General features: G+C 54.9%; 57 protein-coding genes (2 of these 57 running past the window's edge). 38 read left to right on the forward strand and 19 right to left on the reverse strand.

Translation table 11 applies throughout. From position 1 onward, the window contains the following. The 3 genes from ftsE to rpoH all read left to right on the forward strand — a co-directional run. A protein-coding gene (ftsE, locus tag AC6I8A_RS01515; protein ID WP_008109888.1) for a cell division ATP-binding protein FtsE crosses the window boundary here: on the forward strand, window positions 1-208 show its final stretch. Its footprint begins 461 nt before the window's first position; only the last 208 of its 669 coding nucleotides appear in the window; its start codon lies beyond the left edge, outside the window; the stop codon is at window positions 206-208. Beyond that, complete coding sequence (gene ftsX / locus AC6I8A_RS01520) at window positions 198-1,181, forward strand: permease-like cell division protein FtsX (RefSeq protein ID WP_008109891.1); 984 nt, start codon at window positions 198-200, stop codon at window positions 1,179-1,181. The genes ftsE and ftsX overlap by 11 nt, the downstream gene beginning before the upstream one ends. A 239-nt stretch (window positions 1,182-1,420) precedes the next feature. Further along, window positions 1,421-2,278, forward strand: coding sequence for an RNA polymerase sigma factor RpoH (gene rpoH / locus AC6I8A_RS01525; RefSeq protein WP_008109892.1), 858 nt, complete (start codon window positions 1,421-1,423; stop codon window positions 2,276-2,278). 110 nt (window positions 2,279-2,388) lie between these two features. Here rpoH and panM read toward each other — a convergent pair whose 3' ends face one another. Continuing rightward, on the reverse strand, window positions 2,389-2,775 hold the full coding sequence (panM, locus tag AC6I8A_RS01530) for an aspartate 1-decarboxylase autocleavage activator PanM (protein WP_497817910.1): 387 nt from the start codon (window positions 2,773-2,775) through the stop codon (window positions 2,389-2,391). A 402-nt stretch (window positions 2,776-3,177) separates the two neighbouring features. Between panM and AC6I8A_RS01535 the strand changes: the two genes are divergently transcribed. From AC6I8A_RS01535 to ugpQ, 10 genes are all read left to right on the forward strand, one after another. Next, window positions 3,178-4,305 (forward strand): branched-chain amino acid ABC transporter substrate-binding protein, encoded by a 1,128-nt coding sequence (locus AC6I8A_RS01535; protein ID WP_008109896.1) that lies wholly within the window; start codon window positions 3,178-3,180, stop codon window positions 4,303-4,305. A 66-nt stretch (window positions 4,306-4,371) separates the two neighbouring features. Next, window positions 4,372-5,298, forward strand: a complete 927-nt coding sequence (gene livH, locus AC6I8A_RS01540) for a high-affinity branched-chain amino acid ABC transporter permease LivH (protein WP_008109897.1) — start codon at window positions 4,372-4,374, stop codon at window positions 5,296-5,298. After that, a complete protein-coding gene (locus AC6I8A_RS01545; protein ID WP_008109899.1) occupies window positions 5,295-6,566 on the forward strand; it encodes a high-affinity branched-chain amino acid ABC transporter permease LivM in 1,272 nt (423 codons plus the stop codon). The genes livH and AC6I8A_RS01545 overlap by 4 nt, the downstream gene beginning before the upstream one ends. Continuing rightward, window positions 6,563-7,330 (forward strand): high-affinity branched-chain amino acid ABC transporter ATP-binding protein LivG, encoded by a 768-nt coding sequence (gene livG / locus AC6I8A_RS01550; RefSeq protein WP_008109900.1) that lies wholly within the window; start codon window positions 6,563-6,565, stop codon window positions 7,328-7,330. Before AC6I8A_RS01545 ends, livG begins: the two co-directional genes overlap by 4 nt. Window position 7,331: 1 nt before the next feature. Further along, on the forward strand, window positions 7,332-8,045 hold the full coding sequence (gene livF, locus AC6I8A_RS01555; protein WP_256698129.1) for a high-affinity branched-chain amino acid ABC transporter ATP-binding protein LivF: 714 nt from the start codon (window positions 7,332-7,334) through the stop codon (window positions 8,043-8,045). Window positions 8,046-8,349: 304 nt separating this feature from the next. Beyond that, a complete protein-coding gene (gene ugpB, locus AC6I8A_RS01560; protein ID WP_256698130.1) occupies window positions 8,350-9,666 on the forward strand; it encodes a sn-glycerol-3-phosphate ABC transporter substrate-binding protein UgpB in 1,317 nt (438 codons plus the stop codon). A gap of 63 nt (window positions 9,667-9,729) precedes the next feature. Beyond that, complete coding sequence (gene ugpA / locus AC6I8A_RS01565; RefSeq protein WP_008109906.1) at window positions 9,730-10,617, forward strand: sn-glycerol-3-phosphate ABC transporter permease UgpA; 888 nt, start codon at window positions 9,730-9,732, stop codon at window positions 10,615-10,617. After that, complete coding sequence (ugpE, locus tag AC6I8A_RS01570) at window positions 10,614-11,459, forward strand: sn-glycerol-3-phosphate ABC transporter permease UgpE (RefSeq protein ID WP_256698131.1); 846 nt, start codon at window positions 10,614-10,616, stop codon at window positions 11,457-11,459. Before ugpA ends, ugpE begins: the two co-directional genes overlap by 4 nt. Then, complete coding sequence (locus AC6I8A_RS01575) at window positions 11,460-12,533, forward strand: sn-glycerol-3-phosphate import ATP-binding protein UgpC (protein ID WP_008109908.1); 1,074 nt, start codon at window positions 11,460-11,462, stop codon at window positions 12,531-12,533. Then, the gene (gene ugpQ / locus AC6I8A_RS01580) at window positions 12,530-13,273 is read left to right on the forward strand and encodes a glycerophosphodiester phosphodiesterase (RefSeq protein ID WP_154154766.1); all 744 of its coding nucleotides are present in this window, start codon (window positions 12,530-12,532) and stop codon (window positions 13,271-13,273) included. Before AC6I8A_RS01575 ends, ugpQ begins: the two co-directional genes overlap by 4 nt. Here ugpQ and AC6I8A_RS01585 read toward each other — a convergent pair. Beyond that, window positions 13,270-13,548 carry a DUF2756 domain-containing protein gene (locus AC6I8A_RS01585; protein ID WP_479486485.1) on the reverse strand — a complete coding sequence of 93 codons (279 nt, stop codon included), beginning with the start codon at window positions 13,546-13,548 and terminating at the stop codon, window positions 13,270-13,272. The genes ugpQ and AC6I8A_RS01585 overlap by 4 nt on opposite strands. Before the next feature lie 328 nt (window positions 13,549-13,876). Here AC6I8A_RS01585 and ggt point away from each other — a divergent pair, with 328 nt between their 5' ends. Next, on the forward strand, window positions 13,877-15,628 hold the full coding sequence (gene ggt / locus AC6I8A_RS01590; protein ID WP_061718397.1) for a gamma-glutamyltransferase: 1,752 nt from the start codon (window positions 13,877-13,879) through the stop codon (window positions 15,626-15,628). Between the two features lie 83 nt (window positions 15,629-15,711). On the opposite strand, the gene AC6I8A_RS01595 is transcribed toward ggt, so the two are convergent. Both AC6I8A_RS01595 and AC6I8A_RS01600 read right to left on the reverse strand, forming a co-directional pair. Next, the gene (locus AC6I8A_RS01595; RefSeq protein WP_265300617.1) at window positions 15,712-16,206 is read right to left on the reverse strand and encodes a GNAT family N-acetyltransferase; all 495 of its coding nucleotides are present in this window, start codon (window positions 16,204-16,206) and stop codon (window positions 15,712-15,714) included. A gap of 227 nt (window positions 16,207-16,433) precedes the next feature. Then, window positions 16,434-18,005 carry an AbgT family transporter gene (locus tag AC6I8A_RS01600; RefSeq protein ID WP_497817911.1) on the reverse strand — a complete coding sequence of 524 codons (1,572 nt, stop codon included), beginning with the start codon at window positions 18,003-18,005 and terminating at the stop codon, window positions 16,434-16,436. Between the two features lie 176 nt (window positions 18,006-18,181). Between AC6I8A_RS01600 and gntR the strand changes: the two genes are divergently transcribed. The 3 genes from gntR to gntU all read left to right on the forward strand — a co-directional run bounded on the left by gntR (window position 18,182) and on the right by gntU (window position 21,199). Beyond that, window positions 18,182-19,177, forward strand: coding sequence for a gluconate operon transcriptional repressor GntR (gene gntR / locus AC6I8A_RS01605; protein ID WP_154194851.1), 996 nt, complete (start codon window positions 18,182-18,184; stop codon window positions 19,175-19,177). Window positions 19,178-19,319: 142 nt separating this feature from the next. After that, window positions 19,320-19,856, forward strand: coding sequence for a gluconokinase (gntK, locus tag AC6I8A_RS01610; RefSeq protein ID WP_497817912.1), 537 nt, complete (start codon window positions 19,320-19,322; stop codon window positions 19,854-19,856). Window positions 19,857-19,858: 2 nt separating this feature from the next. Beyond that, complete coding sequence (gntU, locus tag AC6I8A_RS01615) at window positions 19,859-21,199, forward strand: gluconate transporter (RefSeq protein ID WP_497817913.1); 1,341 nt, start codon at window positions 19,859-19,861, stop codon at window positions 21,197-21,199. Window positions 21,200-21,242: 43 nt separating this feature from the next. Here gntU and AC6I8A_RS01620 read toward each other — a convergent pair whose 3' ends face one another. The 6 genes from AC6I8A_RS01620 to AC6I8A_RS01645 form a co-directional block, all read right to left on the reverse strand. Next, entirely contained in the window at window positions 21,243-22,868 is a 1,626-nt protein-coding gene (locus AC6I8A_RS01620) for a Na/Pi cotransporter family protein (RefSeq protein ID WP_497817914.1), read from the reverse strand. A gap of 108 nt (window positions 22,869-22,976) precedes the next feature. Continuing rightward, window positions 22,977-23,969, reverse strand: coding sequence for an ABC transporter ATP-binding protein (locus tag AC6I8A_RS01625; protein WP_256698142.1), 993 nt, complete (start codon window positions 23,967-23,969; stop codon window positions 22,977-22,979). 2 nt (window positions 23,970-23,971) lie between these two features. Next, window positions 23,972-24,757 (reverse strand): ABC transporter permease, encoded by a 786-nt coding sequence (locus AC6I8A_RS01630; protein ID WP_312180092.1) that lies wholly within the window; start codon window positions 24,755-24,757, stop codon window positions 23,972-23,974. Between the two features lie 10 nt (window positions 24,758-24,767). After that, window positions 24,768-25,613 (reverse strand): ABC transporter permease, encoded by an 846-nt coding sequence (locus AC6I8A_RS01635; protein WP_008109927.1) that lies wholly within the window; start codon window positions 25,611-25,613, stop codon window positions 24,768-24,770. Then, window positions 25,613-26,422, reverse strand: coding sequence for an alkaline phosphatase family protein (locus tag AC6I8A_RS01640; protein ID WP_497817915.1), 810 nt, complete (start codon window positions 26,420-26,422; stop codon window positions 25,613-25,615). The genes AC6I8A_RS01635 and AC6I8A_RS01640 overlap by 1 nt, the downstream gene beginning before the upstream one ends. 10 nt (window positions 26,423-26,432) lie before the next feature. Further along, window positions 26,433-27,494, reverse strand: a complete 1,062-nt coding sequence (locus AC6I8A_RS01645) for an ABC transporter substrate-binding protein (RefSeq protein ID WP_008109931.1) — start codon at window positions 27,492-27,494, stop codon at window positions 26,433-26,435. Window positions 27,495-27,718: 224 nt separating this feature from the next. On the opposite strand from AC6I8A_RS01645, the gene AC6I8A_RS01650 reads away from it, so the two are divergent. From AC6I8A_RS01650 to ubiA, 4 genes are all read left to right on the forward strand, one after another. Beyond that, window positions 27,719-28,417 carry a UTRA domain-containing protein gene (locus AC6I8A_RS01650; RefSeq protein ID WP_497817916.1) on the forward strand — a complete coding sequence of 233 codons (699 nt, stop codon included), beginning with the start codon at window positions 27,719-27,721 and terminating at the stop codon, window positions 28,415-28,417. Window positions 28,418-28,486: 69 nt separating this feature from the next. Continuing rightward, window positions 28,487-28,897, forward strand: a complete 411-nt coding sequence (gene psiE, locus AC6I8A_RS01655; protein WP_008109934.1) for a phosphate-starvation-inducible protein PsiE — start codon at window positions 28,487-28,489, stop codon at window positions 28,895-28,897. Between the two features lie 82 nt (window positions 28,898-28,979). Further along, entirely contained in the window at window positions 28,980-29,498 is a 519-nt protein-coding gene (gene ubiC, locus AC6I8A_RS01660) for a chorismate lyase (protein WP_256698144.1), read from the forward strand. A 6-nt stretch (window positions 29,499-29,504) separates the two neighbouring features. Continuing rightward, window positions 29,505-30,389 (forward strand): 4-hydroxybenzoate octaprenyltransferase, encoded by an 885-nt coding sequence (ubiA, locus tag AC6I8A_RS01665; protein ID WP_008109936.1) that lies wholly within the window; start codon window positions 29,505-29,507, stop codon window positions 30,387-30,389. Between the two features lie 470 nt (window positions 30,390-30,859). On the opposite strand, the gene plsB is transcribed toward ubiA, so the two are convergent. Beyond that, entirely contained in the window at window positions 30,860-33,283 is a 2,424-nt protein-coding gene (plsB, locus tag AC6I8A_RS01670; protein WP_497817917.1) for a glycerol-3-phosphate 1-O-acyltransferase PlsB, read from the reverse strand. Window positions 33,284-33,410: 127 nt separating this feature from the next. On the opposite strand from plsB, the gene AC6I8A_RS01675 reads away from it, so the two are divergent. The 4 genes from AC6I8A_RS01675 (at window position 33,411) to AC6I8A_RS01690 (ending at window position 36,335) form a co-directional block, all read left to right on the forward strand. Beyond that, window positions 33,411-33,779, forward strand: a complete 369-nt coding sequence (locus tag AC6I8A_RS01675; protein ID WP_293791904.1) for a diacylglycerol kinase — start codon at window positions 33,411-33,413, stop codon at window positions 33,777-33,779. A 105-nt stretch (window positions 33,780-33,884) separates the two neighbouring features. After that, window positions 33,885-34,499 (forward strand): transcriptional repressor LexA, encoded by a 615-nt coding sequence (lexA, locus tag AC6I8A_RS01680; RefSeq protein ID WP_256698146.1) that lies wholly within the window; start codon window positions 33,885-33,887, stop codon window positions 34,497-34,499. A 136-nt stretch (window positions 34,500-34,635) separates the two neighbouring features. Beyond that, a complete protein-coding gene (dinF, locus tag AC6I8A_RS01685) occupies window positions 34,636-35,958 on the forward strand; it encodes an MATE family efflux transporter DinF (protein ID WP_497817918.1) in 1,323 nt (440 codons plus the stop codon). A gap of 164 nt (window positions 35,959-36,122) precedes the next feature. After that, window positions 36,123-36,335 carry a CsbD family protein gene (locus AC6I8A_RS01690; RefSeq protein WP_008109944.1) on the forward strand — a complete coding sequence of 71 codons (213 nt, stop codon included), beginning with the start codon at window positions 36,123-36,125 and terminating at the stop codon, window positions 36,333-36,335. Window positions 36,336-36,409: 74 nt separating this feature from the next. On the opposite strand, the gene zur is transcribed toward AC6I8A_RS01690, so the two are convergent. Further along, entirely contained in the window at window positions 36,410-36,928 is a 519-nt protein-coding gene (gene zur, locus AC6I8A_RS01695; protein WP_265300643.1) for a zinc uptake transcriptional repressor Zur, read from the reverse strand. A 451-nt stretch (window positions 36,929-37,379) separates the two neighbouring features. On the opposite strand from zur, the gene AC6I8A_RS01700 reads away from it, so the two are divergent. From AC6I8A_RS01700 to pspG, 3 genes are all read left to right on the forward strand, one after another. Beyond that, the gene (locus AC6I8A_RS01700; RefSeq protein ID WP_497817919.1) at window positions 37,380-38,630 is read left to right on the forward strand and encodes a conjugal transfer protein TraF; all 1,251 of its coding nucleotides are present in this window, start codon (window positions 37,380-37,382) and stop codon (window positions 38,628-38,630) included. A gap of 97 nt (window positions 38,631-38,727) precedes the next feature. Then, entirely contained in the window at window positions 38,728-39,726 is a 999-nt protein-coding gene (gene dusA / locus AC6I8A_RS01705; RefSeq protein WP_497817920.1) for a tRNA dihydrouridine(20/20a) synthase DusA, read from the forward strand. A gap of 234 nt (window positions 39,727-39,960) precedes the next feature. Then, window positions 39,961-40,227: an envelope stress response protein PspG gene (gene pspG / locus AC6I8A_RS01710; protein WP_061718375.1), complete on the forward strand. Its 267-nt coding sequence runs from the start codon at window positions 39,961-39,963 to the stop codon at window positions 40,225-40,227. 193 nt (window positions 40,228-40,420) lie between these two features. Here pspG and AC6I8A_RS01715 read toward each other — a convergent pair whose 3' ends face one another. Then, window positions 40,421-41,404, reverse strand: a complete 984-nt coding sequence (locus AC6I8A_RS01715; protein WP_497817921.1) for a quinone oxidoreductase — start codon at window positions 41,402-41,404, stop codon at window positions 40,421-40,423. Between the two features lie 73 nt (window positions 41,405-41,477). Here AC6I8A_RS01715 and dnaB point away from each other — a divergent pair, with 73 nt between their 5' ends. From dnaB to AC6I8A_RS01745, 6 genes are all read left to right on the forward strand, one after another. Next, the gene (dnaB, locus tag AC6I8A_RS01720) at window positions 41,478-42,884 is read left to right on the forward strand and encodes a replicative DNA helicase (RefSeq protein WP_176970070.1); all 1,407 of its coding nucleotides are present in this window, start codon (window positions 41,478-41,480) and stop codon (window positions 42,882-42,884) included. A gap of 128 nt (window positions 42,885-43,012) precedes the next feature. Then, on the forward strand, window positions 43,013-43,504 hold the full coding sequence (locus tag AC6I8A_RS01725) for an Lrp/AsnC family transcriptional regulator (protein ID WP_497817922.1): 492 nt from the start codon (window positions 43,013-43,015) through the stop codon (window positions 43,502-43,504). Window positions 43,505-43,732: 228 nt separating this feature from the next. Then, window positions 43,733-44,347 carry a YitT family protein gene (locus tag AC6I8A_RS01730; protein ID WP_008109953.1) on the forward strand — a complete coding sequence of 205 codons (615 nt, stop codon included), beginning with the start codon at window positions 43,733-43,735 and terminating at the stop codon, window positions 44,345-44,347. A gap of 48 nt (window positions 44,348-44,395) precedes the next feature. Further along, window positions 44,396-45,589 (forward strand): amino acid aminotransferase, encoded by a 1,194-nt coding sequence (locus AC6I8A_RS01735; RefSeq protein WP_256698154.1) that lies wholly within the window; start codon window positions 44,396-44,398, stop codon window positions 45,587-45,589. Window positions 45,590-45,776: 187 nt separating this feature from the next. Continuing rightward, complete coding sequence (locus AC6I8A_RS01740; protein WP_061718371.1) at window positions 45,777-46,193, forward strand: secondary thiamine-phosphate synthase enzyme YjbQ; 417 nt, start codon at window positions 45,777-45,779, stop codon at window positions 46,191-46,193. Between the two features lie 3 nt (window positions 46,194-46,196). Continuing rightward, window positions 46,197-46,547 (forward strand): MmcQ/YjbR family DNA-binding protein, encoded by a 351-nt coding sequence (locus tag AC6I8A_RS01745; protein WP_265300658.1) that lies wholly within the window; start codon window positions 46,197-46,199, stop codon window positions 46,545-46,547. A gap of 6 nt (window positions 46,548-46,553) precedes the next feature. On the opposite strand, the gene AC6I8A_RS01750 is transcribed toward AC6I8A_RS01745, so the two are convergent. Then, window positions 46,554-47,618 (reverse strand): NAD(P)-dependent alcohol dehydrogenase, encoded by a 1,065-nt coding sequence (locus AC6I8A_RS01750; RefSeq protein ID WP_497817923.1) that lies wholly within the window; start codon window positions 47,616-47,618, stop codon window positions 46,554-46,556. Window positions 47,619-47,829: 211 nt separating this feature from the next. Further along, window positions 47,830-50,658: an excinuclease ABC subunit UvrA gene (gene uvrA / locus AC6I8A_RS01755; protein WP_256698155.1), complete on the reverse strand. Its 2,829-nt coding sequence runs from the start codon at window positions 50,656-50,658 to the stop codon at window positions 47,830-47,832. 222 nt (window positions 50,659-50,880) lie between these two features. Between uvrA and ssb1 the strand changes: the two genes are divergently transcribed. After that, window positions 50,881-51,435, forward strand: a complete 555-nt coding sequence (gene ssb1, locus AC6I8A_RS01760) for a single-stranded DNA-binding protein SSB1 (protein ID WP_008109965.1) — start codon at window positions 50,881-50,883, stop codon at window positions 51,433-51,435. 72 nt (window positions 51,436-51,507) lie between these two features. On the opposite strand, the gene AC6I8A_RS01765 is transcribed toward ssb1, so the two are convergent. From AC6I8A_RS01765 to AC6I8A_RS01775, 3 genes are all read right to left on the reverse strand, one after another. Next, a complete protein-coding gene (locus AC6I8A_RS01765; RefSeq protein ID WP_256698156.1) occupies window positions 51,508-51,969 on the reverse strand; it encodes an RES family NAD+ phosphorylase in 462 nt (153 codons plus the stop codon). Continuing rightward, window positions 51,966-52,409, reverse strand: a complete 444-nt coding sequence (locus AC6I8A_RS01770; protein WP_101763056.1) for an Xre family toxin-antitoxin system antitoxin — start codon at window positions 52,407-52,409, stop codon at window positions 51,966-51,968. The genes AC6I8A_RS01765 and AC6I8A_RS01770 overlap by 4 nt, the downstream gene beginning before the upstream one ends. A 72-nt stretch (window positions 52,410-52,481) precedes the next feature. Then, on the reverse strand, window positions 52,482-53,009 hold the full coding sequence (locus tag AC6I8A_RS01775; RefSeq protein ID WP_256698159.1) for an isochorismatase family protein: 528 nt from the start codon (window positions 53,007-53,009) through the stop codon (window positions 52,482-52,484). Window positions 53,010-53,132: 123 nt separating this feature from the next. Between AC6I8A_RS01775 and AC6I8A_RS01780 the strand changes: the two genes are divergently transcribed. After that, a complete protein-coding gene (locus AC6I8A_RS01780) occupies window positions 53,133-53,963 on the forward strand; it encodes an AraC family transcriptional regulator (RefSeq protein ID WP_256698160.1) in 831 nt (276 codons plus the stop codon). 72 nt (window positions 53,964-54,035) lie between these two features. Beyond that, complete coding sequence (locus tag AC6I8A_RS01785) at window positions 54,036-54,989, forward strand: DMT family transporter (protein ID WP_497817924.1); 954 nt, start codon at window positions 54,036-54,038, stop codon at window positions 54,987-54,989. 931 nt (window positions 54,990-55,920) lie between these two features. On the opposite strand, the gene AC6I8A_RS01790 is transcribed toward AC6I8A_RS01785, so the two are convergent. Further along, a complete protein-coding gene (locus tag AC6I8A_RS01790) occupies window positions 55,921-56,316 on the reverse strand; it encodes a transposase (protein WP_497817925.1) in 396 nt (131 codons plus the stop codon). A 526-nt stretch (window positions 56,317-56,842) separates the two neighbouring features. Here AC6I8A_RS01790 and AC6I8A_RS01795 point away from each other — a divergent pair. Beyond that, on the forward strand, window positions 56,843-56,874 hold the beginning of the coding sequence (locus AC6I8A_RS01795; RefSeq protein WP_497817926.1) for an oligosaccharide flippase family protein. 1,225 nt of this gene lie beyond the right edge of the window; the window shows 32 of its 1,257 coding nt (coding positions 1-32); the start codon lies at window positions 56,843-56,845; its stop codon lies off the right edge, out of view.

Consider the following 56,874-nt stretch of genomic DNA (forward strand, 5'->3'; position numbering starts at 1 on the left):
CAAGCCTGCGGTGCTGCTGGCGGATGAACCTACCGGTAACCTCGACAACGCGCTGTCGGAAGACATCCTGCGCCTGTTTGAAGAGTTCAACCGCGTTGGCGTCACGGTATTAATGGCAACGCACGATGTCGGGCTGATTGCACGCCGGAATTATCGCGTGATGACGCTCAATCAGGGACGTCTGCACGGAGGCCACGATGGTCAATAAACGCAACAAGCGCGCACCTGCGCCGAAAGCGAAGCAGCCCTCTAAAAGCAAGGCGCTGAAAGGCGGCTGGCAGGAACAGTGGCGCTATGCGCTGCGCGGCACGCTGTCGGATATGTGGCGTCAGCCGCTGGCAACGCTGCTGACGGTGATGGTGATTGCCATTTCCCTGACGCTGCCAAGCGTGTGCTACATGGTGTGGAAGAACGTCAGCCAGGCGGCGACGCAGTGGTATCCCGCGCCACAGTTAACGGTGTATCTGGATAAAGCGTTGGATGACACTGCGGCGGAGAACGTTACTGCACAGCTCAAGCAGCTCGACGGCGTGGATAACGTCAATTACCTGACTCGCGAAGAAGCACTGAATGAGTTCCGTAACTGGTCTGGTTTTGGTGGTTCGATGGACATGCTGGAGCAGAATCCGCTGCCGGCGGTGGCCATCATCACGCCGAAACTCAATTTCCAGAATTCGGACACCATGGCGAATCTGCGCGATCGCGTCGCGAAAGTGCAGGGCGTTGATGAAGTGCGCATGGATGACAGCTGGTTCGCGCGTTTAGCGGCCTTAACCGGGCTGGTGGGGCAGATTGCCTCAATGATTGGCCTGCTGATGGTGGTCGCGGTGTTCCTGGTGATCGGCAACAGCGTGCGGCTCAGCATCTTTGCGCGGCGCGATACCATTAACGTGCAGAAGTTGATTGGTGCCACCGACGGCTTTATCCTGCGTCCCTTCCTGTACGGCGGTGCGCTGTTAGGATTTGGTGGCGCGGTTCTCTCGCTGCTGCTCTCCGAAGTGCTGGTGTTGCGCCTGCAATCGGTGGTGGCGCAAGTGGCAACAGTATTCGGTACCACCTTTGTGCTGGAAGGTTTTTCCTGGGATGAAGGGCTGCTGTTATTGTTGATCGCCGCCATCATCGGCTGGATTGCTGCCTGGCTAGCAACGGTACAACATTTACGCCGTTTTACGCCGCAGTAACCAAAAGCAACGTTTTTTGATATACTCTTCCTCTGCTGCCGACGACCTGGGAGCAGAGGAATCCTCCTATTTTCCCCGCCGTCATCTGTGTGTAAAATATTCACTGCTATAATTGAACTTGTGGATAACTTTGTCGTCCAAGTAGCACAGATTGCTTCTGGTTTTCTCGTGACGTTGACATAATGTAGCGTCTGCGCAAAATACCGTGCGGCAAGTCCATTGAATTTGTGAGGGTTTGAATGACCAAAGAAATGCAAACTTTAGCGATTGCTCCTCTGGGTAACCTGGAATCTTACGTCCGGGCTGCCAACAACTGGCCGGTGCTGACGGCAGAAGAGGAAAAAGCATTGGCTGAGCGGCTGCATTACCAGGGCGATCTGGATGCAGCTAAGACGCTGATCCTGTCTCACCTGCGCTTTGTTGTTCATATTGCTCGTAACTACTCCGGTTACGGCTTGCCGCAGGCAGACCTGATTCAGGAAGGTAACATCGGCCTGATGAAGGCGGTGCGTCGCTTCAACCCTGAAGTCGGCGTGCGTCTGGTGTCATTTGCCGTGCACTGGATTAAAGCAGAGATTCACGAATACGTGCTGCGTAACTGGCGTATTGTGAAAGTCGCGACCACCAAAGCTCAGCGTAAGCTGTTCTTTAACCTGCGTAAAAGCAAACAGCGTCTCGGTTGGTTCAACCAGGACGAAGTGGAAATGGTCGCACGCGAGCTGGGCGTGAGCAGCAAAGACGTGCTGGAAATGGAATCGCGCATGGCCGCGCAGGATATGACTTTCGACATGTCGTCTGATGACGAAGCAGGCGAAGGCAAATCAATGGCGCCCGTGCTGTATCTGCAGGATAAAACCTCTGACTTTGCCGATGGCATCGAAGAGGACAACTGGGATGCACATGCGGCGGACAAGCTGAGCGATGCGATGCTGAGCCTCGACGAGCGTAGTCAGGATATTATCCGCGCCCGTTGGCTGGACGATGACAACAAAACCACGCTGCAGGAGTTGGCCGACAAATACGGCGTTTCTGCAGAGCGCGTGCGTCAGTTGGAAAAGAACGCCATGAAGAAACTGCGTGTGGCGATTGAAGCCTGATAGTGATCGGGTGGCAAAACGGGGCGACTTTTAAGTCGCCCTTTTTATTGCGTGGTCGCCATGAATGGCGACCCTACGACAAACGGTGCGGTCGATCGTACCAACGTATGTCATTTCACCCAACCCTCAGCCTGCGCACGAAAACCACAAGCTTGCATAAACGCCGCACGCACGCCCTGATCGGCATCGCCGTCATCGGCAATCCACCAATCGGCTAACGCGCTGTTCTGCGCCATCGTCTCTTCCAGCAAGTATTGTCCCACACCGCGTCGACGCGTGACTTCACGCACGTTGAAATGAGTGATTTTCCCCTGCGTGCCGCTGAGGGTCAGCTGCAGCGCCGCCAGCAATCTGTCATTAAAACGCGCCGCATACAGACGCTGCGTGTCGCTGAGTTGCGCTTCCAGTTGCACAATATCGATTTCCGGCCAGACTTTAGCTAAATCGATACGATCCTGAGCGGTTAACGATGCTAAGCGCTGGATTGTCAGCTTCATACCTAATACCTGTACTAGTGCAAAGGCGATAGTGTAGCGAATTTAGACAGTCAGAGCGCTGTCACTTTTTTCTGATGAAAATAGGTCAAATGCCAGCCAGTTTGCCAGGATTGTGGAGTAAGCCATCAACGATAGCCGAAAAAGCCAGCATAACGCGCTGGTATCCTGCTGAAAAATCGGCCATAACAACCAGACGATTCTGCTGATCCACTCAGCCAATTCTGAATATGTCAGTTGATTTACAGAAGAAAGTTCCTGTTTAATAACCTGAAAAATAAAGCCTTATTACCTATAAATGCCAGAAAAGCGTGCTAACCCATTATTGCAAAATGAGTTTTCCTCTTTGACTGGCAGAAAATAAACAATCACAACAAACACGACACAACAGATGGGGAAGTTCGCATGAAAATGAGTAAAGGACGCGCATTACTGGCGGGCTGCGTTGCCCTGGCGATGAGCCATGCGGCGCTGGCAAAAGACATTAAAATTGCCATCGTCGGCGCATCAACCGGTCCGGTCGCGCAGTACGGTGACATGCAGTTTACCGGTGCCGCGCAAGCGATTAAGGACATCAATGCCAAAGGCGGCGTTAACGGTGACAAACTGGTTGGCGTGGAATATGACGATGCCTGTGACCCGAAACAAGCGGTTGCGGTTGCCAACAAAGTGGTTAACGACGGCATTAAATACGTTATCGGCCACCTGTGCTCCTCCTCTACTCAGCCTGCTTCAGACATCTATAACGACGAAGGCGTGCTGATGATCACCCCAGCCGCGACCGCGCCAGAACTGACTGCGCGTGGCTATGCTGACGTGCTGCGTACTACCGGTCTGGATTCCGATCAGGGCCCAACGGCGGCGACCTACATCCTCGACCACATCAAACCAAAACGCATCGCCGTGGTGCATGACAAGCAGCAATATGGTCAGGGTCTGGCGGAATCCGTGCAGAAAACCCTGAAAGCCAAAGGCGGCAACGTGGTGCTGTTTGAAGGTATCACCGCCGGTGATAAAGACTTCTCCACGCTGATTGCGCGCCTGAAGAAAGAGAACGTCGATTTCGTTTACTACGGCGGTTACTACCCGGAGCTGGGCCAGATTCTGCGTCAGGCAAAATCCGCAGGCCTGAATGCCGGCTTCATGGGCCCGGAAGGCGTGGGCAACGCTTCTCTGTCTAACATCGCCGGTGATGCGTCTGAAGGCCTGTTCGTAACGCTGCCGAAGCGCTACGACCAGCTGCCAGAGAACAAAGCGATTGTTGATGCGATTAAAGCCAACACCGCGTCGAACCGCAAAGATCCTACCGGTCCGTTCGTCTGGACCACCTACGCGGCGATTCAGTCGCTGGTTGCCGGTATCGAGCGCAGCAAGAGCGATGAGCCCGATGCGATTGCTAAGAACCTGAAAGCAGGTGCTGCCGTTCCAACCGTGATGGGCAACCTGAACTGGGATGAGAAAGGCGATCTGAAGGGCTTCGAATTTGGTGTCTTCAAATGGCACAAAGACGGCTCTTCTACCGCAGTTAAGTAATCCCCCCAAATTCCCTCTCCCGCGCGCGGGAGGGGGAATTATTTAGCTCCAGAGCAGGTCCTCACTATGTCCGAGCAGTTTCTCTATTTCATTCAGCAGATGTTCAACGGGGTTACCCTCGGGAGCACCTACGCGCTGATCGCCATCGGTTACACCATGGTTTACGGCATTATCGGCATGATCAACTTCGCCCACGGCGAGGTGTACATGATCGGTAGCTATGTCTCCTTTATCGTGATTGCCGCCCTGATGATGATGGGCATCGACACCTCGTGGCTGATGATCGCCGCCGGTTTCGTGATGGCGGTGATCATCTCCAGCGCCTATGGCTGGAGCATCGAACGCGTGGCGTACAAGCCGGTGCGATCGTCCAAACGCCTGATCGCGCTGATCTCCGCGATCGGTATGTCGATCTTCCTGCAGAACTACGTCAGCCTGACGCAAGGCTCGCGCGATCTCGCGCTGCCAAGCCTGATCACCGGCCAGTGGACGCTGGGCGAGAGCAACGGCTTTGCTGCCACGCTCTCCACCATGCAGCTGGTGATTTGGGTGGTGACCTTCCTGTCGATGCTGGCGCTGACGCTGTTTATCCGTTATTCGCGCATGGGCCGCGCCTGCCGCGCCTGCGCAGAAGACCTGAAAATGGCCAGCCTGCTGGGCATCAATACCGACCGCGTTATCTCTCTCACCTTTATCATTGGTGCGGCGATGGCGGCGGTGGCTGGCGTATTGCTCGGTCAATTCTACGGCTCGATTAACCCGTTCATCGGCTTTATGGCCGGGATGAAAGCCTTCACTGCCGCAGTATTGGGCGGCATCGGCAGTATTCCTGGCGCGATGATTGGCGGCCTGGTGCTGGGTATTGCGGAAGCGCTGACCTCAGCGTATCTCTCGACCGAATATAAAGATGTGGTCTCCTTCGCGCTGCTGATCGTGGTGCTGCTGGTGATGCCAACCGGGATTCTTGGCCGTCCGGAGGTGGAGAAAGTATGAAACGCCTCGGTTTGGTCAACGCCGTGATCTCCACGGTGATGTTGCTGATTCTCGCCACCTTCTTTATGGGCGTGCGCCTCGATCTGGACGGCACCAAACTGGTGGTCGCCAACGCGGGCGCGGTGCGCTGGAACTGGATTTTCATTGGTTGTGCGGTGGTATTTGTCTTCCAGCTGCTGCGTCCGCTGGTGCAGGGTAAATTCAAGCGCAGCGGCAAAGGTTTTGTCCTGCCGGGCTTTGATGGATCGACGCCAAAACAGAAGCTGTTGATGGCGCTGGTGATTGCCGCCGCGGTCATTTGGCCGTTTCTGGTCTCGCGTGGCAGCGTCGATATTGCCACGCTGACATTGATATATGTGATGCTCGGTCTTGGGCTGAACGTGGTGGTGGGTTTATCTGGTCTGCTGGTGCTGGGCTACGGCGGTTTCTATGCCATCGGCGCGTACACCTTCGCCTTGCTGAATCACTATTACGGCTTTGGTTTCTGGGAAAGCCTGCCGCTGGCCGGTTTAGTCGCCGGTGCGTTTGGCCTGATGCTCGGCTTCCCGGTGCTGCGCCTGCGCGGTGACTATCTGGCGATCGTCACGCTCGGTTTCGGTGAAATCGTGCGTATTCTGCTGCTGAACAACACCGCGATCACCGGCGGTCCGAACGGCATTGCGCAGATTCCCAAGCCAAGCCTGTTTGGTCTGGAGTTTGGCCGCCGCGTCAGCGAAGGCGGCTGGAGCACTTTCCATGACTTCTTTGGCCTGAAATACGATCCCAGCGACCGCGTGATTTTCCTTTATCTGGTGGCGCTGCTGCTGGTGGTGCTGACGCTGTTTGTTATCAACCGCTTGCTGCGTATGCCGTTGGGCCGTGCATGGGAAGCGCTGCGCGAAGATGAGATCGCCTGCCGTTCGCTCGGCCTGAGCCCGACGCGCATCAAGCTGACGGCATTTACCATCAGCGCGGTGTTCGCCGGTTTTGCAGGCACGCTGTTTGCGGCGCGTCAGGGCTTCGTCAGCCCGGAATCCTTCACTTTCGTCGAGTCGGCCTTTGTGCTGGCGATTGTGGTGTTGGGCGGCATGGGCTCGCAGCTGGCGGTGATCCTTGCGGCGATTCTGTTGGTGGTATCGCGCGAGCTGATGCGTGATTTGAACGAATACAGCATGCTGGTGCTCGGCGGTTTGATGGTGCTGATGATGATCTGGCGCCCACAAGGCCTGCTGCCGATGAAGCGTCCGCATCTGAAGTTGAAAAGCAGTAAACAAGGAGAGCAGGCATGAGTCAGCCTTTATTAGCCGTTGAAGGCCTGATGATGCGCTTCGGCGGCCTGTTAGCCGTCAACAATGTGGCGCTTGAGCTGCATCCACAGGAAATTGTTTCACTGATCGGCCCGAACGGTGCCGGTAAAACCACGGTGTTCAACTGCCTGACCGGTTTTTACAAACCGACCGGCGGCACCATCAAACTGCGCGATCAGCAGCTGCAAGGTTTGCCAGGCCAGAAGATTGCGCGCATGGGCATCGTGCGGACTTTCCAGCACGTACGTCTGTTCCGTGAAATGACGGTGATTGAAAACCTGCTGGTGGCACAACATCAGCACCTGAAAAGCGGCGTGTTCTCTGGGCTGTTCAAAACCCCGGCTTTCCGTCGCGGTGAGAGCGAAGCACTGGATCGCGCAGCCACCTGGCTGGACCGCATCGGTCTGCTGGATTTGGCGAACCGGCAGGCGGGTAACCTTGCTTATGGTCAGCAGCGTCGTCTGGAGATTGCGCGCTGCATGGTGACGCGCCCGGAAATCCTGATGCTGGATGAACCGGCGGCCGGTCTTAACCCGCGTGAAACGCACGAGCTCGATGAGCTGATCGCCGAACTGCGCGGTGAGCACAAAGTTTCCGTGCTGCTGATTGAACACGATATGAAGCTGGTGATGGGCATTTCTGACCGCATTTACGTGGTGAATCAGGGAACGCCGCTGGCTAACGGCACGCCGGAACAGGTGCGTAACAATCCGGATGTGATCCGTGCTTATTTAGGTGAGGCGTAACATGGCAAACCCGATTTTAACTTTGCAGAGTGTCAGCGCCCATTACGGTCCGATTCAGGCGCTGCACAACATTAATCTGCACATCAATCAGGGTGAGATCGTCACGCTGATCGGTGCCAACGGCGCGGGTAAAACCACGCTGCTCGGCACTTTGTGCGGCGAACCGCGCGCCACCAGCGGCACCATCACTTTTGATGGTAAAGAGATCACTGACTGGCAAACCGCGAAAATCATGCGTGAAGCGATTGCGATTGTGCCGGAAGGCCGTCGCGTGTTTTCGCGCATGACGGTGGAAGAGAACCTGGCGATGGGCGGCTTCTTTGCCACGCGTCAGCAGTATCTGGAGCGTATCGACCGCGTTTATCAGCTGTTCTCTCGCCTGGCAGAACGTAAAGCGCAGCGTGCGGGGACCATGTCCGGCGGTGAGCAGCAGATGCTGGCGATTGGTCGCGCGTTGATGAGCCAGCCGCGCTTGCTGCTGCTGGATGAGCCGTCGCTGGGTTTGGCGCCGATTATCATCCAGCAGATCTTCGACACCATTGAGCAGTTGCGTAAAGAGGGCATGACCATCTTCCTCGTCGAGCAGAACGCCAACCAGGCGCTGAAGCTGGCGGATCGGGGTTATGTGCTCGAAAACGGTCATGTAGTGCTGGAGGATAGCGGCGAAGCGTTGCTGTCCAACGAAGCGGTGCGGAGTGCTTATTTAGGCGCGTAAGTTAGTGCTCGCTGTCCCCCATCCCGGCCTTCCCCCGCAAGCGGGGGAAGGAGACGCTGCCACACGCAGCTTCAACACTGACATGTGGCAGCATCTTCCTCCCCCATTAATGGGGGAGGACCGAGGAGGGGGACAGCCTGCACGTACGAAAGAACAGCCAGCACGTACCAGCCAGCACTCCCAACCCATCTGTCACACCGCCGTCATAAACCTGTTATTAATCCGTCATTTCCCCGTGTCATGTTACGTCGCGAACTAAAAAATGCGCGCATTCGCGCGTACTTAACAGCACAGGAAAAACCTTATGTCCGCTTTTACGCTTCGTCCCCGCCTGATGAGTGTCGTACTCGGTCTGGCGCTCAGCGGTAATGCGCTGGCTGCAACTGAGATCCCTTTCTGGCACTCAATGGAAGGCGAGTTAGGCAAAGAAGTTGATTCTCTGGCACAACGTTTTAACCAGGCTCATCCCGATTACAAAATCGTTCCGACTTACAAAGGCAACTACGAGCAGAGCTTAGCGGCGGGTATCGCGGCGGTGCGCGCCGGTAAAGCGCCTGCGCTGCTGCAGGTGTATGAAGTCGGTACGGCGACCATGATGGCGTCCAAAGCTATCGTCCCGGTCAACCAGGTGTTTAAAGACGCTGGCGTGCAGATGGATCCGAAGCAGTTCGTGCCAGCCGTTGCCGGTTACTACAGCGACAGCAAAGGCCAGCTGATCTCTCAGCCGTTCAACAGTTCCACGCCGGTGCTGTACTACAACAAAGACGCGTTCAAGAAAGCCGGTTTGAACCCGGATCAGCCACCAAAAACCTGGCAGGAGCTGGCGAAAGACGCCGAAGCGCTGCGTAAAGCGGGCCTGACCTGTGGTTACGCCAGCGGCTGGCAGGGCTGGATTCAGATTGAAAACTTCAGCGCCTGGCATGCGCTGCCGGTCGCCACCAAAAACAACGGCTTTGACGGTACCGATGCGGTGCTGGAATTCAACAAGCCGGTGCAGGTGCGCCACATCGAAATGCTGGAAGCGATGAACAAGAAGGGTGATTTCACCTACTTCGGTCGCAAAGATGAATCTACCGCCAAGTTCTATAACGGCGATTGCGGCATCACCACCGCGTCTTCCGGTTCGCTGGCCGACATCAAACACTACGCCAAATTCAACTTCGGCGTGGGCATGATGCCGTACGATGAAACCGTACCGAACGCACCGCAGAACGCCATCATTGGCGGCGCGAGCCTGTGGGTGATGAAAGGCAAAGATGCCAACACCTACAAAGGCGCGGCGGAATTCATGAAGTTCCTCGCCCAGCCAGAAATCGCTGCCGAATGGCACCAGAAAACCGGTTATCTGCCGATCACCACCGCCGCGTACGAGCTGACTAAGCAACAGGGCTTCTATGACAAGAACCCAGGCGCGGACATCGCCACGCGTCAGATGCTGAACAAAGATCCGCTGCCGTTCACCAAAGGCATGCGTCTGGGCAACATGCCGCAGATTCGTACCATCGTGGACGAAGAGCTGGAAGGCGTGTGGACCGGCAAACAGGCGCCGCAAGCTGCGCTGGATAACGCTGTGAAACGCGGTAACGAACTGCTGCGCCGTTTTGAGCAGCAAGTGAAGTAACACCGTTATCTCGGGGCAGATGCCTGGCGTTCGCCCCGATTTTCTTCTTTGATTGAGCCTGCTATGTCCTCATCGCGCCCGGTATTTCGCTCCCGTTTTCTGCCCTATTTGCTGCTGTTGCCGCAACTGGTGATTACGGCCATCTTCTTCCTGTGGCCAGCCGGTGAAGCCTTGTGGTATTCGCTGCAAAGCATCGATCCTTTTGGCATCTCCAGCACCTTCGTTGGGCTGGCGAACTTTAAGCGCCTGTTCAGCGACGAATACTATCTGGCCTCCTTTTGGACCACCATCGAGTTCAGTGCGCTGGTGACGATTTGCGGCATGACCTTTTCCCTGCTGCTGGCGGCGCTGGTCGATTACGTAATTCGCCTGCGCAAGCTCTACCAAACCTTGCTGCTGCTGCCGTACGCGGTGGCGCCGGTGGTTGCGGCAGTGCTGTGGATGTTCCTGTTTAATCCGGGCCTCGGTTTGTTCAGCCATCTGCTGAACCAAATGGGCTACAACTGGAACTACGCGCAAAACAGCGGTCAGGCGATGTTCCTGATTGTTCTGGCGTCGATCTGGCAGCAAATGAGCTACAACTTCCTGTTTTTCTTCGCCGCGCTGCAGTCGATTCCCAAATCGCTGGTAGAAGCGGCGGCGATCGATGGCGCCGGTCCGGTGCGTCGCTTCTTCAATTTGTCCCTGCCGCTGATCACGCCGGTGAGCTTTTTCCTGCTGGTGGTCAATCTGGTGTACGCCTTCTTCGATACCTTCCCGGTGATCGATGCCGCCACCGGCGGGGGTCCGGTGCAGGCCACCACCACGCTGATCTACAAAATCTATCGCGAAGGCTTCACCGGGCTGGATCTCTCTTCCTCCGCTGCGCAATCGGTGGTGCTGATGCTGCTGGTGATTGGCCTGACTATCCTGCAATTCCGCTTTGTCGAGCGTAAGGTGCAATACCAATGATTGAGAATCGACGCGGGCTGGACATCTTCAGCCATACCTTGCTGGTGTTGGGCGTGCTGACCATTCTGTTCCCGCTCTACATCGCTTTTGTCGCGGCAACGCTGGATAACGAGGCGGTGTATCAGGTGCCGATGACGCTGCTGCCGGGCACGCATTTGTGGGAGAACATCTCGCGTATCTGGACGCACGGCGTGAATGGCAGCGGTCCGGCGTTTGGCATGATGATGCTCAACAGCCTGCTGATGGCGCTCGGCATCACCATCGGCAAAATCAGCGTCTCGATGCTCTCCGCCTTCGCGCTGGTGTGGTTCCGCTTCCCGCTGCGCTCGCTGTTTTTCTGGCTGATTTTCATCACCCTAATGCTGCCGGTGGAAGTGCGTATTTTCCCGACGGTGGAAGTGATCTCGACGCTGAATATGCTCGACAGCTACAGCGGTTTAACGCTGCCGCTGATGGCGTCGGCTACCGCCACTTTCCTGTTCCGTCAGTTCTTTATGTCGCTGCCGGACGAGCTGATTGAAGCGGCGCGTATCGACGGTGCCAGCCCGATGCGCTTCTTCTGGGACATCGTGTTACCGCTGTCCAAAACCAATCTCGCCGCGCTGTTCGTGATCACCTTCATCTACGGCTGGAACCAGTATCTGTGGCCGCTGCTGATCATCAACGATACCAGTCTCAGCACCGCCGTCGCCGGAGTGAAAAGCATGATCAACAGCAGCGGCGGGCCGACGCAGTGGAATGAAGTGATGGCGGCAATGTTATTAACCCTGATTCCACCGGTGGTGGTGGTACTCGTGATGCAACGTGCGTTTGTGCGTGGCCTGGTAGAGAGTGATAAATAAATGGCAGGCGTAACCCTTCAGACCGTGACCAAATCGTATGACGGCAAAAATCAGATCATTCAGCCACTGAATATCACCATTAACGATGGCGAATTTATGGTGATGGTCGGCCCTTCCGGCTGCGGTAAATCGACGCTGCTGCGCATGGTGGCGGGCCTTGAGCGCGTATCGTCGGGCGATATCTATATCGACGACAAACGCGTCACCAACATGGAACCGAAAGATCGCGGCATCGCCATGGTGTTCCAGAACTACGCGCTCTATCCGCATATGACGGTGGGCGAAAACATGGCGTATGGCCTGAAAATTCGCGGCATGGGCAAAGTGCAGATCGATCAACGCGTAATGGAAGCGGCACGCAGCCTCGAGCTGGATCATCTGCTGCATCGCCGTCCACGCGAGCTGTCGGGCGGACAGCGTCAGCGTGTGGCAATGGGGCGCGCCATCGTGCGTGAACCGGCGGTCTTCCTGTTTGATGAGCCGCTGTCGAATCTGGATGCGCGCTTGCGCGTGCAGATGCGCCTTGAGCTGCAACAGCTGCATCGTCGCCTGAAAACCACCAGCATTTACGTGACGCACGATCAGGTGGAAGCGATGACGCTGGCGCAGCGCGTGATGGTCATGAACAAAGGCGTGGTGGAGCAGGTGGGCACGCCGGTGGAAGTGTACGAGCGTCCGGCCAGCCAGTTTGTTGCCTCGTTTATCGGCGCACCCGCCATGAATTTGCTGCCAGGACAAATCAGCAGCGACGGCACGCGTTTCACGCTGGATGCGCTCAACAGCTTGCTATTGGGCGAAAGCAAAGCCAAATGGGCCAATCGCCCGCTGACGCTCGGCATTCGTCCCGAGCACATCAAGCTTAGCAGCCGCGACGCGGGCGGTATTCCGCTGGTGGTGGAGACGCTGGAGATGCTGGGCGCGGATAATCTGGCGCACGGCCGCATCGGTAATGCACGCATGGTGGTACGTTTGCCGCACAGCGAGCGCCCGCAGGCGGGCAGCACCTTGTGGCTGCATCTGCCATCAGATGCGTTACACTTCTTCGATTCAACCTATGGAAAGCGTCTGGAATGAGTCAACATAACTGGCCTTATCCGCACATTGTCGCGCATCGCGGCGGCGGCAAACTGGCCCCGGAAAATACCCTCGCGGCGATTGATGTCGGTGCGCAGCACGGTCACACCATGATCGAGTTTGATGCCAAGCTATCGGAAGATAAGCAGATTTTCCTGCTGCACGACGACACGCTGGATCGCACCAGCAACGGTTGGGGCGTGGCGGGCGCGCTGTCGTGGCATAAGCTGTCGCAGCTGGATGCCGGCGGCTGGTTTAGCCGCGATTATGAAGGCGAACCGCTGGCGCTGCTGAGCGAAGTGGCCGAGCGTTGCCGCCAGCATCAGATGATGGCGAATATCGAGATCAAACCCACCACTGGGCAGGATGTGGAAACCGGACGCAATGTGGCGCTGGCCGCACGCGAACTGTGGCAAGGACAAACCGCGCCGCTGCTCTCTTCATTCTCTTACGCTGCGCTGGAGGCGGCAATGGAAGCGGCACCTGAACTGCCGCGTGGTTTGCTGCTGGATGAATGGCACGACGATTGGCAGGCGCTGACTTCGCGTCTGGATTGTGTCTCGATCCATCTCAACCACAAATTGCTCGACGCGGAACGCACCGCGCAGCTAAAAGCGGCCGGTCTGCATATTCTGGTGTATACCGTGAATCAGCCCGCGCGGGCGCGCGAGCTGTTAGGCTGGGGCGTCGATGCCATCTGCACCGATCGCATCGATATTATCGGGCCCGACTTCCGTTAGTTCTGCTGCTGTTGCTGGCCCGGCTGCGACTGAATCACGCGCTGCTGGGCGCTATTCCGCTGTTCCTGCACCTTGCGCTGTACATCCTGACTTTGCTGCTGCTGACTCTGCTGCAACTTGAGCTTCTGCTGTTGCTGCTGACTCTGCATCTGCGACTGCATCCGCTGCTGGCTCGGGTTATAGCCGGGTTTGTTCGGGTCGTTGGTGCTGTTCAACGTATTTGCCATGCTGCTTAACGGCAGCAATGCTGCGATCACAATTAGCCATTTGTTCATGGTCTTCCTCCATTCATGCAGCCTGCTGTGTGCTGATGCTGCCAATGCGGCAACACGCGCTGCAGCCATAAGTTTATGCGATATCACAAACCTATGATCCAGGAGTGCGCCGAATTTAGCTTACTGCTACGCTTTTTACCGTGTTTGCAAACACTTGCATCAATAAATAACAAATGGATACCCAAAATAATTCAAGGCGCAGGAAGGCGGCAAACGAGAGAGTCCCGATGAGCTTACATAAGTAAGTGATTCGGGTGAACGAGAGCAGCCAACGCATCTGCACCTTGAAGTATGAAGGGTATAAATAACTTTAAAAGGATGGTGGCAGATGAGGATACAGGGCAACGTGCGGCAGTTCGGCTGGGCATTATTGATGAGTTTTACCGTGGTGCAGGGTGCACAAGCTGCGCCCGCCAACGCGCCGCCGGTTTCGTATGGCGTTGATAGCGATACCTTTCACCCGGTAAAAGCCAAACATGGCATGGTGGCATCGGTGGACGCGATGGCGACAGAAGTTGGCGTCGATATTCTTAAGCAGGGCGGTAACGCAGTGGATGCGGCCGTTGCGGTGGGTTTCGCGCTGGCGGTGACGCATCCGCAGGCCGGTAACCTCGGCGGCGGGGGCTTTATGCTGCTGCGTACCGCATCCGGACGTACCACCGCTATCGACTTCCGCGAAATGGCACCGGCGCGCGCATCACGCGATATGTTCCTCGACAAGCAGGGCAACGCTGATAGTAAGTTGTCACTCACTTCTCACTTAGCCTCAGGCACGCCGGGCACCGTTGCCGGTTTTGCGCTGGCGGCACAGAAGTACGGTACCTTGCCGCTGAGCAAATTACTGGCGCCCGCCATTAAACTGGCGCGCGATGGCATCGTGGTGAACGATGCGCTGGCCGACGATCTCGCCACCTACGGCAAAGAGACGCTGATCAATCACGACAACAGCCGTGCGATTTTCTACAAAGCCGACGGTAAGCCGTACCAAAAGGGCGAACGTCTGGTGCAGAAAAACCTCGCACACAGCCTGCAGCTGATTGCCCAGCAAGGTCCGGATGCGTTCTATAAAGGCAAAATCGCTGATGAAATTGCCGGTGAAATGGCACAGCACGGCGGCCTGATCGGCAAGCCAGATCTGGCGGCTTATCGCGCGGTAGAACGCAAACCGGTGAGCGGCACCTATCGCGGCTACGAAGTGTTCTCCATGCCGCCGCCATCGTCCGGCGGGATTCACATCGTGCAGATCCTCAATATCCTGGAAAACTTCGACCTCGCGAAGTTTGGCTTTGGCAGCGCCGATGCCATGCAGGTGATGGCGGAAGCGGAAAAGTACGCTTATGCCGACCGCTCGGAATATCTTGGCGATCCTGACTTCGTCAAAGTGCCGCAGCAGGCGCTGACCAGCAAAGCCTACGCCAAAACCCTGGCGCAGCAGATTGACGTCAATAAAGCGCGTCCATCCAGCGAGATCAAACCGGGCAAACTGGCGCCGTATGAAAGCAATCAAACCACGCACTTCTCGGTGGTGGATAAAGATGGCAACGCGGTGGCAGTGACCTACACGCTGAATACCTATTTCGGTAGCGGCATTGTCGCCGGGCAAAGCGGCATTTTGATGAACAATGAAATGGATGATTTCTCGGCCAAACCGGGCACGCCCAATGTCTACGGCTTAGTGGGCGGTGAGGCGAATGCGGTGCAACCGGCCAAACGCCCGCTGTCATCGATGTCGCCCACCATCGTGGCTAAAGACGGTAAAACCTGGCTGGTGACCGGCAGCCCAGGCGGCAGTCGCATTATCACCACCGTGCTACAAATGGTGGTGAACAGCATCGATTTTGGTATGAACGTTGCGGAAGCGACCAACGCACCGCGCTTCCATCATCAATGGTTGCCGGATCAGCTGCGCGTGGAGAAAGGTTTCAGCCCGGATACGCTGCGCCTGCTGGAAGCCAAAGGCCAGCATGTGAAAGTGATGCCGGCGATGGGCAGCACGCAAAGCATTATGATTGGGCCGGATGGCACGCGCTATGGCGCATCGGATCCGCGCTCGGTGGATGATTTGAGCGCAGGTTATTAATCACTTGTAGGGTCGCCATTCACGGCGACCTGGTTTCCAGGTGCGCATTAATGCGCACCCTACAAGGCAGCTGTGCATTCACATCAACCTTTCAAGCGCGCCATGTAATGCGTATCCACCATTTCGCCGTCGCGCATTGCGTGTCGACGCGCGGTGCCTTCAATCTCAAAGCCAAACTGCTGATACAAGCCAAGCGCTTTATGATTATCGGCGAACACCGTCAGCTCAATGCGCGTCACCTGCAGCCAGTTGTCGCACAAATCGATCATCGCTGACATCAGCGCTTTACCGACGCCGCGCCGATGAAAGGCAGAATCGACGCCCATGCCAAACGTCGCCGCATGGCGACGGCGCGCCACTGACAGCACTTCAAGGGTGAGTTGCCCGGCAATCTGATTGTCAATACACGCCACTAGCATCTGCACACCCGGCCGCGGATTGCTGAGGCGTTCCTGCCACAGCGCTGGCGATTGAAACGGCAGATGCAGCGTGCTGGCCTGCGGTTCAGGCTGGCTGTACATGCGCGTTAAAGCGGCGGCATCTTCGGGAATGGCGTGACGAATGACGATCTGACTCATAGAGCGCTCCTTGTGCAAAATGGAATAAATCCCCTTTAACATCAAGGAATTCACATCGTTCGTCAACGCAAAATAATCCGCAAAAATACTTTACAGACGCGAATGATAATGATTATTATTGTCATGCGAGCTCGGAAACGTCTCCTGACAACCGGGTAAGCACGACATTGCTCACATTGCTTCCAGGTATTATTTAGCCAGCTCGGGTGCTGGCTTTTTTTTGCCTTTTACAGGGTGTACCAGGTTGCTGCACCGGGCCCGACCGGCAGGTTGAAGACAAACACCCACAGAACAAACAGCAGCGTCCAGCCAATCATAAACACCACCGAATACGGCAACATCATTGCCACCAGCGTACCGATGCCCATATCGCGACGATAACGTGCCGCCACCGCCATAATCAGGCCGAAGTAACTCATCATTGGCGTAATTACGTTGGTCACCGAATCACCAATGCGATAAGCCGCCTGAGTCACTTCCGGCGCAAAGCCGACCAGCATCAGCATCGGTACGAAAATCGGTGCGGTCACCGCCCATTGCGCCGAGGCGGAGCCAATCATTAGGTTGATAAAGCCGCAGATCATGATGAAACAGACAAACAGCAGCGGCGCGCCCATATCCAGTGATGCCAGCAAATTGGCGCCTTTCACCGCCACCACGGTGCCGAAGTTGCTCCAGTTAAAGAACGCCACGAACTGCGCGGCAAAGAACACCAGTACGATGTACATGCCCATGCTGCTCATGCTGGCAGACATGGCGTTGATCACGTCGCGATCGTTGCGCATATTGCCAATCATGCGGCCATAAACCATGCCGGGGATGGCGAAGAAAACAAAGATAAACACCACAATGCCTTTCAGGAACGGCGAGCCCGCCAGCGTGCCGGTTTTCGGGTTGAGCAACACCCCATAGCCTGGAATTACGGTCAGAATCAGCAGCAGCGTAACGCCGAGAACCGCCCAGCCTGCGCCTTTCAGCGCGCGACGTTCTTCTGCCGATAGCGCGCCCATATCGCCACGCACCGCCTCGCCTTCGCCGTCGTGATATTTGCCAAGCTTAGGTTCGACGATGCTGTTGGTAATCCAGGTGCCAAGAATGGAGATCACGAAGGTACTGACAAACATGAAGTACCAGTTCACTTCCGGGCCAACATGGTAGTCAGGATCGATAATCTGTGCGGCGCTTTGGGTGATGCCAGACAGCAGCGGATCAATGGTGCCGAGCAGCAAGTTGGCGCTGTAGCCGCCGGAAACGCCAGCAAAGGCCGCTGCCAGACCCGCCAGAGGATGACGTCCCAATGAGTGGAAAATCATCGCAGCTAGCGGAATCAGCACCACATAGCCCAGTTCAGACGCAGTGTTTGAGATGATGCCGGCGAAGACGATGGTGAAGGTGATGAGCTTTTTCGGTGCGTTGAACACCAGCGCGCGCATCGCGGCAGAGAGCAGCCCTGAATGCTCGGCAATCCCCACGCCGAGCAGCGCAACCAGCACGGTGCCGAGCGGCGCAAAACCGGTGAAGTTGGTGACCAGATGGCTGACGATGCGCTGCAAGCCTTCGGCACTCATCAGGCTAACCACGTGAATCACGCCATCTGGTGCGCGGCCCGCCGCACCTACCGGGCGCGGATCGATCACGCTGACGCCGAAGGCGGCGGCAATCGCGGAGGCGACGATGATGAACAATGCAAACAACGCGAAGAGCGTAATCGGATGCGGTAATAAGTTTCCTAGCCACTCAACGGTATTGAGAAAACGCTCAATTGGGCGTTTGGCTGGTGTAGAGGAATGGTCCGTCATAATGGTCCTTTTTTTCGTCATTTAGTCTACTGTGCAGGACTGCCGATGCTCTTTGTTCCTTCTCTGCTTGGCTACAAGACCATTCTCGTTAGTTCTGCCTGAGGAGGGGGCCCGCAAAACCTGCACCTGACAAAAAAATGATAAACTCGGTTTATCTCTGATCTCAGGCGCATAAGATGAAGAAGAAAAGACCGGTATTACAGGACGTTGCCGATCGCGTCGGCATCACAAAAATGACCGTCAGCCGCTACCTGCGTAACCCAGATCAGGTCTCGGTAGCGCTGCGCGATAAGATTGCCGTGGCGCTGGATGAGCTCGGTTACATCCCCAATCGCGCACCCGACATGCTCTCCAACGCCACCAGCCGCGCCATCGGCGTGCTGCTGCCTTCGCTGACTAACCAGGTTTTCGCCGACGTCTTGCGCGGGATCGAAGCCGTCACCGACGAAGCGGGTTATCAAACGCTGGTGGCGCACTTTGGTTATAACGCGCAGAAAGAGGAGCTACAGCTGCGCTCGCTGCTCGGCTGGAACATTGATGGCGTAATCCTCACCGAGCGTACCCATACGCCAGGCACGCTGCGCATGCTGGAAGTGGCGGGCATTCCAGTGATTGAGATGATGGATTCGGTAACGCCGTGCCTCGATATGGCGGTGGGCTTCGATAACGTCGAAGCCGCGCGCCAGATGACGCATGCTATTCTGAAAAAAGGCCATCGCCACACCGTCTATCTCGGCGCGCGCCTTGATGAACGTACCTTGCAGAAGCAGCAGGGCTACGAAAAAGCGATGCGCGAAGCGGGGCTCACGCCACACAGCGTGATGATGGAGGATGCCTCTTCGTTCAGCGCCGGCGCGCAACTGCTGTGTGAAGCGCAAAAGCGTTATCCCGAAACCGACAGCCTATTTTGTACCAACGATGACCTGGCGGTGGGCGCGATGTTTGAGTGTCAGCGTCAGGGATTGCGTGTGCCGGAGCAGATGGCAATTGCTGGTTTTCACGGGCACGACATCACGCAAGTGGTCAATCCGCGCCTGGCCACGGTGTTAACGCCGCGCGAGCGTATGGGACGCGAATCGGCAGCGATGCTGCTGGCGCGGATTGGTGGCGATCGCACGATGACGCAACCGCTGGATGTTGGCTTTGAAATCTCCGAAGGTGACAGCATCTGATTTTGGCGATTTTTTGAGTCAGTTCACACTTTCGTGCTTTTCCGCCTGAGAAGGGTTGCCAGCCTTTCAGTGGGCTCTGACAATGGCAACTCGATTTGTTATCGGTAACATTGGGCAGAATTCACTGCCGGAGCGCAAAACAATGACTACGCCATCTCCATCGCATCACGTCTTTATCCTGATGGGCGTTTCCGGCAGCGGAAAATCTGCCGTCGCCAATCAGGTCTCTTACCAGTTAAACACCGCGTTCCTCGATGGGGATTTCCTCCATCCGCGCAGCAACATCATGAAAATGGCGGATGGCCATCCGCTGGACGACAACGATCGCCAGCCGTGGCTGCAGGCGCTGAATGATGCGGCATTTGCCATGCAGCGCACGCAGGAGATCTCCATCATCGTCTGTTCGGCGCTGAAAAAGTCCTATCGCGATATCCTGCGTCAGGGCAACGAGAACCTGAAATTTATCTATCTGCAGGGCGATTTCGAAACCATTGAATCCCGCCTGAAAGCGCGTAAAGGTCACTTCTTCAAACCGCAGATGCTGGTGACGCAGTTCGCCACGCTGCAGGAACCCGGCGCGGATGAGCCCGATGTACTGGTGGTTGATATCAATCATTCACTGGATGAGGTAGTTGCGGCCACGGTTGCGACCATTGAGGGTGCAATCAACAAGGGTTAGTCATGAGTACCGCAACGTTAGTGTTAACCGCAGCAGGCTCTGTCCTGCTGCTGCTGTTTTTGGTGATGAAAGCGCGTATGCACGCCTTTGTTGCCCTGATGTTAGTCTCCATTGGTGCCGGTCTGTTCTCCGGCATGCCGCTCGATAAAATCGCTGAAACCATGGAAAAAGGCATGGGCGGAACGCTCGGCTTTCTCGCCATTGTGGTGGCGTTGGGCGCGATGTTCGGCAAGATCCTGCATGAAACCGGCGCCGTCGATCAGATTGCCATCCGCATGTTGAAAACCTTTGGTGAAAGCCGCGCACACTATGCGATGGGCGTCGCCGGATTGATCTGTGCATTGCCGCTGTTCTTTGAAGTGGCGGTAGTGTTGCTGATCAGCATTGCGTTCGCCGTAGCGCGTCGTACCCAAGGTAATTTGGTTAAGCTGGTGATCCCGCTGTTTGCCGGCGTTGCGGCTTCCGCTGCGTTCCTGCTGCCGGGACCGGCACCAATGCTGCTGGCTGCGCAGATGCACGCCGATTTTGGCTGGATGATTCTGCTGGGCCTGTGCGCCGCGATTCCGGGCATGCTGATTGCAGGTCCGCTGTTTGGCAGCTTTATCGCGCGTCACGTTAGTTTTAGCGCGCCACCGGAAGATCATCAGCCGGAAGTGGAAGAGGGCAAACTGCCGTCGTTTGGCTTCAGCCTGGCGTTAATTCTGTTCCCGCTGCTGCTGGTGGGCCTGAAAACCATCGGTGCACGTTTCACCACGCCAGGCTCTCATCTGTATGAGTGGCTGGAGTTTATCGGCCATCCGTTCACCGCGATTCTGCTGGCCTGTCTGATGGCGATTTATGGCCTGGCGTATCGTCAGGGCATGGATAAAGAGAAGGTGATGCAGGTGTGCGGCAGCGCGCTACAACCGGCGGGCATTATTCTGCTGGTGATTGGTGCCGGCGGCGTGTTTAAGCAGGTGCTGGTGGATTCGGGCGTTGGCCCGGTTTTAGGGCATGCGTTGACCGGCGCAGGTATGCCGATTGCGCTGGCGTGCTTCATCCTTTCTGGCGCGATTCGCGTGATTCAGGGTTCGGCCACCGTGGCGTGTTTAACCACCGTCGGTTTAGTGATGCCGGTGATAGAACCGCTGCACTACAGCGGCGCGCAGCTGGCCGCGCTGTCGATCTGTATCGGCGGTGGCTCGATCATTATCAGTCACGTGAATGATGCGGGTTTCTGGCTGTTTGGCCGCTTCACCGGCGCCACCGAAGCCGAAACGCTGAAGACATGGACGCTGATGGAAACCATTTTGGGCACCACCGGCGCGATTGTTGGCATGATTGCGTTTAGTTTGTTGTCGTAAATTTGGTGTGGTCGCCATCAATGGCGACCCTACGAAACGACATTTAATCCTCTTCCCGCTCATCATCTGGCTGATCTAAAACCGTGTACGCCACGGCGCAGAACAGCGAATTTAAACGCTTCATATCGCCCAGTAAACCCAGATGCAGCGAGCTGGTTTCGATACTTTGCACATTCTGCAGATGCAAACGCTCAACGTGCGCGTGCGAAAAACGGCGAATCAGGATGCGGAAGCGATGCTTAGAGCGGCGCAGGCGCTTGGCGCTAGTGACATCGTGCGACAGAAACACCGACAAACTCAGGCGCAGGTTATATAGCACCTGCTCCTGCAAGGTTTGCAGCTCCTCTAATCCCTCCGCAGAGAAGGCGCGGCGCGCGGTCAGCGACTTATCCGCTACGTCGGCACACATGCGTTCGATGATGTCGCCCGCCTGTTCAAGGTTGAGCGCCATCTCAATGATCTCCGCCCAGCGGCGTGAATCATCCTCCGGCAAGTCTTCTTTCGGCATACGCGCCAGATAGAGTTTGATGGCGGTGTAGAGCACATCAACATCATCATCCAGCCGCCGCACCGCGCGCTCTTCGCGCAGGTCGCCGTGCACCACTTTATTGAATGACTCAATCATCTGCTCGACCACATCGCCGATGCGCAGTGTTTCGCGTGAGGCATTAGCCAGCGCTAATGCGGGTGTATCGAGTGCGCTGCTGTCGAGGTGTTTGGGTTTCAGATGCGTTTCGTTTTCAGGATCATCGGCGATCATACGGCGGCACAGGCGCGCCATCGGATCGGCAAACGGCACCATGACCAAGCAGCGAATCAGGTTGTAGAACACGTGGAAGAAGATGACCAGCTCTTCATCTTTGACCGGCATTTTATCCAGCACGTCAGCGACCACATTGACGAACGGCAAAATGGCGATGCTGCCAATCAGCTTAAACAGCAGGCTACCGAGCGCGACGCGTTTGCCCGCTGCATTGGAGCCGCTGGCGTTAATCATCGCCAGCAGGCCGCTGCCGAGGTTGGCACCAATCACCAGACAGAGCGCCACTTTGAAGGAGATGACACCGGTAGCGGTCAGCGTGGCGGTAATCAGTACCGCCGCGAGGCTGGAGTAGCTGATGATGGCGAACACCGCGCCAATCAGTGCATCGAGCATCACATCGCCGGTCAGTGTTGAGAACAGTACCTGAACGCCCGACGCCTGAGTGATCGGTTTGGCGGCCGCGACAATCAGCTGCAGCGCCAGCAGAATCAGTCCGAGCCCAATACTGGCGCGGCCCAGCTGCCCAACGCGCGTTTGCTTACGGCTGAGGAAGAACACCACGCCAAAGAAGATAAACAGCGGCGACAGCCACGACAGATCGAAGGTCAGGATACGCGCCATGATCGCGGTCCCGACATCCGCGCCCAATACCACTACCAGCGCGGGCGTCAGGCTCACCAGATTCTGCGCAACAAAGGAGGTAACCAACAGCGTGGTGGCGTTACTGCTTTGTACCAGCGCTGTCACGCCGATGCCGGCAAGAAACGCCATCGGTTTTTTTTCGACGCTGCGGCTGAGTACGCGACGCAGATCGGCACCGTAAACGCGCATGATGCCGGTTCGCACAATGTGTGTGCCCCAAACCAGCAGCGCAACGGCGGAGAGTAGATTAAGCAGAGTTAACACGTATAGAGGCTCCTCATCCGTCAGGCTCAAATCACACCGATTGCCAGCCTGACGGTGAGCACAACCGGTAAAACCTTCGCCGCGTTGTGTCGCCTTTTTTCGTTTAAATTAAGCAACCTGGCGCAACGTCGACATCTCTAACTGTAGCCCAATCTGCATGCCAGCGGGATGCAAATCTGCCACGCTGCGATTGAGCACATCAACTGAGAGCTCTACATTTTGCGCGCGCACCCGATAGCGAATCACGTTGCCGAGCAAGCTATGGCTGAGGATGGTGGCGGGAATGCCAGCCTGCGGCGCGCACAGTTGGATTGACTCGGGGCGAATCGCGACCTGGCCGCTGAAAGCCTGTCCGGTCAGCTGCGTTGCCTGCTCGGCGCTCAGCAGGTTGTAGTTGCCAATAAAACCGGCGGCAAACACATCGGCCGGTTGGGTATAGAGCATTTCGGCGTTGCCGTTCTGCACGATCTTGCCCCGGTTCATCAACACGATGCGATCGGACATGGTCAGCGCCTCTTCCTGATCGTGGGTAACGAACAAGGTGGTGAGCTTCAGCTCGCGCTGAATATGGCGGATTTGCTCGCGCAGATGGCGACGAATGCGCGCATCCAGCGCCGACAGCGGCTCATCCAGCAGCAGCAAGCGTGGACGCGTCACCAGCGAACGCGCCAGCGCCACGCGCTGACACTGTCCGCCAGAAAGCTGATGCGGATAACGCCGCGCGAACTCGGTGAGTTCCACCAGCGCCAGCACCTCCATCACGCGCTTTTGAATCTCGCCGCTCGCCAGTTTCTGCATCTTCAGGCCAAACGCCACATTCTTCTCAACCGTCATGTTCGGGAACAGCGCGTAGCTCTGGAACACCATGCCGATGGTGCGCTTCTGCGGCGGCAGCGGCACGATATCCTGACCTTGCAGCAATACTTTGCCGCTATCGACGTCGGTCAATCCGGCGATGCAGCGCAGCAGCGTGGATTTGCCGCAGCCGCTGGGGCCGAGCAGCGTGACAAATTCGCCTTCTTCGGCGCTGAAATCGATGTTTTCAAAAATGGCGGTTGGGCCGTAGCTTTTATTCAGCTGGGTGACGCTCAAATAACTCATGGTCAGCCTCGTTCAGGATTGAGGGCATTCGCCAGCCAGGTGACCAGCAGGACGACGGCAAAGTAGGAGATCACCAGCGCGCTGGTGAAGTGGCCGCTGCCGTTGCGCATGTTAAACAGATACACCTGCAAGGTTTCATAGCGGGTGCCGACCAGCATATTGGCGAAAACAAACTCGCCAATCAGGAAGGAGAAGGAGAGCAGCACCGCGATAAACACGCCTTTACGCAGGTTCGGCAGCACCACAAACAGCGCCGCTTGCCAGGTGCTGGCACCGAGCAGCTGGGCGGCATCAATCAGCTCTTTCAAATTGATAGCCTGCATATTGTTGGAGATGGCGCGATAGATAAACGGCAAGGCGATGGTGAAGTAGCAGCCGATCAAAATCCACGGCGTGCCGGTGAGCATCAGCGGCGACGACGAATAGAGCTGCAGCAGACCGACCGACGAAACCACCGGCGGCACGGCGAATGGCATCAGGATCAGCACGTTCATCACCGCATCCAGCTTCGGATAATAGTAAGCGATCACAAACATGGCAGGCAGCACCAGCACCAGCGAGAACAGCAGCGCACCGAAGCAAACCAGTAACGAATGACCGAGCGCGGTGAGGAAACGCGGATCGCTCCATAGCGCGCTGAGCCACTTCAGCGTAAAGCCCTGCGGCAGGATGGTATCGCTCCAGCTGGTGGAAATGCCGTACAGCAGCGTTGCCAGCAGCGGCGCGGCTAAAATGCCTAGCAGCAGCCAGACAATCAGGCGATGGTAAAATTTTTCCGCGCGCGACAAGGTTGGCTCCTCAGGAAGGTTTGGCGTTGAGATAGCTGCGGCGCACCAGATACTGCTGCACCACGGTAATCAGCGCCATAATCAGTACCAGCAGCATCGCCAGCGCGCCGCCGGTGTTGGGATCAAGCGAGATATCGCCGGATACCAGCGCAGCAATGCGCACCGGCACCACGTTAAAGTTGCCGGTGGTGAGTGCGTAAATGGTGGCGTACGCGCCAAGCGCATTCGCCAGCAAAATCACGAAAGTCCCGAGCAGCGCCGGGAACAGAATCGGCAAACCGATGTGCCACCAATAGCGCCAGCGGCCTGCACCCAGCAGCGCGGCGGACTCTTGCCAATCCTGGCGCAGACCATCAAATGCTGGATAGAGCAGTAAAATGCCAAGCGGGATTTGGAACCAGGTGTAAACCAGCACCATGCCATCACGCGAGAACAGCTTGAAGCCCTCCAGCACGCCGTAATGGCGTAGCAGCAGCGTCAGACAACCGTTCAGACCGAGCAGAATCACAAAGGCAAACGCCAGCGGCACGCCGGCGAAGTTGCTGGTCATGTTGGTAAATGACATCAAAAAGCGCTGAAAACGGCCGCTGCCGAGACGATGCAGCGAATATCCGGCAACCAGCGAGATCAGCAGGCCATAAATGCTCGACCAGATTGAAATGTCGAGCGACAGGCGAAACGCCTGTAAATAGAACGGCGAGGTGAGGATGTCGCTGTAGTTGTCGAAGCCCCAACGCTCATTGATGTCGCTCCAGAAGCTGTTGATGGCAATCCACAACAATGGCGCGAGCTGGAATGCCACCCAAAACAGCGCAAACGGCAGCAGCAACAGCGCAGCGAGCGTTTTGCCCTTCATTACTGCGGCTCCGCCAGTAACGCATGACAAACCGGTTTGTCATGTTCGACGCCGAGCAGGCTGCAGACGATGCCGCACAGTTCGATTTGCTGCGGCTGGAGATCCGGCTGCAGCGAGAAGCCTTTGCCAAACACGAACAGCGGCACTTGCGTCTCTTCCGGCAAAATGCCGCCGTGCGAGCGGTCATCGTTCATGCCGTGATCGGCGGTGACAATCACCTGATATCCGGCCGCCAGCCAGCCCGGCATCCACTGCGACAGATAACCATCGGCCATGCGCGCGCGGTTGCGATATTGCGGCGATGACAAGCTGTGCTTGTGCCCGGCATCGTCAATGTTCATCGGGTGGATCAGCAGGAAGTCAGGATCGTGCCGCAAACGCAGGCTTTCTGCGTCTTCGAACAGGTGGGAATCCGGATAACCGTCATCCCAGTAAAAGTGGCCGTACTGAATGGGCCGATCGGGCGCGACCGTATGGCGGTCGCGCGCCGCGTTGAACGGGGATTGGTTGTAGAGCTCACTCACCCAGTGATAAGCGGCCGCAGCGGTGGTGAGACCGGCAGCACGCGCGTAATGGAAGATGCTGCGCTGATTACTTAAGCGGCTGACGCCGTTATGAATAATGCCGCTGCGCACCGGTGGAATGCCGGTGAGAATGCATTCGTACAGCGGGCGCGACAGCGAAGGCAGTTCGCAGGTCAGCGTGTAATATTGGCCGTTGCCCTGCGCGCATTCGGCAAACAGATAGCCCATTGCGTGTTGCGCCACCTGATTACTCAGCCCATCCAACACCACCAGGATCGTTTTCATCCCTCGCTCCTTACTGCTTCATATTGATGATGACGTTCTCTTGCCACAGACGCGGCAGCATTTTCGAGGTTTTATCCCATGCGGCCTGGTCCTTGATTGGACGAGCATTTTTATACTCAGACTGCGGTAGCAGCTTAGCCTGCACGTCGGCTGGCAGTTTCAGGTGTTCGGCACGAATCGGACGTGCATAACCTTTCGCCAGGTTGATCTGACCTTCATCAGACAAGATGTATTCACGCGCCAGCTTGGCGGCATTCGGATGTTTGGCGTATTTGTTGATGATGGTGCTGTAGCCAGACGTCACGGAACCATCGGATGGAATCACCACTTCGTAGCGGTTTTTATCGATCTGATCGCGGTAGTTCAGGCCGTTAAAGTCCCACACCACCGCCACCTGAATTTCGCCTTTCTCGATGTTGGCAATCACCGGATCGGTCACGCCAAGGCGGCCTTCTTTCGCCAGATCGCCGAAGAAGCTCAACGCCGGTTTCACATTCTTCTCGTCACCGCCCAACGCGTAGCTGGCTGCTAACACGCCGTTGGCCGCCTGAGCCGCAGTGCCGACGTCACCGATAGTGACCACATACTTACCTTTCTTCAGATCGGCCCAGCTGTGCGGCACATCTTTCACCTGCTGCTTATCCACCAGGAACGCGATGGTGCCGGTATAGGCCAGCATCCAGTTGCCATCCTGATCTTTCGCCCAGCTTGGGATTTGATCCCAATGCGTTGGTTTATAGGGTTGCGCCACGCCTTTCGCCACGGCAATCGGACCGAAAGCCGCGCCCACATCACCGATATCGGCGCTGGCGTTCTCTTTCTCTGCATCAAATTTTGCCAGTTCCTGCGCAGAGGACATGTCGGTGTCGCTGTGCTTCAGACCATATTTGCTGTTGAGGTCACTCCAGGTATCTTTCCAGTTGGCCCAGCTATCGGGCATGCCGACGCTGTTAACCTGGCCTTCGGCGCGCGCGGCTTTTTCTAACGCGGCGAGGTCATTATCTGCGGCTTGCGCGGCAGGCAGCGCAAGCAGTACGGCACTGGCTACTACAGAGGCGATAAACGCTTTCATCTCGATTGCTCCCGGTATATGTTGTGGGACTTCTTGGTCTAGTCCAGCAAGAACCGAGCCAATGTAGCCCGAGTAGATGAAGGTTTTATGACCATGGTGGTGAAATGGGGTGTGGCGCGACGATCCACATGCGGTTACAGCGCGCTAAAGCGTGGGTTGTACTCTGTCACATTGTAGTCATCGAACTGTCATAGTGCAGATTTGCCCCAAAATGAGGCTGAAAAATGATGTCGAAAACGGCAGATGTGATTGCGGCAGGGCTGCGGGAACGCATTGAAAACGGTGAATTTGCCAGCGGTCGTTTGCCTGCCGAACGCAGCTTGAGCGAACACTATTCCACCACGCGCATCACGCTGCGTGAGGCGCTGGGGTTACTGGAAGCGCAGGGCATTATCTACCGGGAATTGCGTCGCGGCTGGTTTCTGGCACCGCCGCGGCTGGTCTATAACCCATCACATCACAGCCATTTTCATGCCATGGCCGCCGAGCAAGGCCGCATTGCCAGCACCGAAGTGCTGGAGGCGCGGGAAGTACCGGCACAACTGGCGATTGCGCGTCATCTGCAACTGCTGGAAGGCGATAAGGTTTACCGCATTCGCCGCCTGCGGCGTATTGACGGCCGCGCCGTGTTGTATGTCGAGCATTACCTCAATCCCGCCTTTTTTCCGGGATTGCTGGATGAAGACCTGACGCGCTCGCTGACCGATCTCTATGACCAGCGCTATGGCATTCGCTACGGCGGTGCGCGTTTTACCATGTTGCCGGGACCGCTGCCGGTGCGCGCCGCGCCCGCGCTCAATGTGGCGAGCGGCACGCCCGGATTGTTAATCACCCGCATCAACCGCGATCAGCACAAGCGCGTGATTGATTGCGACTGCGAGTTCTGGCGCTACGACGCGCTGTGCGTGGATGTCGAAGTATAAATATTGTGATTTTGATCACACTACAGCATGATAGCGCCAGTAAGTAATTGAGAGCGTGAGGCGCAAAAAATGACAATAAAAACAGGGGTTGGGCAGTACATTTCTTTAGCACTGCAGTGGGTGCTGAATATTGGTCTGATCATCCTGGCCATTATTCTGGTGGTGTTTCTCGGTAAAGAAACCATTCATCTGGCCAATGTGCTGTTTAGCACTGGCGAGCAGACCTCTTCCTATCTGCTGATTGAAGGCATCGTTATCTACTTCCTCTACTTCGAATTTATCGCCTTGATTGTGAAGTACTTTCAGTCGGGCTATCACTTCCCGCTGCGCTACTTTATCTATATCGGCATCACGGCGATCATTCGCCTGATCATCGTCGACCATAAAAATCCGTTTGATACGCTCTACTATTCAGCGGCGATTTTGATTCTGGTGGTGACGCTGTGGCTGGCCAACAGTAACCGTCTGAAGCGTGAGTAATAATATCGCGTGGCACAACCAGCAGTGCCACGCATTCTCCTCTGCGTTAAACTAGGGCAACTTTTTTTCCGGAGATGTCCTGATGTCGCATGACGCGCTGCGCCAGTTACGCGCACTGCACTGGCTGCCAGCCTCTTCCCCGCAGCTTTCTGCCCCGTTACTTGACTGGTTAATGGAAGAAGATTCCATGACGCGTCGCTTCGAGCAGCATTGTCAGCAAGTGACCGTAGAAGTGATCCGTGAAGCGTTTATAGGCGCCGATGAAATAACGGATGAGGCGGAATTTCTGCCCGCCGATCCGCGCTTCTGGCTGCGCGAAATTGTGCTGTGCGGTGATGGCGTACCCTGGCTGATTGGCCGCACCGTGGTGCCAGAAAGCACGCTGAACGGCCCCGAGCAGATGCTGCAACAGCTCGGTACGCGTCCGCTCGGTCGCTATCTGTTCTCATCATCTACCCTGAGCCGCGATTTTATCGATCCCGGTCAGGTTGGCGAGTTATGGGGACGCCGTTCTCGCCTGCGCTTGTCGGGCAAACCGCTACTGTTAACTGAACTGTTTTTACCGGCGTCGCCGCTCTATCGCGCGCTGGATCAAGGATAAACCACTGTGCAAAACACCTTACCCATGACCAAATGGCAGGCTTACTGCCGCCTGATGCGTATTGATAAACCCATCGGCACCGTGCTACTGCTATGGCCAACCCTGTGGGCATTGTGGCTCTCCGGCATGGCGATTCCACCGCTGCCGGTGCTGTTAGTGTTTGTGCTCGGCGTGATCGTGATGCGTGCTGCAGGCTGCGTCATCAATGACTACGCTGACCGCAAAATCGATGGTCACGTAAAGCGCACGGCGTCACGTCCGCTGGCCAGCGGCGCGGTATCTGAGAAAGAGGCCAAACTGCTTTTCGCCGGTCTCGGCTTGCTGGCGTTTATGCTGGTGCTGACCATGAACACCATGACCATTTTGCTGTCATTTGGCGGCCTGGCGCTGGCGTGGGTTTATCCGTTTATGAAGCGCTATACGCATCTGCCGCAGGTGGTGCTCGGCGCGGCATTTGGCTGGGCGATTCCCATGGGTTGGGCGGCAGTTAGTGAGTCTTTACCTTTGGTCTGCTGGCTGGTTTTCCTGGCAAATATCTGCTGGACGGTGGCCTATGACACGCAGTACGCAATGGTCGATCGTGATGACGATTTGAAGATTGGTGTGAAGTCGACGGCGATTCTGTTTGGTCGTTATGACAAACTGATTATCGGTTTATTGCAGCTGGCGACGCTTGGCCTAATGGCATTGGTGGGCATGATGCTCAATCTGAATGGCGCGTTTTACTGGTCACTGTTACTGGCAGCTGGTTTGTTTGTGCATCAGCAGAAGCTGATTGCCCAGCGCGAGCGTGATCCCTGCTTCCAGGCGTTTCTGAATAACAACTATGTGGGCATGGTGCTGTTTCTCGGCATTCTGCTCAGCACCGTGCCGTTCGCGGATTTGTTATAAACAAAAAAGGCGCACTGAAGCGTAATATTGTTCAGTTAAGCGCAGAGCGACTTTCGTTCGCTTTGCGCTGAGGCAGTTGCAGCACCTTCGTGCGGCGACCGAGCAGAGAGCGCCTGGCCGCGCCCTCTGCACTCCCGGGCCTTGCGCCAGCCCAGCTCGCCGCTGCGCGGTGCCTTCACTCGTTCACGATTCCTGACGGACCGGTGGCGATTCGCTCCTGCTCAGCGCCACCTCTCGCCGCATCCATGCGGCTCGCCCTGGAATCCCTCACTCGTTCAGCGAGTTGGGATGTCGCCTCAACACCCGCGCTGCACCATCAAGGCATAATTTTGACTCGCCATCGCTACAAGTCTCGTAGGGTCGCCATTCATGGCGACCGAGATGAGTCATCAGGCAGGAGGGATCGTGGGAGAATAGCGAGGACTTAGCAGGGCGCACCGAAGTGCGCCTTTGTGTTTTCATGTCGCCTACTAATCGTGGGTGACCGCGCTCTCAATCGTCAGACGGACATCGCTGGTGACCAGCTCCGCCAGCATCTGCCACATCATATGGCTGCGTTCCGCATCGGCATCGCCTTTGTCACTGATATAACCTTCATCACGCAGCGTAAGTACCAATGCAGTGAATACCGCTTTATCAAAGAACTCGGGTGCGTTGATACCGTGCAATACAGAAAGGCGTTGAGCCAGGGTGCGGCTCTCTTTCTCCAGCGTGCCACGGTTGATGGCCGGTTTCGCGCTGAGGATAGCGAAGGTAATCGCGAAGCGCTGAAGCGTCTCACGAATACCCGCCGCCAGCAGTTGCAGCGAACGGTGACGTGCCGGCGTCATTCTTAGTTGACCATCCTGCAAGGTGATCAGGCCCTGGCGCGCCATCTCTGCACAGAGTGCGTTAAGTAGTGCAGGCAACTCCGCCTTGTCCCAGCGTAAGAACAACTCGCTCTTTAGCATCGGATATACCAGGCTCACCTGACGCAGCAGCTCTGCTTCGCTGATTTCACGATGTTGCTGCACGATGGCGGCAATCAACGATGGCATCACTAACATGTGATGAATGTTGTTGCGATAGTAGGTCATCAGCACTGCCTGCTCGCGCGGCAGAATGATAATGTCGCCAATGCTGTCTTGCTCGGTCTCGAACTTGTTCATGCCCATCGCGTGGTCAAGCAGCGCTTCGGCGCTCATATCGGGCACCGTGGCTTCTGGCGAATACGGCACGTTGCGCAGCAGTTGGGTGTAGCACTCTAACTGCTCAATCAGCTGTTCGCGAGTTAATGAACGCTGACGTGACGCCAGCAGCGCAGTCACGCACAGGTTCATGGCGTTGGCCGCACCGGCTTCGTTAATGCGCACCATCAGCTTCGCCGCAATGTCATTCACAGCAGGTGTCATCCACGCAGGGCGTTGCGGTTCGATAGGATCAATCGCATCGCGCCAGTCCGGCACGTTTTTGTTCAGGTAGTTCATCAACGGCAGCGGTTCGCCGAAGTTAACGTAGCCCTGACCAAGATTGCGCAGCTTACGCAAGCCGCGCACCATCTGCAGGAAGCTCTCTTTCTCTTTGGCCGCGCCACGCAGCTCTTTGGCATACGTGCCCACTTCCATCACGTGCTCGTAACCGATGTAGATCGGCACGAAGGTGATCGGGCGACTGCCGCCACGCAGCATCGCCTGCAGCGTCATCGACAGGGTGCCGGTTTTCGGGTCCAGTAAACGGCCGGTACGCGAACGTCCGCCTTCCACAAAATATTCAACGGAGTAACCACGGCTAAACAGCTCGCCGAGATATTCACGGAACACGGTGGAATAGAGTTTGTTGCCCTTAAAGGTACGACGAATAAAGAACGCGCCCAGGCGACGGAAAATCGGGCCGGCTGGCCAGAAGTTCAGGTTGATCCCCGCAGCAATGTGCGGCGGCACCAGGCCTTGATGATAAAGCACGTAGGAGAGCAGCAGATAATCCATGTGGCTGCGGTGGCAGGGCACATAGACAATCTCATGACCATCCTGCGCCAGCTGACGCACGCGCTCACCGCCATGTACGTTGATGCCCTGATACAGGCGGCTCCACAGCCAGCCCATCACGCGGTCAGTGACCTTAATCGCTTCGTAAGAGAAGTTCGCCGCCACTTCTTCCATCATTTCGATGGCGTTCTGCTGGGCTTTCTCATGCGAAATCTTTTTGCTGCGTGCTTCATCTTCTACCGCTTTTTCAATCGCTTTGGACTGTAAAAGCTTGTTGAAGAGATCCTGACGTGCAGGCAGACGCGGGCCGACCGCAGCCAGACGTTGGCGGGCAAAATGAATGCGCGCCACGCGAGCCAGCTTCTGCGCAATCGACTTATCGGTACCGTGTTCGGTCGCCATCTGGCGTAGCGAAACGGTTTGCGAGAAGCGGACAAAGCTGTCGCGGCCGTGCCACAAAATGGCGAAGAACTTCTGCACGCCATTCAGCACGCGCAGATGCGGCGTGGATTCACCGGATGTTTCACGTCCCGGCGCGCGACCAAACATCACCGCGACCGGCAGCATTTGCACGTCGAGTTGCGGGTTGCTGCGGTGCAAATCCAGATAATCGTGGAACAACTTCACCGATTCGGGATTGGCCACGAAATAGGGAATCACGCGTGGGCCATCGTGGATAAACACGTGGCGCGGCAGCAGGGTGCCATCGATCTCCAGCGGAGCCAGCGGATCGGGCAGATCATGTTTCAGGCATTGAGCACGCAGCGTGAGCAGATCAGCCTTTGAATCATAAGGCAAAACATACATCACCGGACGTGTCGGATCGATCCCGTGTTCAGAAACGGGATCGGTCGGAATGACCTTACTTTTTACCAAAATAGAGAGTGGTAAATTCAATAATTTGTAATAGAGTTTACGCCAACCTGACATAGACAACTTTAAGCCTCTTGTTAGCAAAGCGCGGCAAGCATACCAGAAAGCGCAGCGAAGGTCTGTGGCTCTGCCGCCTCAAACTGCCCACACATTGACGTCAAAATAGTTCAAGGGTTCCATAGACATGGCAAATAACGTCACCGGTTTAATAAGAATAGTGAAAGCAGCCGGTTATTCCTGGCAGGGCCTACGTGCCGCATGGCAGCATGAAGCCGCATTTCGGCAGGAAGCCGTTGCCGCGCTGGTGGCCATTCTCGTGGCGTGCTGGCTGGATGTAGATACCCTCTCCCGCATCTTGATGATTGGCTCGGTGGTGCTGGTTATCATCGTTGAGATCCTTAATAGCGCTATCGAGGCGGTGGTCGACCGCATCGGGCAGGAACAACATCCGCTCGCGGGCCGCGCCAAAGATATGGGATCGGCCGCCGTATTGCTGACTATCTTACTGGCTCTGTTCGTCTGGATCGCGCTGCTCTGGACGCATTTGAGATAGGGATTCCAGATTCATCAAACCGCTGATTTTTCCCTCTGTTACGGTTTTCATTTCGCGAATACCTGTATATACTCACAGCGACTGTATAAACAACCAGGGGGCGGGATGAAAGCGTTAACTGCACGGCAGCAACAGGTCTATGACCTGATTCGCGACCATATTAACCAGACGGGCATGCCGCCAACGCGTGCGGAAATTGCTGCGCAACTGGGTTTTCGCTCGCCCAATGCTGCTGAAGAGCATCTGAAAGCGCTGGCGCGTAAAGGCGTAATTGAAATTGTTTCCGGCGCATCGCGCGGGATTCGTTTACTAATGGAAGAAGAACCAAGCGAAGGGTTGCCGCTGATTGGTCGCGTCGCTGCCGGTGAACCCTTGCTGGCGCAGGAACATATTGAAGCCCACTATCAGGTGGATGCGAATCTGTTCAAACCGAGTGCCGATTTCCTGCTGCGCGTGAGCGGCATGTCGATGAAAGATATCGGCATTATGGATGGCGATCTGTTAGCCGTGCATAAAACGCAGGAAGTGCGTAACGGCCAGGTTGTCGTGGCGCGCATTGATGATGAAGTCACCGTGAAACGCTGGAAAAAGCAGGGCGCGATTGTCCATCTGCTGCCGGAAAACACCGATTTCCAGCCGATTGTCGTTGATACCCGTGAGCAGTCGCTAACCATTGAAGGTTTAGCTGTCGGGATTGTACGCAACGGCGAGTGGCTCTGATCAGTTTCTGATCCTCCCCAACTGCGGCGGTGCGAATTTGCGCTGACCGCAGTCTGCTGTTTTACTTCTCTGTGACTCTTTCTGCGGCTCATGCTGGCGCCATTACGCTGATTACCGCACACAACGGAATGGGCTGATGCAGCTGTTTTCCTCTTCAGATAAAACACTCTGGCGGCTAGCGCTGCCGATGATCCTGTCAAATATCACCGTCCCGTTACTGGGCGTGGTGGATACCGCCGTTATTGGTCATCTCGATAGCCCGATTTACCTCGGTGGCGTCGCCGTGGGCACAACAGCGACCAGCTTCATCTTTATGCTTCTGCTATTCCTGCGCATGAGCACCACCGGATTGACCGCTCAGGCATTTGGCGCCAATGACAAAACCGCGCTGGCGCGCGCCTTAACGCAACCGCTGCTGATTGCCCTGGTTTTTGGCGTGCTGTTTATGGTGCTGCGAACGCCGGTAAGCAGCCTGGCGGCAGCTTTAATGGGCGGCAGCCCGGAAGTGCAGCAGCAGGCGCAAATATTTATTGAGATTCGCTGGCTGAGTGCCCCCGCAGCCTTAGCCAATTTGGTGATTCTTGGCTGGCTGCTAGGCGTGCAGTATGCGCGCGCACCGATGGTGCTGCTGATCATCGGCAATCTGGTGAATATCCTGCTTGATCTGCTGTTCGTACTCAAACTGCATTGGGGTGTGGCTGGCGCGGCGGCGGCCACCGCGCTGGCAGAATATGTCACGCTGGGCGTGGGTTTGTGGATGGTGGCGCGCGTGCTGAACATGCGCGGTATCCATTTTACTCTGCTTAAAAGCAGTTGGCGTGGCGATGCGGCGCGGCTATTCCGCCTCAATCGCGACATTATGCTGCGTTCTTTGATGCTGCAAATTTGCTTCGCGTCACTCACCATCCTTGGCGCGCGGATTGGCCCGGATGTGGTGGCGGTCAATGCGGTGCTGTTGATGTTTCTCACTTTTACCGCATACGCGCTGGATGGTTTTGCCTATGCGGTTGAAGCCTGTTCGGGTGAAGCGGTTGGGGCCAAAGATCGCAGTCGGCTGTTGCTGATTTGGCATGCGGCTTGTCGTCAGGCTTGCTTCGTTGCAGCAATCTTTGCGCTGATTTATGCGTTCACCGGTCCGCAAATTGTGGCGATGCTGACGTCACTGGAAGCGCTACGCGAGATGGCCGACCGCTATCTGATTTGGCAAGTGATTCTGCCGCTGATTGGCGTCTGGTGTTATTTGCTGGATGGCATGTTTATCGGCGCGACGCGCGGTCGTGAGATGCGCAACAGCATGGTGATAGCGGCAATCGGCTACGGTCTAGCGCTGCTCACGTTGCCATGGCTTGGCAATCACGGTTTATGGCTGGCAGTGACGGTGTTCCTGGCGTTACGCGGACTGACGCTGTGGCTGATTTGGCGCGGTCACTGGCTGCGCAATAGCTGGTTCAACGCCTGAATAAGCGAAGCGTAACCTACAGATTAATCTGTATTTCTCTGCAAACTGCGAAGCGGCTACTACAATTACCTTATACGGCGCACATGAGTAGCGCGTTGTCTGGGTATATCGCCAGCTAAGCAGGCAATATATCTATCTCACTCAGGATGTAGTGGAGGATTATTATGAACAAAGACGAAGCGAGCGGAAACTGGAAGCAGTTTAAAGGTAAGTTTAAAGAGAAGTGGGGCAAGCTTACCGATGACGATATGACGGTGATCGAAGGTAAACGCGATCAGCTGGTCGGTAAAATCCAGGAACGCTACGGTTATGCAAAAGACCAGGCCGAACAAGAAGTTAAGGACTGGGAAAGCACCAATAAAGATTACCGCTGGTAATTGCCCCTGAGGAAGATGCTCCTACCCGCCAATCATTTAGCGTAGTGATTGGCCCGGCACAAGGACGTGCCTCTCTATTTTCTTACCCGTTTTTTTCCCTCAACCTGATGATCATGCTCGCAGCTTTCATGATGCGTGCAAGCCGCCACTTCTGCGCAGCTCTCACACAGGCCATGTGCCTCAATCACGGTATGACGCAAAGAAAATCCCGCCTGATCCGCTAACGCAGCAATGGTCTTTTCCACACCATGAGCATGTTTTTCAGTCACTGCCGCGCAACCGTCACACACCAACATCACTGAAGTATGTGCCGGCTCATCAAAATGATGACAAACCACATAGCTGTTATTCGACTCAACGCGATGAATAAATCCCTGTTCCAGCAGGAAATCCAGCGCGCGATAAATGGTGGGCGGTTTAGCTTGCGGTTCACTGACACGCAGCTGATCCAGCAAATCGTAAGCGCTTATCGAACCATTCTGCTCTGCCATCAAGCGCAGCACTTCGGCGCGCTGAGTGGTGAGGCGCACGCCGCGATCAAGGCAAAGTGATTCAGCCTGGGTAAGAAGTTGTTCTGGCGTGAGGTTTGACATAAGCATTCTCCGGGTTGCAGGTGATGTTATTTTATCACACAAATTTTTACGCTGCTGTGATTGCTTATTTTCCTTAAACTCCTGCAGAAAACTCCCACCAATCAATCGATTATCCTTCCTGTTTACCCAACAACATTGTTGCAACCATTATGTCTGAAAAATCCGTCCAGCCAGACAGCGCAACGGCTACAAGGATTTTGCTTTGCAACTCACCGGGTTAGCGTATAAGGTTCAAAAGGTCTTAAGTAATTTCTGGTATCAATTTATTCACTGTTAATTTTTCTGCATATAAACACAGCAGAATGGTGCTTACGCATCCAATTCTGCGAATAGCAGTGCTATTTCCTTTTAATTCACAGCAATGAAGCGTTAGCCAGGGTTCAGAATGGCGGCTAACTAAACTTTCAGTCGGTGAGTGATTCAGCGACATTTCAAAGGTGATGGCAGGCTCATGGCGAAGACATTATTCAGGCACAAAAAAGTAGCTTATCTTGTTGTTTTGAATGCAGTATTTCTTTCTTCCTCAGCTCTGGCAGCAGGTACATGGTATGACGCGCGTAACGATGCGATGGGCGGTACCGGCGTAGCCTCTTCCACCTGGAGTTCCGCAGTGCTGGCTAACCCAGCATTGATGACCAAAGCGCAACCTGAAGATAGCGTCAGCATCATTTTTCCTTCAGCTGGTGCACAGGTTACTGATAAAGACAAATTGATCGACCGTGTCGATGACATCACTGATACCGTTGATCGTTATCAGGACGTAATCGATAACCTCACCTTTGCCGATTACCTCAATGGTTACCCGCAGTTGAAGGCCGCAGCAGGCGATATGGCTAATCAGCTCAGCGATCTGCGCGGCAATAAAGCCAACGCAACGGCGGGCGTAGCCCTGGCCGTCACCGTTCCAAATGAAACCTTACCTTTTGCCTTCATCACTAAGGCGTACGGCACGGCGCACGTGCGCGCCAACGTAGCGGATAGCGATATTGCCTACCTGCGCGCTGTTGCCGATGGGTCAAGAATTCCTGTTCCGGGTGATGAAAATAACTTGCGCTCCAGCGCCAATGGGCTGGCGGCTTTGATCACCGATTATGGTGTGTCAGTTGCGCATGAGTTCTCGATTGCTGGCCACCCTGTTTCGATCGGCGTGACGCCAAAGCTACAGAAAACCTGGCTGTATAACTACACCGCGAGTATCTACAACTACGACAAGAGCGACATTAACAGCAGCCGCTATCGCAGCAGCGATACCGGTTTCAACGTGGATGCTGGCGTTGCAACGGATTTCGGTGAGAACTGGACCTTCGGTGTGACTGGGCAAAACCTGATCTCGCGCGATATCGACACCAAAGAGGTGAACGGCTACCGCGATACTTACCAAATTCGTCCACTGGTTACGACCGGGCTTTCCTGGAATAGCGGGCCGTTCACGTTGGCCGGTGATGTTGATCTGACTGAAACTAAGCGCTTTAAATCGGAAGACAGCAGCCAATATGCTGGCGTAGGTGCGGAGTATCGTGTGCTGGATTGGCTGGCGCTGCGTGCCGGTTATCGTGCCGATCTGAAGTCGAACGATACTGACGTGTTCACCGCCGGTTTAGGTGTGTCACCGTTCAACAATACCGTTCATCTCGATCTGGCCGGTTCTGTGGGTAAAGACAACACCGTGGGTGCGATGCTGCAGCTCGGATTTAACTTCTAATTCCCTGTCTGATAACGGGCGGCTGTGCCGCCCGTTTTGCTGTGGTATGATTGCGCAGTTTCTCATCACTTAACTTACTGCGGATTCACTGCGTTTCATGACCGATACTTTCTCCTCGCAACGTTTTTCCATCGCCCCCATGCTCGACTGGACCGATCGCCACTGTCGTTATTTCCACCGTCAGCTGAGCGGCGACACGCTGCTGTACACCGAAATGGTGACGACCGGCGCGATCATTCACGGTAAAGGCGACTATCTGGCCTACAGCGAGGAAGAGCATCCGCTGGCGCTGCAGTTGGGGGGCAGCGATCCCGCCGCACTGGCGCAGTGCGCTAAGCTGGCAGAAGAGCGTGGCTACGATGAGATCAACCTCAACGTGGGTTGTCCGTCCGATCGCGTACAGAATGGTCGTTTTGGAGCCTGCCTGATGGGCGATGCGGCGCTGGTTGCCGACTGCATTAAAGCGATGCGCGATGTGGTGAGCATTCCGGTGACGGTCAAAACCCGTATCGGGATTGATGAGCAGGACAGCTACGAATTCCTGTGTGATTTTATTGGCACCGTGGCGCAACAGGGCGGCTGCGATACTTTTATTATCCACGCGCGTAAAGCCTGGCTTTCCGGTTTAAGCCCGAAAGAGAATCGCGAGATTCCGCCGCTCGATTATCCTCGCGTTTACCAATTGAAGCGCGATTTCCCGGCGCTGACCATGGCGATTAATGGCGGCATCAAAACCCTGGAAGAAGCTAAGCTGCATCTGCAGCATATGGATGGCGTGATGATGGGGCGCGAAGCCTATCAGAATCCGGGCATTCTGGCGCAGGTTGACCGCGAGCTGTTTGGTCGCGATATGCCGCGCGTCGATCCGGTAGCGGTGGTGCGCTCGATGTATCCCTACATTGAAGCTGAACTATCCAAAGGCATGTACCTCGGCCATGTGACGCGCCATATGCTTGGCCTGTTCCAGGGCATTCCGGGTGCGCGCCAGTGGCGTCGCTATTTAAGTGAAAACGCCCACAAACCCGGCGCCGATGTGCGCGTGCTGGAAGCGGCGTTAGCGCTGGTAGCGGATAAGATCCCGCAGGAAGTGATGTGATCACTGTTTAGCATGCCGGAACGTTCCGGTTTGATACGGTGCGCCTTCATGCGCACCGTAAAGCCAGTACCATAATTTTATAGATGGTTATTTCTACGCCGAGAATTAGTTTTTTTCATCACCTCATTACTTCTTCATTCAACTCTTGTCCATTGCTTTCAAGCATTTAGCTATTTTTATAACCTGGCACGTATCTTGTAATGTTCCTGATGTTACTTACACAGGAGAGCCTTCGTGGAAATTCTATTTGTTATCGGCTTTTTTCTGATGCTGCTGTTCACTGGCGTTTCGTTGCTGGGCGTTATTGCGGCATTGGTGGTGGCGACCGCTTTGATGTTCTTTGGCGGATTGCTGGCGATTGTTATTAAAGTGTTGCCATGGCTGGTATTGGCGGTTGTCGCTGTCTGGCTTTATCGGGCATTTACCACGCCTTCAGGTGAGGCAAAGTTGCGCAGGCTGAAAAGAAAAATCAGCGACTTAGATAGAAGGGATTGGCGCTAACTGCGGTGACGATCACAGACTCGGAAATTGCTTAGCATAATTCCGCATTTAAACATATTTTTTACTTATGTTTTCTGTCAGGATGATTGGCGTTGTTTCAAACGAATTCATCGCCGCTGTCCCTACACCAGCGCGAACTATAAAAAAGAAAGAAAAAGGGGCTTCCTACGGGAAGCCCCATTTGCATTTAGCATCAGGGAATCAGCAGGCTGGAACCCTGAGTCGCGCGACTCTCCAGCACCTGATGCGCGCGCACTGCGTCAGGCAAGGCTAATTTCTGCTGCTCTGGCACGTTAAGCTGAATTGCCCGGCTGGCGATCAATGAGAACAATTCATTGCTGGCGGCATCCAGTTCTTCACGATTGGTGATGTAGCCGAACAGCGAAGGGCGGGTAACGAACAGTGAGCCTTTCTTATTGAGAATGCCAAGATCAACGCCGGTTACCGGACCCGATGCATTACCAAAGCTGACCATTAATCCGTGGCGACGCAGGCTATCCAGCGAAGGTTCCCAGGTGTCTTTCCCCACCGAGTCATACACTACGGCCACTTTCTCACCGTTGGTCAATTCGCTGACGCGCTTCGCAATATCCTCTTCGCGATAATTGATCGTCGCCCAGGCGCCGGCATCTTTGGCAATCTTCGCTTTCTCTGCAGAACCTACCGTGCCAATCAGATGTGCGCCGAGCGCTTTGGCCCATTGGCAGGCGATCAAACCCACGCCACCGGCTGCGGCATGGAACAGGAAGATTTCATCGGCTTTCACTTTATAGGTTTGGCGCAGCAGATACTGCACGGTTAACCCTTTAAGGAAAGAAGCCGCGCCTTGCTCAAAGGAGATGCTGTCCGGCAAGATCACCAGGCGATCTTCCGCCACATTGTGCACTTCGCTATACGCACCGAGCGCGGCCTGGCAATAGACCACGCGATCGCCCGCTTTAAAACGCGTCACCGCCGATCCGACACGCTTCACCACACCGGCTGCTTCAGTGCCCAAGCCGGAAGGGAAGCTGCTTTGCGGATACAAGCCGCTGCGCACATAGGTATCAATGTAGTTAATGCCAATCGCCTTGTTTTCCACCTGCACTTCGTGCTCGGCGGGATCGGCCAGTTCGAAATCGACCCATTGCAGCACATCTGGGCCGCCGTGTTGGTTGAACTGAATACGCTTTGCCATTCTGACTCCTGTGATTGTTCATCCTGGGACGTTATACTTGCGCGTCCCTTTCACGATCGGTAATGCATTCACTATGGCAGGAAATAAACCCACCAACAAATCGAACGAACCCCGCGATCGGCAGCTGGAAGGCGTGAAAATGCCGCCGCATTCCATAGAAGCGGAGCAGTCGGTGCTCGGTGGGTTGATGCTGGATAACCAGCGCTGGGACAACGTTTCGGAGCGTGTTGTCGCCAGTGATTTTTTCAACCGCTCGCACCGCATGATTTTCACGGAAATGCAGCGTTTGCTGGAAGCGGGCCAGCCAATCGACTTGATTACACTCTCTGAATCGCTGGAAACGCTGGGCGAGTTAGAAATGGCCGGCGGTTTCGCCTATCTGGCCGAGCTGGCAAAAAATACGCCAAGTGCGGCGAACATCGGTGCTTATGCGGATATCGTGCGTGAACGTGCGGTGGTGCGTGAGATGATCTCGGTGGCGAACCAAATCGCCGATGCCGGTTACGATCCGCAAGGACGCAGCAGTGAAGATCTGCTCGACTTCGCTGAATCCAACGTTTTTAAAATTGCTGAACAGCGCGCCAATAAAGATCAGGGCCCGCAGAATATCGAGCAGATCCTCGAAGCCACGGTTTCGCGTATTGAGTCGTTGGTCTCAACGCCGCACGATGGCGTGACCGGCGTCGATACCGGCTATCAGGATTTGAACAAAAAAACCGCCGGTTTGCAGGGCTCGGATCTGATTATCGTGGCGGCGCGTCCTTCGATGGGTAAAACCACCTTCGCCATGAATTTGTGCGAAAACGCCGCGATGTTGCAGGACAAGCCGGTGCTGATTTTCAGTCTGGAGATGCCCAGCGAACAGCTGATGATGCGTATGCTGGCATCACTGTCGCGTGTGGATCAGACGCGTATTCGTACCGGTCAGCTGGAAGATGAAGATTGGGCGCGTATTTCCGCCACCATGGGGATTTTGCTCGAGAAGAAGAACATGTTTATCGATGACTCTTCTGGCCTGACGCCAACCGAAGTGCGCTCACGCGCGCGCCGTATTTTCCGCGAAAACGGCGGGTTGAGCCTGATCATGATCGACTACCTGCAGCTGATGCGCGTGCCTGCACTGTCGGATAACCGTACGCTGGAGATCGCTGAAATCTCGCGCTCGCTCAAAGCGCTGGCGAAAGAGCTGAATGTGCCGGTGGTGGCGCTGTCGCAGCTGAACCGCTCACTGGAACAACGCGCGGATAAGCGTCCAGTAAACTCGGATCTGCGTGAATCAGGCTCGATCGAGCAGGATGCCGACTTGATCATGTTCATCTACCGTGACGAGGTGTATCACGAAAACAGCGATCTTAAAGGCATCGCCGAGATCATCCTCGGTAAGCAGCGTAACGGCCCGATCGGTACGGTGCGTTTGACCTTTAATGGCCAATGGTCGCGCTTTGATAACTACGCTGGCCCGCAATACGACGACGAATAACCCTTTTAACCCGGATGCATGCACGTTTTGTGCATGCATTTCACGTCATCAGAAAATAGTGTTGGACAACCCCGGCTTCAATCAGGTTATCTGTAGCAAAGCGCCCCTTATTTCGCTGTGGAAACAGAATGACTCAGGTAGACGATCACGACCTTAAGATATTGACATTATTACAATCTAACGGACGCCTCACCAACCAGGAACTCAGTGATTTAGTCGGACTTTCGGCATCGCAATGTTCACGCCGCCGCATCAATCTTGAGCAGGCCAATCTCATTCTCGGCTATCACGCGCGGCTCTCGCCCGACGCGGTGGGCCTTGGCATGGTGGGATTGATTGAAGTGCGATTGAAAAACCATACGCCGGATTACGAAGAGAGTTTCCATCGCATGGTGGAAGAAGAAGCCGCCATCGTCGATGCCTTTAAAACCACTGGCGATGCCGACTATCTGCTGAAAGTAGCGGTGGCCGATCTGGCGTCATTGAGCGCACTAATCAGCCAGTTAGTGGCTGGTCATCAAAGCGTGGCGCACGTGAAAACGTCCGTGGTATTGAGCCGTTTAAAAGAGAACGGTGTGATGATAATCCCGCAGCACAAAACGCGCCAAAAAAGTGCGTGATGTGCTAATCTGGTGCAATTATTGCCTTAATAATGCAAAAAACGCGCACCAGAAAACAGATTTGTGCATGGGTTGATGGTTTGAGTCTCAATTGATGCACAAAAACCTGCAATAAAGCGCCTTAGTTATCAATTGGATAATCGCTGGCACCCATCGGCGGCGCGCATACGTCGCCGATGTGGTGCGTTTTTTGCATTTGAACCGCATCATTTGCAATGAGATTAATCCATGGATAACGTTGTTCAACCCACCAAAGTTCCCCATTCGCTGATTGAAGATGCGCTGGCGATCGTCCTCGGCACGCTGATGGTCTCTTTCGGCGTCATCATGCTGAAACAGGCTGGCGCACTGACCGGCAGTTCGGCGGGTATTGCCTTCTTAATCAGCTATTTGTCGCCGCTCTCTTTTGGTAGCGCCTTCTTCCTGATCAACCTGCCATTTTACTGGCTGGCCGTGCGACGCATGGGCTGGGAATTTACCCTGAAAACCTTCTGCGCGGTTGGCCTGGTGTCGCTGTTTACCCATTTGCATCCGCTGTTTGTGCATTTTTCTGCGCTAAATCCGTTTTATGCGACACTGTTCGGTAACGTGGTGATGGGCATTGGGTTTATAGTGTTGTTCCGTCATAAAGCCAGCCTCGGTGGCATCAATATTTTGGCGCTCTGGCTGCAGGACCGCATCGGTCTGCGTGCCGGAAAACTGCAAATGGCGGTTGATACCTGCGTGGTATTAGCGTCACTGTTTGTGGTGTCGTTACCGATGCTGTTTGCTTCCATCGCGGGCGCGGTGATCCTCAATCTCATCATCGCAATGAATCATCGTCCCGGCCGTTACATGGTTTGATGACGCATCTTTACCTCTTATTTCTGACCAATCATGGAGATCTGCACCGTGTTTCAAAACGTTGATGCCTATGCCGGCGATCCGATTCTGTCGTTGATGGAAACCTTCAAACAAGATCCGCGCGATAACAAAGTAAACCTGAGCATCGGTCTCTATTACAACGAAGCGGGCATCATTCCTCAGCTGCAGGCAGTTGCCGCAGCAGAAGAGCGCCTGCAGGCGCAGCCGCATCAGGCATCGCTGTATCTGCCGATGGAAGGTCTGAACGCTTACCGCAACGCCATTGCACCGCTGCTGTTCGGTAAAGAACATCCGATGCTGCACGCGGGCCGTATTGCCTCCATCCAGACCTTAGGTGGCTCAGGTGCGCTGAAAGTCGGTGCTGATTTCCTTAAGCGTTACTTCCCAGCGTCAAACGTGTGGGTGAGCGATCCAACGTGGGAAAACCATATCGCGATCTTTAACGGTGCGGGCTTCGAAGTAGAGACTTATCCGTGGTACGACGCAGAAACCAACGGCGTGAAGTTTGATGCGTTCATCGCCAAACTGAAAACCTTGCCGAAACAATCCATCGTGCTGCTGCATCCGTGCTGCCATAACCCAACCGGCGCCGATCTGACTAATGCGCAGTGGGATGAAACCACCGACGTGCTGAAAGCGCAGGAGCTGATTCCGTTCCTCGATATCGCTTATCAGGGCTTTGGTGCGGGCATGGAAGCGGATGCTTATGCCATTCGCGCCATTGCGGCTGCCGGCTTGCCAGCGCTGGTGAGCAACTCGTTCTCCAAGATCTTCTCGCTGTACGGCGAGCGCGTTGGCGGCTTGTCCATTGTCTGCGACAGCGCGGAAGAATCCGCTCGTGTGCTGGGCCAGCTGAAAGCGACCGTACGTCGCAACTACTCCAGCCCGCCAAACTTTGGTGCGCAGGTGGTTTCATGCGTGCTGAACGACGAAGCGCTGCTGAATAACTGGCTGGCAGAAGTGGAAGCGATGCGTCTGCGCATTATCGAAATGCGCCAGGCGCTGGTGAATGTGTTGAGCACCAAGCTGCCAGGTCAAAACTTCGATTACCTGCTGAAGCAGCGCGGTATGTTCAGCTACACCGGCCTGAGCGCGCAGCAGGTTGATCGCCTGCGTGATGAGTTCGGCGTCTACCTGATTGCCAGCGGCCGTATGTGCGTTGCCGGCCTGAACAGCCGTAACGTCAACCAGGTTGCTGAGGCATTTGCTGCGGTAATGTGAGTCAACACCCAGTCAACACAGAGCCACCACGCTGACATCATCCAGTATCAAAACCATGGCCGCTAAGCTGAGCGACTAACCTTCAGGCGGCAGAGTTCACGCTCTGCCGCTTTTTCCTCTCTTCAGGGTTTACCTTTCGCCGACATGCTGCACACTTAAACGGTGTGATTACTTTTAGGATTCTGGCATGTGGCATCAACAAACGCTTACGCTTGGCGCCAAAGCGCGCGGCTTTCATCTGATTACCGACGAGATTGTCGGCCAGCTTCACGGCTTATCCGATGTGCGCGTCGGCCAATTGCATCTCCTGCTGCAACACACATCGGCGTCGTTAACGCTGAATGAGAATTGCGATCCCACGGTGCGCAGCGATATGGAGCAGCATTTTTTACGCCATGTTCCGGAAAGTGCGCCTTATCAGCACGACTACGAAGGGGCCGACGACATGCCCGCACACATCAAATCGTCGCTACTCGGCGTTTCGCTCCTGATTCCGGTCAACCGTGGTCGCCTGATGTTAGGCACATGGCAGGGAATCTGGTTGGGTGAACATCGGGTGCAGGGCGGTGCGCGGCGTATCGTGGCGACCTTACAAGGGGAATAAAACATGAACACATCGGATTTACTGACGTACTGCATGAGCAAGCCGGGCGCGGAGCAAAGCTTTAAAGAGTGCTGGCAGGCGACGCAGATTAAAAGTGAAGGCGTGCTGTTTGCCATGCTTTATGAGGTCAAAGGGCGTCCGGCTTTGTCGCTGAAGGCGACACCTGCGCTGGCGGAATTATTACGTGAGGAGCATAACGATGTGTTTCCCAGCGAGCACTTAAACAAGTCGCACTGGAGCACGTTGTGGCTGGATGGTTCGCTGAAGGATTCGCAGATTTACTATCTGGTGGATGCTTCCTGGCAACAGGCTGACGCCACGCGTGAAGCGGGCGTCAACCATGATGAACACTGAGGCGAATTAAGCCGCAGATTCTTCGCGCAGGGTATTGATATCAATCACGAAGCGGTATTTCACGTCGCTTTTCAGCATACGTTCGTAGGCTTCGTTGATTTGATTCATCGCGATCAGTTCGATATCTGAAGTGATACCGTGCTCGCCGCAGAAATCCAGCATCTCCTGGGTTTCCGCAATGCCGCCAATCAGTGAACCGGCGATGCTGCGACGTTTGAAGATCAGGTTGAAGACCTGCGGTGCCGGGTGATCGTGCTCCGGCGCGCCGACCAGCGTCATGTTGCCATCACGCTTCAGCAGGGCGATGAACGGGTTGAGATCGTGCTGCGCCGCAACGGTGTTCAGGATGAAGTCAAAGCTGTTAGTGTGCGCGGCCATTTGATCGGCATCTTTCGAGATCACCACTTCATCCGCGCCCAGGCGTTTACCATCTTCAATTTTTGACGGTGACGTGGTGAACAGCACCACATGTGCGCCCATCGCATGAGCCAGTTTCACGCCCATGTGACCGAGGCCGCCCAAACCGACAATACCGACTTTTTTACCCGGACCGACATTCCAGTGACGCAGCGGCGAGTAGGTAGTGATACCGGCACACAGCAGCGGCGCAACGCCTGCCAGATCGAGATTTTCGGGTACGCGCAGCACGAAGCTTTCATCTACCACCATGCTGGTGGAGTAACCGCCGTAGGTGATGGCTTTGGTTTCACGGTCTTCACCGTTATAAGTGCCAACGAAGCCATTTTCGCAATACTGCTCCAGCCCTTCCTGACAGCTTGGACAGCTGCGGCAGGAATCAACCATACAACCCACGCCGACCAAATCACCCACTTTGTGATTGTGAGTGTGCGCGCCAACGGCAGTGACGCGACCCACGATTTCATGGCCCGGCACCACAGGGAAAATGGTGTTGCGCCATTCGTTGCGCGCGGTATGCAGGTCAGAGTGGCAGACGCCGCAGTACAACACTTCAATCTGCACATCATGAGCGCGCAGTTCGCGTGGCTTAAAGTCGAACGGGGCGAGTTTTGCTTTCGCGTCCTGTGCGGCATAGGCATGCGTAATATTCATGGTGTCTCCAGTAGGATGTGTCGTGATTTTTATGCGGGATCCCGTCAGGGATAAAAGGCGCGTGAGTCACGCCAAAAGGAACGCTGTAAGGATAGTCAGCAGGATGGAATGCGTATATGCCTGAAGTTGTCTGATTCTTGCCTGTTCCTGCATTTCGTTGCGGAATTCGACAGATAAAAATCAGGCCCGCAATGGCGGGCCTGGGAGAAAATTACTTCTTCAACATTGGTTTAAGGAAACGCGCCGTGTGTGATTTTTCACACTCCACCACCGTTTCTGGCGTGCCGGACACCAGGATTTCACCGCCGCCGCTACCACCTTCTGGGCCGAGATCGACAATCCAGTCCGCGGTTTTCACCACGTCGAGGTTGTGCTCAATCACCACGATGGTGTTGCCCTGATCGCGCAGCTGATGCAGCACTTCCAGCAGTTGCTGAATATCCGCAAAGTGCAGGCCGGTGGTCGGCTCATCAAGGATATAGAGCGTCTGGCCGGTGCCGCGTTTGGACAGCTCACGCGCCAGCTTAACGCGCTGCGCTTCACCGCCCGAGAGCGTGGTCGCAGACTGGCCGAGGCGGATGTACGACAGGCCAACATCGATCAGCGTTTGCAGCTTACGCGCCAGCGCCGGCACCGCATCAAAGAACTCGCGCGCTTCTTCGATGGTCATATCCAGTACTTCGTGGATGCTCTTGCCTTTGTATTTGATCTCAAGCGTTTCGCGGTTATAGCGTTTGCCTTTGCACTGGTCGCACGGCACGTAGATGTCCGGCAGAAAGTGCATCTCTACCTTGATCACGCCATCGCCCTGACAAGCTTCGCAGCGTCCGCCGCGCACGTTGAAGCTGAAGCGGCCCGGATTGTAGCCGCGTGAGCGCGCTTCCGGTACCCCGGCGAACAGCTCACGTACCGGCGTGAAAATGCCGGTATAGGTCGCGGGATTCGATCGTGGCGTACGGCCAATTGGGCTCTGATCGATATCGATCACTTTATCGAAATGCTCGAGACCCGCGATCTCACGATACGGCGCGGCTTCGATGGTGGTAGCGCCATTGAGCTGGCGCTGCGCAATCGGGAACAGCGTATCGTTGATCAGCGTTGATTTACCGGAGCCGGACACGCCGGTGATGCAGGTAAACAAGCCGACCGGAATCGTCAGCGTGACATCTTTGAGGTTGTTACCGCGCGCACCGGTGAGTTTCAGCACTTTAGCGGGATCGCCTTTGACGCGCTGTTTAGGGATGGCAATCTCACGTTTGCCGCTGAGGAACTGGCCGGTCAGGGAATTTTCATTCGCCATGATCGCGTGCACATCGCCTTCCGCAACCACCTGACCACCGTGCACGCCGGCGCCCGGACCGATATCGATCACGTGGTCAGCGGCACGAATCGCATCCTCATCGTGCTCCACCACAATCACGGTATTACCGAGATCGCGCAGGTGAATCAGCGTGCCGAGCAGGCGCTCGTTGTCACGCTGATGCAAGCCGATAGACGGTTCATCCAGCACGTACATCACGCCGACCAAACCGGCACCAATCTGGCTGGCCAGACGAATACGCTGCGCTTCACCGCCGGACAGCGTTTCCGCCGAGCGTGACATCGACAGGTAATTCAGGCCGACGTTCACCAGGAAGCTCAGGCGATCGCCAATCTCCTTAAGGATTTTTTCCGCGATCTGCGCACGCTGGCCGCTCAGCTTCATGTTAGCGAAGAAATCCATCGCATGACCGATGCTCATTTCTGAGATGGTTGGCAGGTTGGTGTCTTCGACAAAAACATGGCGTGCTTCACGACGCAGGCGCGTGCCTTCGCAGCTGGCGCAGGCGCGGTTGCTGATAAATTTCGCCAGCTCTTCGCGTACCGCGTTGGATTCCGTCTCTTTATAACGGCGCTCCATGTTGTGCAGCACGCCTTCAAACGGATGGCGGCGCACCGAGGTGTCACCGCGATCGTTGATGTATTTGAATTCGATATTCTCTTTGCCGGAACCGTACAGAATCACATGGCGCGCGTTGTCACTCAGGCTGTTGAACGGGGCTTCGACATCGAATTGCAGATGCTCAGCCAGCGAGCGCAGCATCTGGAAGTAGTAGAAGTTACGGCGATCCCAGCCGCGAATGGCGCCGCCCGCCAGCGACAGCTCGGGATTTTGCACCACACGATCGGGATCGAAATATTGCTGCACGCCCAGGCCATCACAGGTCGGGCAGGCACCGGCCGGATTGTTGAACGAGAATAGGCGCGGTTCGAGTTCACGCATGCTGTAGCCACAAATCGGGCAGGCAAAGTTGGCCGAGAACAGCATCTCTTCGGCGCTGGTATCATCCATATCGGCGACGATCGCCGTACCACCGCTCAGTTCCAGCGTGGTCTCGAAGGATTCGGCCAGACGCGTTGCCAGATCGTCGCGCACGCGGAAGCGGTCAATCACCACTTCAATGGTGTGCTTTTTCTGCAATTCCAGTTTCGGCGGATCCGACAGATCGCACACTTCACCATCGATACGCGCACGGATGTAGCCTTGCGCGGCGAGGTTTTCCAGCGTTTTGGTGTGCTCGCCTTTGCGATCTTTCACCACCGGTGCCAGCAGCATCAGACGACGGCCTTCTTCCTGCGACAGCACCTGATCGACCATTTGACTGACGGTTTGCGCCGCCAGTGGAACGTCGTGATCCGGACAGCGCGGCTCACCCACGCGTGCAAACAGCAGGCGCAGATAGTCATGAATTTCAGTAATGGTGCCGACGGTGGAACGTGGGTTATGCGAAGTCGATTTCTGCTCAATGGAGATGGCGGGCGACAGACCTTCAATATGGTCAACGTCCGGTTTCTCCATTAATGAAAGAAACTGGCGCGCATAGGCCGACAGCGACTCGACATAGCGACGCTGGCCTTCCGCATACAGCGTATCAAACGCCAGCGAAGACTTACCGGAACCTGACAGACCGGTGACCACAATGAGCTTATCGCGAGGGATGATCAGGTTGATGTTCTTCAAATTATGGGTGCGAGCACCGCGGACTTCGATCTTATCCATTCACCTTTCCCGGATTGAACAACACTCGCCATGCCTTGCCAGCACGACCAGCAGAAACGGTCCATTATGGCACAAAAAATAAACTGAATAAATATCCAGTGTTTTTGCTATTCTGTCCGCCGATAAATTTTGGAATCCCGCTCTAAAGTGGGCACACGCCAATGTGACGTGATACAATTTTTCGCTTAGACTTTTAGCATCAACTCATCGGGAGACAGCAACATGGCCAGTCGTGGCGTAAACAAAGTGATTCTAGTCGGGAATCTGGGTCAGGATCCGGAAGTGCGCTACATGCCAAATGGTGGCGCGGTAGCCAACATTACGCTGGCCACGTCAGAGAGCTGGCGCGACAAGACAACCGGTGAAAACAAAGAGATCACTGAATGGCACCGCGTTGTGCTGTTCGGCAAGCTGGCGGAAGTGGCTGGCGAATACCTGCGTAAAGGTTCTCAGGTTTACATCGAAGGCCAGCTGCGCACCCGCAAATGGACCGATCAGGCCGGCCAGGAAAAATACACCACTGAAGTGGTAGTTAACGTTGGCGGCACCATGCAGATGCTGGGCGGACGTCAGCAGGGCGCGAACGCAGGTGGCGCACCTTCGGGCGGCCAGGGCGGCGGCAATAACAACGGTTGGGGCCAGCCACAGCAGCCACAACAGCAGCCGCAGGGCGGTGGTAACCAGTTCAGCGGCGGTGCGCAACAGCGTCCACAGCAGCAGAGCGCACCAGCCAACAACGAACCGCCAATGGATTTTGACGACGATATTCCGTTCTAAAAATGCAGAACGTAGTATTTGTTAAGAGCCCCGCAATGCGGGGCTTTTTGTTATTCAAAAGAGGATGTTTTTTTATTTTATCAATCGTTTATCGAATGCAAACGGTAACTTATTTACGCTCGACAGATAACTCTCAAATACTGGATGCTCCGGGTTCAATATCGCATTATTTTCCATCGGAATAATGCTTGAAGGAATGATCAGTGCTGCACCTTCTCTCGATTGCAGCCAACCTGTGCCCAAATCCATAGTTGAAACTGGAGCCGGATCCTGGCGCCAGTCAGCAGGCAAAAAGTCTTCTGAAATGTAGGAGACTTCATCGTCAGGAATCTCGATGCTGAATAAAGTGTACTCATCCAAAATCGACTCGTTCGAAACGTGCACCAGCACTTCAAGCGCGGCAAGTGAAACCGAGGTCGCGACATAAATGGTTGGGTGGCCTTTGTGATTCCAGCGGCCACCATACTGTTTCGCACCGTTGCCGGTCCAGGCTTCAGAAGCGTATAGCGTTTTGGTTAGCCGATAGAAAATCACGAGAAGACACCATGCTCCAAACGGCCAATCAAATCGAGCACATCCAGTGCGCCGCTTTCAGTGGCTAGCAAGGTAATAGGTGCAATGTTGCCTAATCCTTTGACCGGCCGGCTTAACCATTGCGTAGCATCTTCTTTATTACCACCAAACAATTGAACGGCTGCATCCATCACTCGGACGAAGCGGGCTATGCGTTCGCTCTCATCGGGTGACAAGCTTTTACCTGCGCTTTTACGGCGGGCAATATTTCGCTCATTGATGCCAGTGACCTTCATAATTTCGGCTCTACTCATTGCCGACCAATGACGAATGTCATCAATCACCGCGACCGGCAAGCCCGCCTCAAGCATGCGAGTTAGCTCCAATCCGCGTGGGGGTAAGCCAGCAAAGCGCCAAAGTGCATTGTCATGTGATTTGCCATCAGGAATGTAGGCTCTCATAAGATTCTCCAAGTCTGACAAATGTCATACTCTATTATTGACACTTGTCAGAAGTTTTCAATAGCAGAACCTTTAATGCGGTCGCCATTCCCGCAATAACGCTTCCGTCTCACGCACCCGCACCGGATTGTCCGGCATAATCAAATCGGCCCACACTTCGTTGTGCTGATTGATCTGCTGCTGCGCGGAAACATACGTGCGGTCGGCGGTGGTATGCGCATCGGCGGCGACGGTGATGTGATAGCCGAGGCTGGCGCCGACTTTGATGGTGGTATCGACACAGTAATCGGTCGCGCAGCCGCAAATGACGAAGCTTTTAATGTCGAGTTGGTCGAGTTGAGCGGCGAGATCTGTTTGCCAGAAGCTATCGCAAGCGGTCTTATTAATGAAGATGGCGTTGGCTGGCTGCTGCAGCTCGGGCACAATCGCCCAACCAACTGAATCAACTTCTAAACCTGGCCCAACGTGCTGGATGAAGATCACCTGATCGGCCGCAGCGGTTAACTGATTGATTCGCTCACAGCGTCCGGCGCGATCAAAACGCGGCGTTGCCAGCACGCCATTTTGCATATCCACCACAACTACGACTCGATTCGCCATTTCACTCTCCTAAGTTTGAAGCCTCAGTGTGGATTGCCGACGCGTAGAGGTAAAGCAATTCACCTTTGCATTTCTCGCCACTGCCGCGCATGCTTATAAGCGCTTTTATTCCGGAGGTGTGTTGTGAAGGTGGTTCCTGAAATCTTTCCTTGTGAGCAAGATCGTGCGCAGTTTCAGCATTTCGCTGAGCTGCCGGGCATCGAGCTGTATCAGGCGCACATCTCCCGCTACGCTTTTGAACCGCATACCCATGAAGCCTTTGGCATCGGTACGATTGAGTCCGGCGCCCAGCGTTTTCGCTATCGCGGCGCCAATTACACCGCGCCACAGCATTCGTTAGTGATGATGAATCCCGATGAACTGCACACCGGTGAATCTGCCTGCGACGAAGGCTGGCGCTATCGCATGATCTACATCGATCCGCGGGAGATGGATCGTCTGACCGGCGACCGTGATTGGTGGTTCACCGATGCGCTGCGCACCGATGCGCGACTGGCGCAGCCGTTTTCGCAACTGCTGGCGCAGATGTGGCAGGCGGAAACCACACTGGAGCGCGAAAGCAATTTGCTTGAACTGCTGGAGTTAATGCGTCCGCTGGCGCGTCAGGGACAGCAACGACCTGCCGAAGGTGCACATCGCTTTGATGCGGTAAGAGACTATTTGCGTGAAAACCTCGCCGAACCGGTACGGCTTGAAGAACTCGCTGCGCTGGCATCCCTGTCGCCGTGGCATTTCCTGCGCAGTTTTAAACAGCACTTCCACGTTACGCCGCATCAAATGCTGATGGCTTTTCGTCTGTTCGCCGCGAAGCAGCAGCTGGCGCGCGGTGACAGTGCAGCAACCGTTGCGGCATCGGTCGGTCTTACCGATCAGGCACATCTCACCCGCGCCTTCGCGCATCGCTACGGCATCACGCCGGGCCGCTATCAAAAACAAGTGTTCCCTTCACGCTAACCGCAATCTGCTACAAGCCTTTCGCCTCCGCCTGCGTCACACTGCAGCGGAATGCCTATAAAGGAAGAGTTTATGTTTGCTGGAATACTGTTTGCGCTGGCAGCGGGACTGATGTGGGGATTGATCTTTGTGGGTCCGCTGCTGATACCGGATTATCCGGGCACCTTACAATCTGCCGGACGCTACGTTGCCTTTGGATTGGTGGTGTTGCCGCTGGCCTGGCTGGATCGCCGTCGTTTGCGTCAGCTGGCGCGCAAAGATTGGATTGAAGCGCTGAAGCTGTCGCTGATTGGCAATTTACTCTATTACGCGTTTCTCGCCAGCGCGATTCAACGCACCGGCGCACCCATTTCGACCATGATTATCGGCACCTTGCCGGTGGTGATTACCGTGACGGCCAATCTCTGTTATGGCCATCTTGAAGGGCGTTTGCCGTGGCGCAAACTGACGCCAGCTTTGCTGATTATTGCCGCAGGCCTGGTTTGCGTGAATGCCGCCGAACTTCAGACGCAAGGTCCCGAATTTGATTGGTCGCGCTATCTCACCGGTTTAGGGTTAGCGGTTCTGGCTGTGGCATGCTGGACATGGTATCCGCTGCGTAATGGTTTATGGTTGCGCGCGCATCCCCAGCACAAGCCATCCAGCTGGGCGACGGCACAAGGTTTGGTGACGCTGCCGCAGGCGTTGGTGTTCTATCTATTGGTCTGCGTACAGCTCCACTGGCAACAACCTGAGTTTGCGCTGCCCTTCGGGCCGCAGCCGCAACGCTTTCTATTATTAATGTTAGGTATCGGGCTGATCTGCTCATGGCTGGGCACACTTTGCTGGAATGCTGCCAGCCAACGCGTACCAACGGTGATCATGGGGCCGCTGATTGTGTTCGAAACCTTAGCCGGATTGCTGTGGACATTCCTGTGGCGACAAAGCTGGCCGCCGCTGTTAACTGCGGTCGGCATTGGCTGTTTGATTGTTGGCGTAATCTACGCAATGCGCATTAAACCTCAGCCGCATATTACAGCGGTATAAGTCATCAATGAGCGCTGCTGAAAAACATTTCGGCAGCGTACTCCGCTGTATTTTAAGAATTTGACCAACCTCTTTCACACCTCTAATCCCGCTTTCTGACGCTGACCAGGCCGTCGATATAACTTTTCGGCTTATTTCAGCCGCTTTTTCAGCCCTGATTTGTCATAAACAGACATGTCGCTGCGTCCCGCGCGACAGTGTTTGGCCGTATGAAGGCGCACTAAACCTTCATTAATCTTCGTTCTTCCTGGCTATAGCAGGCCCTAAAGTGGAAAAAACCGGCGCGTTAAGGCGGAAAAACATGCATCTAACCTACCGTTTATTGCCGTTTGGCACTGAAGATTGGCACTCGAAAGCCACTTTTTGCTTAAGGGAATAGGGCGATGTTAAGAAAGATTCCATTAATCTTTGGCAAAAAACCATTAAGCGTAACGATGAATAGGGTGCAGTAATTTAACTTATCCCCCACTTTTTGGCTGTTATTGTTTAGGCTCGATAACCTTTCTTATCAGGGTTATTCCTGGCGGCTTGATAAGGAATGCTGGTCTACGCGCGTCAACCGAATGATGAATGAATTCAGGAGTAGGTCCAGTTAATAACAGAGGTTATGTGTGAACGGTTACACACCGTTGTTCATTAATGCTTAACAGAATTGTCTGCATTCAGGGCTGATGATTAATGTTGGTAAAGTAATAATTGAAGCGCCAATCTCACCGAAATGAGATTGGACTTCGTTTGAATGGCTTGAATAGAGAGACTTTTGCTGATGTGAATCTATTTTACCGCAAAAAAGGAAGCAATTCCGCGATGGTATTCATCAGGAAAAATTGGAGCGAATTGTTATGTTGTGAACGCCGTATTAAATGATCTTCATATCTTCTGGTAAGAACAAATCTCAGCATTAAGTCAAATAACATCGGCCTTAATGGTGTTAGCGATTATCTGTACCTGCAGGATAATGATAAACGCTACGGCTAATATCCAGTAAACGACAGCTACGACGGGTACCTATGTCGAATGTCGTTTGCAGAAAGTTAACCGCCTGACGCTTTTCATTCGTGGTAAAGAAGTTTTTCAATACGCTTTGCAGCATCTCTTTATCGGAACTCAGAGATTGCAGTTGACGCGTGAGGTTAAGAAGCTGATCTTCCAACTCCTTGATTTTTCGACCTTCCTCGGAAGAGAGCCCAGAAAACTTCTTCTTCCAGCTATAGAAAGTGGCCTCGGAAATGCCAAGCTCCTCACAAATCTCCCTGACTTTCACTCCCGTTTCAGAAGCTTTAATGGCATTTGTGATTTGCTCTTCGCTATATCGTGACTTTCTCATAAATGCTATTACCTTTCTTATCAATTAGTGGATGAGAATTACTGTATTAATATCTGGCACTGCAAAAACACTATTAATTCAGTATTAAAGTGCGCGATTTGAATTGCGAGGGTTAAATTAAGATATTTAGAAGAAATATCATCATGGGATAAATCTTATTTTATTCCGAATGGCATTGAACGCCTTCCTGGCTTTAGGTTTTTGATATAAATTCTCTCCATCCCAAATGCAGAAAAATACTACATTCATTGGAAAAACGGCATAAACCACTTGCAGAAATGTCAGGGTGTGCCAGTAAACCTTTGCTTAGAATTTAAGCTGAAATCGTTTACATCCACCGAGTTTCGCACCGGATATAATCGGAATTTTCCTGAATATAATTCCTAATTGCTGACGCGAGTCTCATTTTTCGGACCAGTTTGGTTTGAAGTTAATAATTTAAGTCAGGCCCACTGAGCGCTTGTTAATTCATTTCAAGGACGTTGTACCGAAAGTTGTTGTAGTTCGTAATACTAAGGATCAGTCAATGAAATTGAGCGTAATGTCTAATGCCGCCTG

Source organism: Pantoea sp. X-Soil-ISGK-275 (assembly GCF_059730795.1).

Bases quoted from the DNA above. Each gene is read 5' to 3' on its own strand.
- ftsX (WP_008109891.1), top strand. From the start codon at position 198: ATGGTCAATAAACGCAACAAGCGCGCACCTGCGCCGAAAGCGAAGCAG.
- rpoH (WP_008109892.1), top strand. From the start codon at position 1,421: ATGACCAAAGAAATGCAAACTTTAGCGATTGCTCCTCTGGGTAACCTG.
- panM (WP_497817910.1), bottom strand. From the start codon at position 2,775: ATGAAGCTGACAATCCAGCGCTTAGCATCGTTAACCGCTCAGGATCGT.
- AC6I8A_RS01535 (WP_008109896.1), top strand. From the start codon at position 3,178: ATGAAAATGAGTAAAGGACGCGCATTACTGGCGGGCTGCGTTGCCCTG.
- livH (WP_008109897.1), top strand. From the start codon at position 4,372: ATGTCCGAGCAGTTTCTCTATTTCATTCAGCAGATGTTCAACGGGGTT.
- AC6I8A_RS01545 (WP_008109899.1), top strand. From the start codon at position 5,295: ATGAAACGCCTCGGTTTGGTCAACGCCGTGATCTCCACGGTGATGTTG.
- livG (WP_008109900.1), top strand. From the start codon at position 6,563: ATGAGTCAGCCTTTATTAGCCGTTGAAGGCCTGATGATGCGCTTCGGC.
- livF (WP_256698129.1), top strand. From the start codon at position 7,332: ATGGCAAACCCGATTTTAACTTTGCAGAGTGTCAGCGCCCATTACGGT.
- ugpB (WP_256698130.1), top strand. From the start codon at position 8,350: ATGTCCGCTTTTACGCTTCGTCCCCGCCTGATGAGTGTCGTACTCGGT.
- ugpA (WP_008109906.1), top strand. From the start codon at position 9,730: ATGTCCTCATCGCGCCCGGTATTTCGCTCCCGTTTTCTGCCCTATTTG.
- ugpE (WP_256698131.1), top strand. From the start codon at position 10,614: ATGATTGAGAATCGACGCGGGCTGGACATCTTCAGCCATACCTTGCTG.
- AC6I8A_RS01575 (WP_008109908.1), top strand. From the start codon at position 11,460: ATGGCAGGCGTAACCCTTCAGACCGTGACCAAATCGTATGACGGCAAA.
- ugpQ (WP_154154766.1), top strand. From the start codon at position 12,530: ATGAGTCAACATAACTGGCCTTATCCGCACATTGTCGCGCATCGCGGC.
- AC6I8A_RS01585 (WP_479486485.1), bottom strand. From the start codon at position 13,548: ATGAACAAATGGCTAATTGTGATCGCAGCATTGCTGCCGTTAAGCAGC.
- ggt (WP_061718397.1), top strand. From the start codon at position 13,877: ATGAGGATACAGGGCAACGTGCGGCAGTTCGGCTGGGCATTATTGATG.
- AC6I8A_RS01595 (WP_265300617.1), bottom strand. From the start codon at position 16,206: ATGAGTCAGATCGTCATTCGTCACGCCATTCCCGAAGATGCCGCCGCT.
- AC6I8A_RS01600 (WP_497817911.1), bottom strand. From the start codon at position 18,005: ATGACGGACCATTCCTCTACACCAGCCAAACGCCCAATTGAGCGTTTT.
- gntR (WP_154194851.1), top strand. From the start codon at position 18,182: ATGAAGAAGAAAAGACCGGTATTACAGGACGTTGCCGATCGCGTCGGC.
- gntK (WP_497817912.1), top strand. From the start codon at position 19,320: ATGACTACGCCATCTCCATCGCATCACGTCTTTATCCTGATGGGCGTT.
- gntU (WP_497817913.1), top strand. From the start codon at position 19,859: ATGAGTACCGCAACGTTAGTGTTAACCGCAGCAGGCTCTGTCCTGCTG.
- AC6I8A_RS01625 (WP_256698142.1), bottom strand. From the start codon at position 23,969: ATGAGTTATTTGAGCGTCACCCAGCTGAATAAAAGCTACGGCCCAACC.
- AC6I8A_RS01635 (WP_008109927.1), bottom strand. From the start codon at position 25,613: ATGAAGGGCAAAACGCTCGCTGCGCTGTTGCTGCTGCCGTTTGCGCTG.
- AC6I8A_RS01640 (WP_497817915.1), bottom strand. From the start codon at position 26,422: ATGAAAACGATCCTGGTGGTGTTGGATGGGCTGAGTAATCAGGTGGCG.
- AC6I8A_RS01645 (WP_008109931.1), bottom strand. From the start codon at position 27,494: ATGAAAGCGTTTATCGCCTCTGTAGTAGCCAGTGCCGTACTGCTTGCG.
- AC6I8A_RS01650 (WP_497817916.1), top strand. From the start codon at position 27,719: ATGATGTCGAAAACGGCAGATGTGATTGCGGCAGGGCTGCGGGAACGC.
- psiE (WP_008109934.1), top strand. From the start codon at position 28,487: ATGACAATAAAAACAGGGGTTGGGCAGTACATTTCTTTAGCACTGCAG.
- ubiC (WP_256698144.1), top strand. From the start codon at position 28,980: ATGTCGCATGACGCGCTGCGCCAGTTACGCGCACTGCACTGGCTGCCA.
- plsB (WP_497817917.1), bottom strand. From the start codon at position 33,283: ATGTCAGGTTGGCGTAAACTCTATTACAAATTATTGAATTTACCACTC.
- AC6I8A_RS01675 (WP_293791904.1), top strand. From the start codon at position 33,411: ATGGCAAATAACGTCACCGGTTTAATAAGAATAGTGAAAGCAGCCGGT.
- lexA (WP_256698146.1), top strand. From the start codon at position 33,885: ATGAAAGCGTTAACTGCACGGCAGCAACAGGTCTATGACCTGATTCGC.
- dinF (WP_497817918.1), top strand. From the start codon at position 34,636: ATGCAGCTGTTTTCCTCTTCAGATAAAACACTCTGGCGGCTAGCGCTG.
- AC6I8A_RS01690 (WP_008109944.1), top strand. From the start codon at position 36,123: ATGAACAAAGACGAAGCGAGCGGAAACTGGAAGCAGTTTAAAGGTAAG.
- zur (WP_265300643.1), bottom strand. From the start codon at position 36,928: ATGTCAAACCTCACGCCAGAACAACTTCTTACCCAGGCTGAATCACTT.
- AC6I8A_RS01700 (WP_497817919.1), top strand. From the start codon at position 37,380: ATGGCGAAGACATTATTCAGGCACAAAAAAGTAGCTTATCTTGTTGTT.
- dusA (WP_497817920.1), top strand. From the start codon at position 38,728: ATGACCGATACTTTCTCCTCGCAACGTTTTTCCATCGCCCCCATGCTC.
- AC6I8A_RS01715 (WP_497817921.1), bottom strand. From the start codon at position 41,404: ATGGCAAAGCGTATTCAGTTCAACCAACACGGCGGCCCAGATGTGCTG.
- dnaB (WP_176970070.1), top strand. From the start codon at position 41,478: ATGGCAGGAAATAAACCCACCAACAAATCGAACGAACCCCGCGATCGG.
- AC6I8A_RS01725 (WP_497817922.1), top strand. From the start codon at position 43,013: ATGACTCAGGTAGACGATCACGACCTTAAGATATTGACATTATTACAA.
- AC6I8A_RS01730 (WP_008109953.1), top strand. From the start codon at position 43,733: ATGGATAACGTTGTTCAACCCACCAAAGTTCCCCATTCGCTGATTGAA.
- AC6I8A_RS01740 (WP_061718371.1), top strand. From the start codon at position 45,777: ATGTGGCATCAACAAACGCTTACGCTTGGCGCCAAAGCGCGCGGCTTT.
- AC6I8A_RS01745 (WP_265300658.1), top strand. From the start codon at position 46,197: ATGAACACATCGGATTTACTGACGTACTGCATGAGCAAGCCGGGCGCG.
- AC6I8A_RS01750 (WP_497817923.1), bottom strand. From the start codon at position 47,618: ATGAATATTACGCATGCCTATGCCGCACAGGACGCGAAAGCAAAACTC.
- uvrA (WP_256698155.1), bottom strand. From the start codon at position 50,658: ATGGATAAGATCGAAGTCCGCGGTGCTCGCACCCATAATTTGAAGAAC.
- ssb1 (WP_008109965.1), top strand. From the start codon at position 50,881: ATGGCCAGTCGTGGCGTAAACAAAGTGATTCTAGTCGGGAATCTGGGT.
- AC6I8A_RS01770 (WP_101763056.1), bottom strand. From the start codon at position 52,409: ATGAGAGCCTACATTCCTGATGGCAAATCACATGACAATGCACTTTGG.
- AC6I8A_RS01775 (WP_256698159.1), bottom strand. From the start codon at position 53,009: ATGGCGAATCGAGTCGTAGTTGTGGTGGATATGCAAAATGGCGTGCTG.
- AC6I8A_RS01785 (WP_497817924.1), top strand. From the start codon at position 54,036: ATGTTTGCTGGAATACTGTTTGCGCTGGCAGCGGGACTGATGTGGGGA.
- AC6I8A_RS01790 (WP_497817925.1), bottom strand. From the start codon at position 56,316: ATGAGAAAGTCACGATATAGCGAAGAGCAAATCACAAATGCCATTAAA.